This is a genomic window from Pseudomonas sp. MBLB4136, assembly GCF_051904765.1.
GTDB lineage: Bacteria > Pseudomonadota > Gammaproteobacteria > Pseudomonadales > Pseudomonadaceae > Aquipseudomonas.
In genome coordinates, this window is the sequence record NZ_CP196713.1 from 2,304,093 (window position 1) to 2,360,985 (window position 56,893).

General features: G+C 62.1%; 49 protein-coding genes and 3 pseudogenes (1 of these 52 running past the window's edge). 38 read left to right on the forward strand and 14 right to left on the reverse strand.

All coding sequences use genetic code 11. The annotated features are described in order from the left end of the window. The first annotated feature begins 20 nt into the window (after positions 1–20). Positions 21–758 (forward strand): DUF599 domain-containing protein, encoded by a 738-nt coding sequence (locus ACSX1D_RS10590; RefSeq protein ID WP_439862170.1) that lies wholly within the window; start codon positions 21–23, stop codon positions 756–758. Next, entirely contained in the window at positions 755–1,144 is a 390-nt protein-coding gene (locus ACSX1D_RS10595; RefSeq protein WP_439862171.1) for an MAPEG family protein, read from the forward strand. The genes ACSX1D_RS10590 and ACSX1D_RS10595 overlap by 4 nt, the downstream gene beginning before the upstream one ends. 62 nt (positions 1,145–1,206) lie before the next feature. Here the strand turns inward: ACSX1D_RS10595 and ACSX1D_RS10600 are convergent, their stop codons facing one another. Further along, the gene (locus tag ACSX1D_RS10600) at positions 1,207–1,476 is read right to left on the reverse strand and encodes a hypothetical protein (RefSeq protein WP_439862172.1); all 270 of its coding nucleotides are present in this window, start codon (positions 1,474–1,476) and stop codon (positions 1,207–1,209) included. Between the two features lie 282 nt (positions 1,477–1,758). Between ACSX1D_RS10600 and ACSX1D_RS10605 the strand changes: the two genes are divergently transcribed. The 3 genes from ACSX1D_RS10605 to ACSX1D_RS10615 all read left to right on the forward strand — a co-directional run bounded on the left by ACSX1D_RS10605 (position 1,759) and on the right by ACSX1D_RS10615 (position 5,907). Then, positions 1,759–3,015, forward strand: coding sequence for an MFS transporter (locus ACSX1D_RS10605; protein WP_439862173.1), 1,257 nt, complete (start codon positions 1,759–1,761; stop codon positions 3,013–3,015). 99 nt (positions 3,016–3,114) lie between these two features. Further along, the gene (gene htpG, locus ACSX1D_RS10610) at positions 3,115–5,019 is read left to right on the forward strand and encodes a molecular chaperone HtpG (RefSeq protein ID WP_439862174.1); all 1,905 of its coding nucleotides are present in this window, start codon (positions 3,115–3,117) and stop codon (positions 5,017–5,019) included. A gap of 102 nt (positions 5,020–5,121) precedes the next feature. Next, a complete protein-coding gene (locus ACSX1D_RS10615) occupies positions 5,122–5,907 on the forward strand; it encodes a dienelactone hydrolase family protein (protein ID WP_439862175.1) in 786 nt (261 codons plus the stop codon). 57 nt (positions 5,908–5,964) lie between these two features. On the opposite strand, the gene ACSX1D_RS10620 is transcribed toward ACSX1D_RS10615, so the two are convergent. Continuing rightward, positions 5,965–6,825, reverse strand: coding sequence for a pirin family protein (locus ACSX1D_RS10620; RefSeq protein ID WP_439862176.1), 861 nt, complete (start codon positions 6,823–6,825; stop codon positions 5,965–5,967). A gap of 213 nt (positions 6,826–7,038) precedes the next feature. Here ACSX1D_RS10620 and ACSX1D_RS10625 point away from each other — a divergent pair, with 213 nt between their 5' ends. The 4 genes and pseudogenes from ACSX1D_RS10625 (at position 7,039) to ACSX1D_RS10640 (ending at position 10,574) form a co-directional block, all read left to right on the forward strand. Then, positions 7,039–8,061, forward strand: a complete 1,023-nt coding sequence (locus tag ACSX1D_RS10625; protein ID WP_439862177.1) for an amidohydrolase family protein — start codon at positions 7,039–7,041, stop codon at positions 8,059–8,061. 65 nt (positions 8,062–8,126) lie between these two features. After that, on the forward strand, positions 8,127–8,591 hold the full coding sequence (locus tag ACSX1D_RS10630; protein ID WP_439862178.1) for a DUF3859 domain-containing protein: 465 nt from the start codon (positions 8,127–8,129) through the stop codon (positions 8,589–8,591). A 357-nt stretch (positions 8,592–8,948) separates the two neighbouring features. Then, positions 8,949–9,443: pseudogene (locus tag ACSX1D_RS10635) on the forward strand (MCP four helix bundle domain-containing protein); the annotation flags it as partial. Beyond that, on the forward strand, positions 9,423–10,574 hold the full coding sequence (locus ACSX1D_RS10640) for a methyl-accepting chemotaxis protein (protein ID WP_439862305.1): 1,152 nt from the start codon (positions 9,423–9,425) through the stop codon (positions 10,572–10,574). The pseudogene ACSX1D_RS10635 and the gene ACSX1D_RS10640, both read left to right, overlap by 21 nt. Before the next feature lie 63 nt (positions 10,575–10,637). Here the strand turns inward: ACSX1D_RS10640 and fabB are convergent, their stop codons facing one another. The 3 genes from fabB to ACSX1D_RS10655 all read right to left on the reverse strand — a co-directional run bounded on the left by fabB (position 10,638) and on the right by ACSX1D_RS10655 (position 14,520). After that, entirely contained in the window at positions 10,638–11,858 is a 1,221-nt protein-coding gene (gene fabB, locus ACSX1D_RS10645; RefSeq protein ID WP_439862179.1) for a beta-ketoacyl-ACP synthase I, read from the reverse strand. 12 nt (positions 11,859–11,870) lie between these two features. Then, on the reverse strand, positions 11,871–12,386 hold the full coding sequence (gene fabA / locus ACSX1D_RS10650; RefSeq protein WP_208706763.1) for a 3-hydroxyacyl-[acyl-carrier-protein] dehydratase FabA: 516 nt from the start codon (positions 12,384–12,386) through the stop codon (positions 11,871–11,873). 205 nt (positions 12,387–12,591) lie between these two features. Beyond that, entirely contained in the window at positions 12,592–14,520 is a 1,929-nt protein-coding gene (locus tag ACSX1D_RS10655; protein WP_439862180.1) for a response regulator, read from the reverse strand. Between the two features lie 402 nt (positions 14,521–14,922). Between ACSX1D_RS10655 and ACSX1D_RS10660 the strand changes: the two genes are divergently transcribed. The 9 genes from ACSX1D_RS10660 (at position 14,923) to ACSX1D_RS10700 (ending at position 23,203) form a co-directional block, all read left to right on the forward strand. After that, positions 14,923–15,945 carry an NAD(P)H-dependent glycerol-3-phosphate dehydrogenase gene (locus ACSX1D_RS10660; RefSeq protein WP_439862181.1) on the forward strand — a complete coding sequence of 341 codons (1,023 nt, stop codon included), beginning with the start codon at positions 14,923–14,925 and terminating at the stop codon, positions 15,943–15,945. 25 nt (positions 15,946–15,970) lie between these two features. Next, complete coding sequence (locus tag ACSX1D_RS10665) at positions 15,971–16,318, forward strand: DUF4389 domain-containing protein (RefSeq protein WP_439862182.1); 348 nt, start codon at positions 15,971–15,973, stop codon at positions 16,316–16,318. Between the two features lie 10 nt (positions 16,319–16,328). Next, a complete protein-coding gene (gene sixA / locus ACSX1D_RS10670; RefSeq protein ID WP_439862183.1) occupies positions 16,329–16,793 on the forward strand; it encodes a phosphohistidine phosphatase SixA in 465 nt (154 codons plus the stop codon). A gap of 111 nt (positions 16,794–16,904) precedes the next feature. Continuing rightward, positions 16,905–18,572, forward strand: coding sequence for an AMP-binding protein (locus ACSX1D_RS10675; RefSeq protein ID WP_439862184.1), 1,668 nt, complete (start codon positions 16,905–16,907; stop codon positions 18,570–18,572). Positions 18,573–18,808: 236 nt separating this feature from the next. After that, positions 18,809–19,618, forward strand: a complete 810-nt coding sequence (locus ACSX1D_RS10680; RefSeq protein WP_439862185.1) for an alpha/beta fold hydrolase — start codon at positions 18,809–18,811, stop codon at positions 19,616–19,618. Next, the gene (locus ACSX1D_RS10685; protein ID WP_439862186.1) at positions 19,615–20,478 is read left to right on the forward strand and encodes an alpha/beta fold hydrolase; all 864 of its coding nucleotides are present in this window, start codon (positions 19,615–19,617) and stop codon (positions 20,476–20,478) included. The genes ACSX1D_RS10680 and ACSX1D_RS10685 overlap by 4 nt, the downstream gene beginning before the upstream one ends. Before the next feature lie 51 nt (positions 20,479–20,529). Beyond that, on the forward strand, positions 20,530–21,192 hold the full coding sequence (locus tag ACSX1D_RS10690; RefSeq protein ID WP_439862187.1) for a glutathione S-transferase family protein: 663 nt from the start codon (positions 20,530–20,532) through the stop codon (positions 21,190–21,192). A gap of 8 nt (positions 21,193–21,200) precedes the next feature. Next, the gene (locus tag ACSX1D_RS10695; protein ID WP_439862188.1) at positions 21,201–22,004 is read left to right on the forward strand and encodes a DUF4892 domain-containing protein; all 804 of its coding nucleotides are present in this window, start codon (positions 21,201–21,203) and stop codon (positions 22,002–22,004) included. A 125-nt stretch (positions 22,005–22,129) separates the two neighbouring features. After that, positions 22,130–23,203 carry an AI-2E family transporter gene (locus ACSX1D_RS10700; protein WP_439862189.1) on the forward strand — a complete coding sequence of 358 codons (1,074 nt, stop codon included), beginning with the start codon at positions 22,130–22,132 and terminating at the stop codon, positions 23,201–23,203. Positions 23,204–23,251: 48 nt separating this feature from the next. Here ACSX1D_RS10700 and ACSX1D_RS10705 read toward each other — a convergent pair whose 3' ends face one another. Then, positions 23,252–24,274 carry a patatin-like phospholipase family protein gene (locus ACSX1D_RS10705; protein ID WP_439862190.1) on the reverse strand — a complete coding sequence of 341 codons (1,023 nt, stop codon included), beginning with the start codon at positions 24,272–24,274 and terminating at the stop codon, positions 23,252–23,254. Positions 24,275–24,385: 111 nt separating this feature from the next. Here ACSX1D_RS10705 and selD point away from each other — a divergent pair, with 111 nt between their 5' ends. From selD to ACSX1D_RS10725, 4 genes are all read left to right on the forward strand, one after another. Next, entirely contained in the window at positions 24,386–25,420 is a 1,035-nt protein-coding gene (gene selD / locus ACSX1D_RS10710) for a selenide, water dikinase SelD (RefSeq protein ID WP_439862191.1), read from the forward strand. Further along, a complete protein-coding gene (gene mnmH / locus ACSX1D_RS10715; protein ID WP_439862192.1) occupies positions 25,420–26,520 on the forward strand; it encodes a tRNA 2-selenouridine(34) synthase MnmH in 1,101 nt (366 codons plus the stop codon). Before selD ends, mnmH begins: the two co-directional genes overlap by 1 nt. A gap of 81 nt (positions 26,521–26,601) precedes the next feature. Then, the gene (locus ACSX1D_RS10720) at positions 26,602–26,880 is read left to right on the forward strand and encodes a hypothetical protein (protein ID WP_208706777.1); all 279 of its coding nucleotides are present in this window, start codon (positions 26,602–26,604) and stop codon (positions 26,878–26,880) included. After that, positions 26,880–27,488, forward strand: a complete 609-nt coding sequence (locus ACSX1D_RS10725; protein WP_439862193.1) for a flavin reductase family protein — start codon at positions 26,880–26,882, stop codon at positions 27,486–27,488. The genes ACSX1D_RS10720 and ACSX1D_RS10725 overlap by 1 nt, the downstream gene beginning before the upstream one ends. Before the next feature lie 14 nt (positions 27,489–27,502). Here ACSX1D_RS10725 and ACSX1D_RS10730 read toward each other — a convergent pair whose 3' ends face one another. After that, positions 27,503–30,181 carry a cation-transporting P-type ATPase gene (locus ACSX1D_RS10730; RefSeq protein ID WP_439862194.1) on the reverse strand — a complete coding sequence of 893 codons (2,679 nt, stop codon included), beginning with the start codon at positions 30,179–30,181 and terminating at the stop codon, positions 27,503–27,505. Positions 30,182–31,348: 1,167 nt separating this feature from the next. Here ACSX1D_RS10730 and ACSX1D_RS10735 point away from each other — a divergent pair. From ACSX1D_RS10735 to ACSX1D_RS10765, 7 genes and pseudogenes are all read left to right on the forward strand, one after another. Further along, positions 31,349–31,531 (forward strand): annotated as a pseudogene (locus ACSX1D_RS10735) (HAMP domain-containing protein); the annotation flags it as partial. Between the two features lie 198 nt (positions 31,532–31,729). Then, positions 31,730–32,434 carry a methyl-accepting chemotaxis protein gene (locus tag ACSX1D_RS10740; RefSeq protein ID WP_439862306.1) on the forward strand — a complete coding sequence of 235 codons (705 nt, stop codon included), beginning with the start codon at positions 31,730–31,732 and terminating at the stop codon, positions 32,432–32,434. 102 nt (positions 32,435–32,536) lie between these two features. Then, a complete protein-coding gene (locus ACSX1D_RS10745; RefSeq protein WP_439862195.1) occupies positions 32,537–33,454 on the forward strand; it encodes an AAA family ATPase in 918 nt (305 codons plus the stop codon). Positions 33,455–33,519: 65 nt separating this feature from the next. Beyond that, positions 33,520–34,407, forward strand: coding sequence for a DUF58 domain-containing protein (locus ACSX1D_RS10750; protein WP_439862307.1), 888 nt, complete (start codon positions 33,520–33,522; stop codon positions 34,405–34,407). Then, complete coding sequence (locus tag ACSX1D_RS10755) at positions 34,404–36,398, forward strand: transglutaminase TgpA family protein (RefSeq protein ID WP_439862196.1); 1,995 nt, start codon at positions 34,404–34,406, stop codon at positions 36,396–36,398. Before ACSX1D_RS10750 ends, ACSX1D_RS10755 begins: the two co-directional genes overlap by 4 nt. Before the next feature lie 67 nt (positions 36,399–36,465). Next, complete coding sequence (locus ACSX1D_RS10760; RefSeq protein ID WP_439862197.1) at positions 36,466–37,236, forward strand: CHAD domain-containing protein; 771 nt, start codon at positions 36,466–36,468, stop codon at positions 37,234–37,236. A 108-nt stretch (positions 37,237–37,344) separates the two neighbouring features. Next, positions 37,345–38,148 carry an acyl-CoA thioesterase gene (locus tag ACSX1D_RS10765; protein WP_439862198.1) on the forward strand — a complete coding sequence of 268 codons (804 nt, stop codon included), beginning with the start codon at positions 37,345–37,347 and terminating at the stop codon, positions 38,146–38,148. 9 nt (positions 38,149–38,157) lie between these two features. Here the strand turns inward: ACSX1D_RS10765 and ACSX1D_RS10770 are convergent, their stop codons facing one another. After that, the gene (locus ACSX1D_RS10770) at positions 38,158–38,991 is read right to left on the reverse strand and encodes a TatD family hydrolase (protein WP_439862199.1); all 834 of its coding nucleotides are present in this window, start codon (positions 38,989–38,991) and stop codon (positions 38,158–38,160) included. Between the two features lie 233 nt (positions 38,992–39,224). Between ACSX1D_RS10770 and ACSX1D_RS10775 the strand changes: the two genes are divergently transcribed. Continuing rightward, the gene (locus ACSX1D_RS10775; RefSeq protein WP_439862200.1) at positions 39,225–40,616 is read left to right on the forward strand and encodes a transglycosylase SLT domain-containing protein; all 1,392 of its coding nucleotides are present in this window, start codon (positions 39,225–39,227) and stop codon (positions 40,614–40,616) included. A 120-nt stretch (positions 40,617–40,736) separates the two neighbouring features. After that, a complete protein-coding gene (locus ACSX1D_RS10780) occupies positions 40,737–41,171 on the forward strand; it encodes a DoxX family protein (protein WP_439862201.1) in 435 nt (144 codons plus the stop codon). Between the two features lie 45 nt (positions 41,172–41,216). Here the strand turns inward: ACSX1D_RS10780 and ACSX1D_RS10785 are convergent, their stop codons facing one another. The 3 genes from ACSX1D_RS10785 to thpR all read right to left on the reverse strand — a co-directional run bounded on the left by ACSX1D_RS10785 (position 41,217) and on the right by thpR (position 44,018). Beyond that, positions 41,217–42,251 (reverse strand): lipase secretion chaperone, encoded by a 1,035-nt coding sequence (locus ACSX1D_RS10785; RefSeq protein WP_439862202.1) that lies wholly within the window; start codon positions 42,249–42,251, stop codon positions 41,217–41,219. A 77-nt stretch (positions 42,252–42,328) separates the two neighbouring features. Further along, positions 42,329–43,273 carry a triacylglycerol lipase gene (locus ACSX1D_RS10790; protein ID WP_439862203.1) on the reverse strand — a complete coding sequence of 315 codons (945 nt, stop codon included), beginning with the start codon at positions 43,271–43,273 and terminating at the stop codon, positions 42,329–42,331. 220 nt (positions 43,274–43,493) lie between these two features. Further along, complete coding sequence (thpR, locus tag ACSX1D_RS10795; RefSeq protein ID WP_439862204.1) at positions 43,494–44,018, reverse strand: RNA 2',3'-cyclic phosphodiesterase; 525 nt, start codon at positions 44,016–44,018, stop codon at positions 43,494–43,496. Positions 44,019–44,239: 221 nt separating this feature from the next. On the opposite strand from thpR, the gene ACSX1D_RS10800 reads away from it, so the two are divergent. Next, positions 44,240–44,548: a class I SAM-dependent methyltransferase gene (locus tag ACSX1D_RS10800; RefSeq protein WP_439862205.1), complete on the forward strand. Its 309-nt coding sequence runs from the start codon at positions 44,240–44,242 to the stop codon at positions 44,546–44,548. A 9-nt stretch (positions 44,549–44,557) separates the two neighbouring features. On the opposite strand, the pseudogene ACSX1D_RS10805 reads toward ACSX1D_RS10800, so the two are convergent. Further along, positions 44,558–44,887 (reverse strand): annotated as a pseudogene (locus tag ACSX1D_RS10805) (GreA/GreB family elongation factor); the annotation flags it as partial. 127 nt (positions 44,888–45,014) lie between these two features. Between ACSX1D_RS10805 and gmtY the strand changes: the two are divergent. From gmtY to gmtX, 3 genes are read left to right on the forward strand one after another with little or no spacing between them, the layout of a single operon-like run. Next, positions 45,015–46,364: a gamma-mobile-trio recombinase GmtY gene (gene gmtY, locus ACSX1D_RS10810; protein ID WP_439862206.1), complete on the forward strand. Its 1,350-nt coding sequence runs from the start codon at positions 45,015–45,017 to the stop codon at positions 46,362–46,364. Between the two features lie 5 nt (positions 46,365–46,369). Continuing rightward, positions 46,370–50,656, forward strand: a complete 4,287-nt coding sequence (gene gmtZ / locus ACSX1D_RS10815; protein WP_439862207.1) for a gamma-mobile-trio integrase GmtZ — start codon at positions 46,370–46,372, stop codon at positions 50,654–50,656. Between the two features lie 33 nt (positions 50,657–50,689). Beyond that, positions 50,690–51,289 carry a gamma-mobile-trio protein GmtX gene (gene gmtX, locus ACSX1D_RS10820; protein WP_439862208.1) on the forward strand — a complete coding sequence of 200 codons (600 nt, stop codon included), beginning with the start codon at positions 50,690–50,692 and terminating at the stop codon, positions 51,287–51,289. A 59-nt stretch (positions 51,290–51,348) separates the two neighbouring features. On the opposite strand, the gene ACSX1D_RS10825 is transcribed toward gmtX, so the two are convergent. Further along, positions 51,349–51,822, reverse strand: a complete 474-nt coding sequence (locus ACSX1D_RS10825; protein ID WP_439862209.1) for a helix-turn-helix domain-containing protein — start codon at positions 51,820–51,822, stop codon at positions 51,349–51,351. Positions 51,823–52,058: 236 nt separating this feature from the next. Here ACSX1D_RS10825 and ACSX1D_RS10830 point away from each other — a divergent pair, with 236 nt between their 5' ends. The 3 genes from ACSX1D_RS10830 (at position 52,059) to ACSX1D_RS10840 (ending at position 53,704) form a co-directional block, all read left to right on the forward strand. After that, on the forward strand, positions 52,059–52,511 hold the full coding sequence (locus ACSX1D_RS10830; RefSeq protein ID WP_439862210.1) for a hypothetical protein: 453 nt from the start codon (positions 52,059–52,061) through the stop codon (positions 52,509–52,511). A 34-nt stretch (positions 52,512–52,545) separates the two neighbouring features. Next, positions 52,546–52,893, forward strand: a complete 348-nt coding sequence (locus ACSX1D_RS10835; RefSeq protein ID WP_439862308.1) for a DUF6957 family protein — start codon at positions 52,546–52,548, stop codon at positions 52,891–52,893. 502 nt (positions 52,894–53,395) lie between these two features. After that, positions 53,396–53,704 (forward strand): hypothetical protein, encoded by a 309-nt coding sequence (locus ACSX1D_RS10840; protein WP_439862211.1) that lies wholly within the window; start codon positions 53,396–53,398, stop codon positions 53,702–53,704. Positions 53,705–53,789: 85 nt separating this feature from the next. Here the strand turns inward: ACSX1D_RS10840 and ACSX1D_RS10845 are convergent, their stop codons facing one another. Then, positions 53,790–56,893, reverse strand: the 3' portion of a protein-coding gene (locus tag ACSX1D_RS10845) for a P-loop NTPase fold protein (protein WP_439862212.1). Its footprint extends 274 nt past the window's final position; 3,104 of the gene's 3,378 nt are visible here — the last part of the coding sequence; its start codon lies beyond the right edge, outside the window; the stop codon is at positions 53,790–53,792.

The following is a 56,893-nucleotide window of genomic DNA, read 5'->3' on the forward strand; positions in this document are numbered from 1 at the left end:
CGCTCTATGTGAGGGAATTCATGAGCATCATCGACGACAACGTCTGGCAGCAATTTCTGGCGATCACCTGGTTTTTGCTGTGCTGGGGTGGCTACACCCGTTACGCCCAGGCCAAGGGGCTGACCACGCCCTGCCTGGCGAGCGTCCTGCATCTGTACCGGGAAGATTGGATGCGACGTATGTTACTGCGGGATAACCGTATCGCCGATGCCAACGTGATCGGCAATCTGGAGCGCAATGCCTCGTTCTTCGCCTCCAGCACCCTGATCATTCTCGCTGGCATTCTTACTGTGCTCGGCGCGTCCGACCGCGCGGTTTCGCTACTCGCCGATCTGCCTTTCGTGCAGACGCCCAGCCGTGAGATGTCGGAGGTCAAGTTGCTGTGCCTGGCCGTGGTGTTCGTCTATGCGTTCTTCACCTTCAGCTGGTGCATGCGCCAGTACAACTTCGGCGCGGTGTTGGTGGGCTCGGCGCCGATGGTCGGTGAGCGTCACGTCACCGAGCAGGAGCGCAATGCCTTCGCCGTGCGGACCGCGCGGGTGATCTCGATGGCGGCGAACCAGTTCAACTACGGCCTGCGGGCTTACTACTTCGGCATGGCGATCCTGGCCTGGTTCATCAACCCGTGGATCTTCATGCTGGTGACAGGCGGGGTAGTAGTAGTGCTGTATCGCCGTGAATTTCATTCCGACGTGCTGGAAGTGATGGTCTATACCCAAACCCCCATGGCGGAATCTGCCAAGGAGAAGAGCGAATGAGTCTGCCATTCTGGTGCATTTTCATCAGCGCACTGCTGATCTTCCTGGCCAAGGCGCCAGTGGCCAAAGCCATGCAGCAGGAGAGCGGCACTTACGACAACCGCCACCCGCGCAGCCAACAGGCTCGCCTCAAGGGATTCGGCGCGCGCGCCCTGGCCGCACACCTGAACAGCTTCGAGGCGTTTCCGCTGTTTGCCGTCGGAGTGCTCATGGCCCATGTGACCGGCAGCCACGGTGTGCTGGTCGACGGTCTGGCGGTGACCTTCGTGGTCGCGCGGGCGCTGTATCTGTTGTGCTACTGGGCCGATCTGCACTGGCAGCGCAGCGTGGTATGGGCGGTGGGACTGCTCTGCAGCTTGATGCTGATGCTGAGCCCGGCACTCTGAGGCCACCAGCACGAGAAAGGCCCGCAGATAACGGGCCTTTGCGTGGCGTCACGGCGAACGGCTTACTGGCCGTCGACCGCTTCCTTGGCAGCTTCGCCTGCCTCCTTCATCGCCTCAGCGGCATCATCGGCGGCTTCCTCGATTTTCTCGCCGGTGGTTGGCTCGGTGCCCATGACCTCGTCGGCCTTCTGTTCGACCGCCTCGCTCATGGATTGGGCCGCGTCGGACAACGACTCCTTGGCACTCTCCATCTTGCTTTCGGGGCTGTCCTCGCAGGCGACGAGGGCGAGGGTGGCGGCGAGCAGCAGGGCATAAGTAAAGGTTTTTTGCACGGTCGGTACTCCTTGTGACGTTCGTGATTGCAGGACTCGTCCTGGCATGGGCTGTTTGAACAACTGAACGCCGGCAAAGTTCCCCGGGGCGGGGCCAGGGCTCCACTCTTGCCTCGAGCCGTTTGCTGCTGCTTGGTACGCCATTAGGCGAAAATCATCGACTTCTCGATGGATTAGTCGAGTGACGAGCATTATCGTGACGCCTATGTTTTCCGCCGGCCAGAGCGGTGAGTACGTCGTCACCCGCTGGCTGCGACTGGCCAGTAATTTAAGGAAGTTTGAATGGATGCGTTGCTGATCCTCGGTGGCCTCTTGTTGATCCTGGCCGGCCTGGTCTGGCTGGTGATGCGCGCCTTCGGCACCAGCCTGCTGTGGGGCTGCGCCGCGTTGTTGCCGCCGCTGACCCTGTTGTTCGTGCTGCGCCATTGGCGACGCGCGCGCCCGGCCCTGGGCCTCAGCGCCCTGGGGTTCATTCCTCTGGTGGTCGGCCTGACGCTGCTCGCCAGTCAGGACAGTGAACGCATGGCGGCCATTCTCAGTCTGCGCTGGCTGGAGGCCGAGTCAGCCGCCCCCAGTGAACTGAATATCGCGCTGAATGGCGTGCTGAACGGCCAGCCGTTCGCACCCCAGCATGGCGAATTGATCAATGGAGTGCTCAGGCTCCGCGAGGGCCAGGACTTCTTTGCCCACCGCGAGCTGTCGATTCGCCTGGTGCGACCGGCTGGGGATAGTCTGCGTGTCGATGTGTTGCCAACGGACGAAGGTGTGCTGCCCGAGGTCGAGCTCAGCTGGTTGCTGCCGGAGCAGGAGCTGCCCGAGGCCCGCCGCCTCAGTCGCGGCTACAGCCTGCATCTGGACCTGTATCCGCAGCCGCCGAACAAGCTGGCCGGCGACTTCCATCTGGTACTGCCGGCGCGCTTCAAGACTTCGCTGAGCGGCAAGGTCGAGCTGTTCAACGATGGCCTGCGTTACCGCGATGGCAAGGTCGACCGCCAAGTGGATTCCAGCGACACCCTGGCCTTTGTCATCGAGGACTATCTGCAGCGGCGCTTCGCCACTCGTCAGGTGCAGTTGAAGCCGCTACCGCCCCAGGTACTGCCGGCGCAGAGCCTGGAGCTGACGATTGAAGCACGCATCGATGGTCAGGAGCAGCGCCTGCCCATTCTGCTGAGAAAAACCGATGTGCGCGGCTGGGCGGTGCAGGCGGATCAATTTCCCCCGCTGCCGGAAGTCACCCGCGGACCGAGCGACCTTCAGGCCAGCGCGCCTGCGGCGGCGCCTCAGCCTGAGCAGAAGGTCAGTCGCCCGCTGGATCGTCGCCTGCGCTTCAGTCTCGAGGGCTTGCTGCGCAGCCCCAGTCGCTACCAGAACCTGGCGATGCGCGTGGCCACCGAGCGTGGCAATACGGCGGAAGGGCGTTTCCAGGGCATCGATCAGCAGGGGCGCATCGTCCTGCAGCAGCGTCTCGGTGGCACCGGCCAGGCCAGTTTCCGCCTGCGCCCGGAGGAGGTCAGCCGTATCGAATTGCTCGAACCCTGATTGAGCAATTGGCTAAACACTTGAAATCCAAGTCGAAGCCCCCATCTGCATGACATCCGCCGCGCTGCGGCTTAGTCATCAATGTGGAGTTAGACGACCATGAGTGTGGAAACTCAAAAAGAAACCCTGGGCTTCCAGACCGAGGTGAAGCAACTGCTTCACCTGATGATCCATTCGCTGTATTCGAACAAGGAGATCTTCCTGCGTGAGCTGATCTCCAATGCGTCGGATGCCGTCGACAAGCTGCGGTTCGAGGCGCTGGCCAAGCCGGAGCTGCTCGAGGGCGGCGCCGAACTGAAGATCCGCGTCAGCTTCGACAAGGACGCCAAGACCGTCACCCTGGAAGACAACGGCATCGGCATGAGCCGCGACGAGGCGGTAACTCACCTCGGCACCATCGCCAAGTCCGGCACCTCCGACTTCCTCAAGAACCTGTCCGGTGACCAGAAGAAGGATTCGCACCTGATCGGCCAGTTCGGCGTCGGCTTCTACTCGGCCTTCATCGTCGCCGACAAGGTCGAGGTGTTCACCCGCCGCGCCGGCCTGTCGGCCGCCGAAGGGGTGCACTGGGAGTCCCATGGCGAGGGCGAGTTCAGCGTCGCCAGCATCGACAAGGCCGAGCGCGGCACCCGTATCGTTCTGCACCTGAAGAAGGGTGAGGAAGAGTTCGCCGACGGCTGGCGTCTGCGCAACATCATCAAGAAGTATTCCGACCACATCGCCCTGCCGATCGAGCTGCCGAAGGAGTTCCACGGCGAGGAGAAGGACAAGCCGGCCGAGCCTGAGTGGGAAACCGTCAACCGTGCCAGCGCGCTGTGGACCCGTCCGCGCACCGAGGTCAAGGATGAGGAATACCAGGAGTTCTACAAGCACGTCGCCCACGATTTCGAGAACCCGCTGTCCTGGAGCCACAACAAGGTCGAGGGCAAGCTGGAGTACACCTCGCTGCTCTACGTGCCGGGCCGCGCGCCTTTCGACCTGTACCAGCGCGACGCCTCCAAGGGCCTCAAGCTCTATGTTCAGCGCGTGTTCATCATGGACCAGGCCGACGAGTTCCTGCCGCTGTACCTGCGCTTCATCAAGGGCGTGGTGGACTCCAATGACCTGTCGCTGAACATCTCCCGGGAGATCCTGCAGAAGGACCCGATCATCGATTCGATGAAGTCGGCGCTGACCAAGCGTGTGCTGGACATGCTCGAGAAGCTGGCGAAGAACGAACCCGAGCAGTACAAGGCATTCTGGAAGAACTTCGGCCAGGTCCTCAAAGAAGGCCCGGCGGAAGACTTCGCCAACAAGGAGAAGATCGCCGGCCTGCTGCGCTTCGCCTCCACCCACGAAGCCGGCGGCGAGCAGAGCGTGTCCCTGGCCGATTACCTGGGCCGCATGAAGGAGGGCCAGGACAAGTTCTACTACCTGACCGGCGAGTCCTACGCCCAGGTGAAGAACAGCCCGCACCTGGAGGTCTTCCGCAAGAAGGGCATCGAGGTATTGCTGCTCACCGATCGTATCGACGAGTGGCTGATGAGCTACCTGACCGAGTTCGACGGCAAGCACTTCGTCGACGTGGCCCGCGGCGACCTGGACCTGGGCAAGCTGGACTCCGAAGAGGACAAGAAGGCCCAGGAAGAGGTGGCAAAGGCCAAGGAAGGGCTGGTCGAGCGTCTCAAGGCGGCCCTGGGTGAGCAGGTGGCCGAGGTGCGGGTGTCCCATCGCCTCACTGACTCGCCGGCGATCCTGGCGATCGGCGAGCAGGACCTGGGCCTGCAGATGCGCCAGATCCTCGAGGCCAGCGGGCAGAAGGTGCCGGAATCCAAGCCGATCTTCGAGTTCAACCCGGGTCATCCGCTGATCGAGCGTCTGGATGCCGAGCCGGACGAGGACCGTTTCGGCGACCTGTCGCACATCCTCTTCGACCAGGCCGCGCTGGCGGCCGGCGACAGCCTGAAGGATCCGGCGGCCTATGTGCAGCGTCTGAACAAGCTGTTGGTCGAACTTTCGGCCTGAGCAACCTGCTGACGAAAGGAGCCCGCGCATGCGGGCTTTTTTCTGGGCTGCGCTGCGCGACGCGCTACTGTTGATAGAGAGTCATGCAACAGGAGCGGAATCATGAGCAGATCACTGATGGCCCTTGGTTTGTGCGCCCTGGTGGGGGCGGTCCAGGCGGAGGTGGTGGTCAAGTCGGTGCCCTACGAAATCGATGGGGCCGCCTTCGAAGGTCGCCTGATCTATGACGATGCGGTCAGCGGACCACGTCCCGGCCTCTTGATGGTGCCGGACTGGCTGGGCGTGACCGAGAACGCCGAGAAGCAGGCGGCACTGGTCGCCGGCGACAAATACCTGGTCTTCATGGCCGACATGTACGGCAAGGCGACTCGCCCGGCCAACGCCGAGGAGGCGGGCGCCGCCGCCGGTGCGGTGCGGGCCGACCGGGCGCTGATGCGCAAGCGTGCCCAGGCCGCGCTGAAGGTGTTCAGGGCCCAGGGGCGCGAGACCGGGCTGGATACGGGCAAGCTGGGCGCCATCGGTTTCTGCTTCGGCGGCGGCACGGTGCTGGAACTGGCGCGTTCAGGGGCGCCGTTGCAGGGTTTCGTGTCCTTCCACGGCAACCTGGATACGCCCAATCCGGTCGATGCGCAGAACATCAAGGCGCCGGTGCTGGTGCTGCACGGGGCCGAGGACCCTTCGGTGCCGCCGGCCCAGGTCGGCGCCTTCATGGCCGAGATGAAGGCGGCGCAGGTGGACTGGCAGCTGGTCACCTATGGCGGCGCGGTGCATTCGTTCACCAATCCCCAGGCCAACAATCCGGGGCGTAACCAATACCACCCGCAGGTAGCGGCACGGGCCTATCGCGCCATGAACGATCTGTTCGATGAGGAATTTGCCGCACCCTGAGCATTCCCGCCCTTCGTACCCTGGCTGGCCAACTGCTGGCCGTCACCAGGGCGGCGCTCAGCCGGGCAACTCGATGCGCGTGGTTTCCCCGGGAACCCGGGGCCAGTCGTGGTTCTTCCAGCGCTCGCGGGCGGCGTCGATCAGCGCCGGGTCGCTGGCGATGAAGTTCCAGACCATTCGCCGAGGGCCCAGTGGGTCGCCGCCAATCAGCACCAGGTGGCATTCGCCGCAGGCGCTGAGGGTAAAAGGCTCGCCCTCGGGCAGCACCGCCATGCCGCGCAATGGCAGCGGCTGATCATCCAGCACGGCTTCACCGTCGATCAGGTACAGCGCGCGTTCACGGTGCTCGACCGGTATGGCCAGGCTGGCGCCGGCGACCAGCTTCAGCTCGGCGTACAGGGTCGGCGAGCGCACCGGTACCGGCGATTCCAGGCAGAAGCCGCTGCCGGCGATCAGGCAGATATCCACCCCAAGGACGCTGCTACGTGGCAGGCGCTCAGCGATGTAATGGCCGTAGCTCGCCGGCCCCTGCTCGTCGGCGCTGGGCAGCGCCAGCCACACTTGCAGGCCGTGCAGGCGCGAGCCGCGTTGGCGCAGTGGCGGCGGAGTCCGCTCGACGTGCGCGACCCCCTGTCCCGCGTTCATCCAGCTGACTTCTCCCGGTCTCACCAGCTGGTCCGAGCCAAGGCTGTCCTTGTGTTGCAGCTGGCCCTCGAGCAGGTAGGTGAGGGTGCAAAGGCCGATGTGCGGGTGTTGCCTGATGTCCAAGCCACTGCCGGCCGGATAGTCATGTTCCAGTATGTGGTCGAAGAATACGAAAGGACCGACGCTGCGGCACTGAGCCGAAGGCAGTGGGCGGAGGATCGGCTGCCCCTCGATCTCCTCCTGGCGTGGGCGGAGCAGCAGTACACGGCTCATTGCTGAGCCTCCGACATGTCGCCGTGAAGCCTGTGCGGACACGCAGCGGCAGGCCCCCTTCGTTGCTGATGCTGTTCATGTGTACTCCCGGTTCCACAACCCCTTGGGCCTTACAGACCAGCAGCCTAGCCCATGTCGTCGGCGTTGGGATGCTGCTGAACTTGCCAAGCGCTGCGGCAGTCTATCTGCCCATAACAGGATGAGGATGCCGGATTGATCTTGCTGCGAGTGACTCTCGCGCTGCTGTTGGGGGCGACCACGGCATGCGCCTTGGCCCGTGACTACCGCTACAGCGATGCGCACCTGCACTACGTCGACTTCTTCCAGGAAAGCGCCGGAATGGACGAGTTGCTGGCGGCGATGGCCGCCGCTCAGGTTGAGCATGTAATGCTCGCCGGCATCCCCGTGGCGAAAAAGTGGCATGAAGACGAACCCAAGCGACCACGCTACTACGCCGGCGACGATGCCGATGTGTACTGGTATAGCGCGACCGACACACTGATCGCCCATGCCTACAAACAGTTGCCGGCTGAACAGCGCAAGCGTATTCACCCGTTCCTGTCGGGGTTCAACCCGAACGACAAGAACGCCGATGCGCATATTCGCCGCATGCTCGAACTGGACCCCGACCTGTGGCAAGGCATCGGCGAGGTGTTCACCCGTCACGACGACCTCACCGCGCTGATGCAGGGCGACGTGCCGCGGGCCAACAACGAGGCGATGGCGCGGGTCTATCACCTGGCTGCCGAATACGATCTGCCGGTGATGCTGCATGCCAACATCACCTCCAAGCGCGAGCGCAACCCGCTGTATCTGGCGGAAATCGAAGCGCCGCTGCGCAACCACCCCCATGTTCGCTTCATCTGGGCCCATGCCGGCACCAGCATGGAGATTCACCGTCATCAAGCCAAACTGGACTTCCTCCTGCCGACCGTGCAACGCATGCTGGAGCAATACCCCAACCTGTACATCGACCTGTCTTGGAGCGTGCTCAGGCCGTACCTGCTGGATGAGCAGGACAGGCCCGACCCCGAATGGGTGCAACTGGTCCGCCGCTTTCCAGCGCGCTTCATGCTCGGCTCCGATGTGGTGGGTCGATTCGACAGCCTGGGCGACTTTCTCCGGGGTTTCGACCCCTTTCTCGACGCCTTGCCGGAGGATGTGGCGCAGCGAGTGGCGCGCGACAACTTTCTGGCCGTGCTGCCGCGGCGAGTCAAGGTGGCCGCGCATCGATAGAGAAGTCATCAATCTGTCACTCGGGTGTCATAGGCTCGCGCCATCTCGAACAAGGAGCGCGCGCTATGCAATACACCCGATTCACTACACTGATCGCACTCTCGCTGTTGTCGGGCTGGGTTCAGGCCGAGGTTCGCGTCGAAGGCGAGGTGGAGCATGGCATCTTCGTCAGCGAGTATCAGGACTTCCAACCAGGCGAGCGGGTGCTGACCCGCCACCAGCAACCGATCGAGCGCAGCGAAGTGATACCGGCGAGACTCGGTACCAAGTTCGGCCTGCGCTACCGACTCGCCGGCAAGACTGCCGGGGAGGCGCCATTGACCCTGTTGTATCTCACCCCCGGCGTGACCACCCCGGATGGAGCCCGCCACGACAAATTCGTGGTGACGCAGAAACTGCTCCCGGAGGCGGGTCAGGACACCATGGCCTTTGAGTTCAGCGAACCCTATGAGGTTGTTCCGGGGGAGTGGCATTTCCTGGTGTTCCAGGACGACCGCAAGCTTGCCGAGCAGCGATTTATGGTGCGCTAGTTATCCGGTTGCGTGGAAAGGCCGACCCTAGAAACGGCTTTCTTCTCTAGCAGCGCAGTCTGTTCGGAAAGTATGACGGGGCAATCGTTTCGCTGGCCAGGAACCAATGCTGGAGAAACGGGAGGTCGCGAGGGGGCGGTTTTCGTCTTCTGGTTACATCAGGGCGGATCGACCCGGAAAAACTTGGCAGGCCGGCTAAGCTGTATCGTTCCGGCACTCGACTGCGCTCGGAAATACCGATAAGCGATTTAAGGTACCCTGGAGTAGGCCGATAAACAGCATGCGGTGGGCTAGTGCCCGCCCGGCAAACGTGATCGACCCTTGGTCCGCAGACGGCCATGCTAAAGGAATGCTCAAATGTCCCTCAGAAATCTCAATATTGCACCGCGCTCTGCGCTGGGTTTCGGCTTGATTGGCCTGATTGTGCTGCTATTGGGAGTGTTTGCCCTTGGTCAGATGTCTGCCATGCGCAAGGAAGCCAATGATGTAGATCGGAACTGGCTGCCGAGCATTATCGCCCTGAGCGAGCTGAACCAGAACATCTTGCGCGTGAGGGTACTGACCTACCGCTTGGCGGTCGTGACCGACAGCGGACTGCTGCAGGAAACCCAGGCAAAGCTGGCTCAACTGCTCAACGATGTACGCACCCTGAATAACACCTTCGCCAAGTACCTGACCACGGCCGAAGAGCGAGCTGCCTACCAGCGCTTCAAGGCGGAGGAGTCACAGTACCTGCAGTACCAGGGCGAAGTCGCGCGGCTGGTGTCGCAGGGCCAGCGCGAGCAGGCATTGGTGACGCTCAACGGTAATATCAACCTGCATGCCGACGGTATGACCAAGGCGCTGGTCGAACTGATGGGGATCAATCGCGACGAGGCGGGTGAAGCTGCCAAGCGCGCCGAGTCGGCGTACGACAAGGCCTTCGACTGGGTGGTCATTACCATTATCGTTGCGGGCCTGTTGACTGCATTGCTGGCCACGCTGTTTACCCGCAGCATCGTCGCCCCTTTGGAGCTGGCGGTCCGCGCGGCGGAGTATGTGGCTGCGGGCGATCTGACCAAAACGATCGAAATCGACGGGCGCGATGAGCCCGCGCGGTTGCTGCAGGCCTTGAAACGCATGCAGGGCAGCCTGCGCGACACCATTCAGCGTATCGCCGACTCCTCGAATCAACTGGCATCCGCGGCCGAAGAACTGAACGCGGTGACCGAAGACTCCACCCGTGGCCTGCACGCCCAGAGCAATGAAATCGAGCAGGCCGCGACCGCGGTGAACGAAATGACCGTGGCGGTCGAGGAGGTGGCGCAGAACGCCGTGAGTACCTCTCAGGCGTCCGGCGAGTCCGACAAGACGGCCAGGCTCGGGCACCAGCAGGTGCTGCAAACCGTCGACTCGATCAGCCAATTGGCCGGCGATGTAACCCACACCGCCAGCCAGGTCGAACAACTGGCCGGCAAAGTCAGGGGCATCAGCCAGGTGCTGGATGTGATTCGATCGATTGCCGAGCAGACCAACCTGCTGGCGCTCAACGCGGCGATCGAGGCGGCCCGGGCGGGTGATGCCGGTCGCGGTTTCGCGGTGGTGGCCGACGAGGTGCGTGCCTTGGCCCATCGCACCCAGCAGTCGACCCAGGAGATCGAGCAGATGATCGGTGGCATTCAGCAGGGCACCGATCAGGCAGTCGACGCCATGCAGCAGAGCAATCAGCGCGCGCGCTCGACCCTGGAAGTCGCTCAGTCGGCTGGTGAGGCGCTGGATCGGATTACCTCGTCGATCGCCCAGATCAACGAGCGAAACCTGGTCATCGCCAGCGCCGCCGAAGAGCAGGCGCAGGTTGCGCGCGAAGTCGATCGCAACCTGGTGAACATTCGCGACCTGGCGCTGCAGACCTCCGCCGGTGCCAACCAGACCAGCGCGGCGAGCCAGGAGCTCTCGCGGCTCGCCGTCGACCTCAACGGCATGGTCGCACGCTTCACCGTATGAGGTGATGAGCCATGAAAAACGGCGCCCTAGGGCGCCGTTTTCAATTGCGAGCAAGCAAGCTGCTTACTTGCCGGTCCAGCGCTTGAGCACCAGAGTGGCGTTGGTGCCGCCGAAGCCGAAGCTGTTGCTCATGACGGTGTCGATCTTGGCGTTCTCCACGGTCTTGAGTTGAACCGGCAGGTCGGCGACCTCCGGATCCAGCTCCTCGATATTGGCCGAGCCGGCGATGAAGTTGCCTTCCATCATCAGCATGCAGTAGATCGCTTCCTGGACGCCAGCAGCACCCAGGGAGTGGCCGCTGAGGCTCTTGGTCGAGCTGATGGCTGGCGCCTTGTCGCCGAACACTTCGCGCACAGCGCGGCTTTCCGCGACGTCGCCGACCGGAGTCGAGGTGCCGTGGGTGTTCAGGTAGTCGATCGGCGTGTCGACGGTGGCCAGGGCCTGCTGCATGCAACGTACCGCGCCTTCACCACTCGGCGCGACCATGTCGTAGCCGTCGGAGGTGGCGCCGTAGCCGACGATTTCCGCGTAGATCTTGGCGCCGCGCTTGAGCGCATGCTCCAGCTCCTCGACCACCACCATGCCGCCGCCGCCGGCGATGACGAAACCGTCACGCTTGGCGTCGTAGGCGCGAGAGGCCTTCTCCGGGCTCTCGTTGTACTGGGTGGAGAGGGCGCCCATGGCGTCGAACAGGAAGCTCTGGCTCCAGTGCTCTTCTTCGCCGCCGCCGGCGAAGACCATGTCCTGCTTGCCCAACTGGATCTGCTCCATGGCGGTGCCGATGCAATGGGCGCTGGTGGCGCAGGCCGAGGAGATCGAGTAGTTCACGCCCTTGATCTTGAAGGGGGTCGCCAGGCAGGCGGAAACGGTGCTGCCCATGGTACGCGGCACGCGATACGGGCCGACGCGCTTGACGCCCTTTTCGCGCAGGATGTCCATGGCTTCCATCTGGTTGAAGGTGGAGGCACCGCCGGAGCCGGCGACCAGGCCGACGCGCGGGTCGGAAATTTCTTCGGCGCTGAGGCCCGCGTCGGCGATGGCCTGCTGCATCGACAGGTAGGCGAATGCGGCAGCGTCGCCCATGAAGCGGTAGACCTTGCGGTCGATCAGCTCTTCCAGGTTCAGGTCGACGGAGCCGGACACCTGGCTGCGCAGGCCCTTCTCGGCGTATTCCGGATTGAAACGAATACCGCCACGGCCTGCACGCAGGTTGGCGGAGACGGTTTCTTTGTCATTGCCCAGGCAGGAAACGATGCCCAGACCGGTAATCACGACGCGACGCATGGAGAGAATCCTTTAGAAACTGTCGGTAGAGGTGAACAGGCCGACGCGCAAGCCTTCGGCACTGTAGATCTCGCGGCCATCGACACTGACGCTGCCATCGGCGATGGCCAGGATCAGCGAGCGGGTGATGGTGCGTTTGATCTGAATGTTATAGGTGACCTTCTTGGCGGTCGGCAGGACCTGGCCGAAGAACTTCACTTCGCCCGAGCCGAGGGCGCGGCCACGGCCGGGGTTGCCCTGCCAGCCGAGGAAGAAGCCGACCAGCTGCCACATGGCGTCGAGGCCCAGGCAGCCCGGCATCACCGGGTCGCCTTCGAAATGGCAACCGAAGAACCACAGGTCCGGGGTGATATCGAGCTCGGCGACGATTTCGCCCTTGCCGTACTTACCGCCCGTGTCGCTGATGTGAGTGATGCGATCGATCATCAGCATGTTCGGCGCGGGCAGTTGCGCATTACCTGGGCCGAACAGTTCGCCGCGGCTGCAGCGCAACAGATCTTCCCGGGTGAAGGCGTTTTGTTTGGTCATGCGAGCTCCTCAATAATCCCCACGCGCCAAGGCTGGGCAAGTCGTCCTGGCTGGCGGCGCACCGGTGTGCGCCTGCCAGCAGCCTAGTCATAGACTGTTGCGATGTGCGGAAAGTCACAGCGCGTCGAGTACAGTTGTACTCTGCTCCTGACTCCTTGTCACAGACGCCTGGCCTGCGCGCCGGTGACCGGGAGCCAATTGCAGTTTAACAGCCCTGGCCCGAGGCCGAAGCCTGAGCGGGCAGCCAGCGCTGCAAAATTCGCTGCAGGTCGGCCCGTTTGAAGGGTTTTGCCAGGTAATCGTCCATGCCACAGTCGAGGCACGCATCCCGGTCGCCCTGCAGGGCGTTGGCGGTCAGGGCGATGATTGGCATGCTGCCGTGCCCGTCAAGCCGGCGAATCTGCCGAGTGGCTTCGTAGCCGTCCATGATCGGCAGGCGGCAGTCCATCAGGACCGCGGCGTAGCGTCGTTGTTCGACGCTGTGCACTGCCCGGGCGCCATCGCCGACCAGGTCGACCTCGTAGCCAAGGCTGCGCAGCATGGCTTCGATCACTGTCTGGTTGACCGGGTTGTCTTCGACCAGCAGCACTTTCTGCCCTTGGCCGTGTTGGTCCTCGAGCTGGGCCTTCGACGTACTGGGCCGGGACTCCAGCGAGAAGGGCAGTGGCACCTCCAGAATGAAGGTCGAGCCCTGGCCCTCACGGCTTTCCGCGCGCAGGATGCCGCCCATGCGTTCGGCCAGGGTGCGCGCGATCGGCAGGCCGAGCCCGGTGCCGCCATAGCGTCGGGAAATGGAGCTGTCGGCTTGCTGGAAGGCGTCGAACATCTGTTCCAGGCGTTCTGCCGAGATGCCGATGCCACTGTCGTGCACCGCGCAGCTGAACCAGAGCACCTGGTTGTCCAGGGCCTGCCAGCGGGTTTCCAGGCGCACGCTGCCTTGTTCGGTGAACTTCAACGCGTTGCCGATGAGGTTGACCAGGATCTGCCGGATGCGCGTCGGATCGCCCTGGACCTCGAGTTGCTCCAGTCCGTCCTGGGTATCCAGTTCGAGGCTCAGGCCGCGTTGCTGAGCGCCATGCTGGAACACCAGCGCCGAGCCCTGGATCAGTTCCAGCAGGTTGAAGGAAATGCACTCAAGCTCCAGGGCGCCGCGCTCGATGCGCGAGAAGTCGAGGATGTCGTTGATGACCTTGAGCAGGTGCTCGGTGGATTCGCTGGCCAGCGCCGCGTATTCCGCCTGTTCCCCCGTCAGCTCGGTGGTCTCCAGCAGCTGCAGCATGCCCAGCACGCCATTCATCGGAGTGCGCAGCTCATGGCTCATCATGGCCAGGAAGTCGGACTTGGCACGGTTGGCCAGCTCCGCCTCCTCGCGTGCCTTGACCAGCAGGGCCATGGCCTGTTCCTGTTCCTGGCTGGCGAGTTGCAGTTCGCCGGCCAGGTTGTTGATGTGCTGGGCCAGTACCCCCAGTTCGCCTGTCTCCAGTTCTGGCAGGCGGGTCTGATATTCGCCCGCCTGAATCGCCGTGACTGCCTTGCCCATGGCGCCCAGGGGCTTGGAAATGCGCCTCGCCAGTCGGCGCGCGAGAAGGAAGGTCAGCAGCAGGGCAAACAGCGCCAGGACCGCGGCCTTGAGCAGCAGCGCCTGCTGACGGTCGTTGAGCGCATCGCCCGACATGCCCACCACGACGTGGCCGAGCTGGTTGTCGGGCGAGGCAGCCGCGAGCCCGGGCGCCTGCTGCGGGGCGGTGTCAGCCAGGCCGGCCTGTTGTAGCCGAATCGGCGCCTGGAAGACCTCCACCCGGGCGCCGGATTGCTCCAGGCCGCTGGGTTGTTCCACATAGACCAGGATGTTGTCGTCGCGGTCGCGCACCTCGAGGAAACGCACATGCGGAGTGCTGAGGGTGGCTTGCAGCAGCGTGTCCAGTACCTGCAGATTGCCCGATGCCACGCCGTACTCACTGGCTGGCGCCAGCTGATTGGCGATCAGCTGGCCGGTGTGGTTGAGTTCCAGGCGCAGGTCCTGGAGGCGCTCGAACGTAAAAAAGCCGGTCAGTAGCAGGGTCAGCAATAACGCCGGACCCACGCTGATCAATTGTGTGCGGGTATGAATGTCCCAGCCGCGCCCCTTGCTCACGGGCTGTCTCCTTCAACCAATGAATGCTTCGGGCGGCAAGCTTCGGCGGCGCTTCTGGCCCGCGCGCCGTGCACCTGAGATTTCGTTGCCAGGCTGCCACTTGCCGATCCACACCAGACGCGCAGCCGGACGAGTCGGCTCGATCCGGCGCGCAGAACGGCGGAACCATGCGCCCGAGGGCAGGAAATGCTTGGGAATCGGGCTGCCACGCAACGGCCTTGTTCGCGTCGAAAGTGCGCATGTTAACCGAGCTGAACGCCTTTGCCAGTCGCCTGGTGCATGCCGGACGAGATTTTTGGGGCACGGCGCATTGACCGTAAAACGCGGCGAAAAGCTGGCCGGCCAACCTGTGCCCCGTATAATGCCTGCAGATTGCCACCCATGACCCACTACGGACTCGTTATGACTGAGCAGCACCCCATTGCCGTGCTCGGCGGCGGCAGCTTCGGCACCGCGCTGGCAAACCTGCTGGCGGAGAACGGTCGGCACGTCCTGCATTGGATGCGTGACCCGGAGCAGGTCGAGGCCATATTGGCCAACCGGGAGAACCCGCGTTACCTCAAAGGGGTCAAGATTCACCCCGAAGTGGAGCCCCTCTGCGACCTCGCCGCAGCGCTTGCCGCCTGTCAGCTGGTCTTCGTGGCGCTGCCCTCCAGCGCCTTGCGTCAGGCCTTGCAGCCGGTGGCCGAGCAACTGGCCGGCAAGCTGTTGATCAGCACCACCAAGGGCATCGAAGCTCGCAGCTTCAAATTGATGAGCCAGATTCTCGAAGAGATCGCCCCGCAGGCACGCATCGGCGTGCTGTCCGGGCCGAACCTGGCCAAGGAAGTGGCCGAGCACGCACTGACCGCGACGGTGATTGCCAGCGAGGACGAGGCGCTTTGCCAGCAGGTGCAGGCTGCCCTGCATGGCCGCACCTTCCGCGTCTACGCCAGCGGCGACCGCTTCGGCGTGGAGCTTGGCGGCGCCTTGAAGAATGTCTACGCGATCATGGCCGGCATGGCAGCGGCCCTGGGCATGGGCGAAAACACCAGGAGCATGCTGATCACCCGTGCATTGGCGGAAATGACCCGTTTCGCCGTGCACCTGGGGGCCAACCCGATGACTTTCCTTGGCCTGGCCGGGGTGGGCGACCTGATCGTGACCTGCTCCTCGCCGAAGAGCCGCAACTACCAGGTCGGTTTCGCCCTGGGCGAAGGCCTCAGCCTGGACGATGCGGTTGAGCGCCTCGGCGAGGTGGCCGAGGGCGTCAACACGATCAAGGTGCTCAAGGCCAAGGCCGAGGAGCTGCAGGTGTACATGCCGCTGGTTGCCGGTCTGCATGCCATCCTGTTCGAGGGGCGTACGCTGGGGCAGGTGATCGAGTTGCTGATGCTGGCCGAGCCGAAGACCGACGTCGATTTCATTTCCACCACGGGCTTCTAGGCCCGCATTTCTCAGGGAGATTGCCATGAGCGAAGAGAGTAAAGAGCTGGAGCGCGAGTCCATCCTGTTGCGGATCCTCTGGATGGTGTTGTTCACCATTGTCTGGCAACTGGCCGAACTGGTGCTCGGGGCCGTGGTCCTGCTGCAGCTGGGCTACCGGCTGTTCTACGGCGCGCCGAGTGCCAGCCTGCTCGGCTTCGGCGACAGCCTCAGCCAGTATCTGGCGCAGATCGGCCGCTTCGGCACCTTCAACAGCGATGACAAGCCGTGGCCGTTCTCCGATTGGCCGACCCCGCGCGCCCCGCAGGGTGAGGCGCCGCATTCGGTGCCGCCGGCGCCGCACCCGGTGCGCGACGAAGAACCGAAGCTGTGAGCGCGCCCCGATGAGGCTGTGGCTGCTGCGCCATGGCGAGGCCCAGCCCCAGGCCGTCAGCGATGCCGAGCGCGCCCTGACCGCCCGCGGCCGTGAGGAGGTCACCCAAGTGGCGGTGCAGTTGCAGGCGCGCCCGCTGACGATGATCCTCGTCAGCCCCTACGTACGCGCCCAGCAGACCGCCGCCCTGGTGGTCGAAGCGCTGGCGTTCGGCGGTCCCGTACAAACAGTGCCGTGGCTGACCCCCGATAGCGACCCTCGCGAGGTGCTGCGGCGCCTGGACAGGTACGAGAGCGGCGAACTGCTGCTGGTCAGCCATCAGCCGCTGGTCGGCGCACTGGCGGGGTTGATGATCCACGGTCATCGGCAGCAGCCGCTGGCCATGCACACCGCCAGCCTGGCCGAGCTGGACGGCGATCTGCTGGCTGCCGGGACCATGAGCCTGCTGGCGCTGGTGCACCCGCGGCACGGCTGAAGGCGCGCCGCGGCGATACATTTCTTAACTTGCGACTCCCGTTTTTGCGTGGAATAGTCCAACCAAGCAATTGCTTGGTTGGCTCCACAACAACAACGAAGGAGTGGCCCCATGGACGATGCGATCCGCTTGCCCCTCGCGCGGTTCTACCAGCGCGAGGCCCGTCATCCGCACAAGCCCTATCTGGTGCAGCCACTGCCGGGCGGCCGGCTGCAGGAGCTGAGCTGGGCGGAGGTGGGCGAGCAGGCGCGGCGGGCCGCCAGCTGGCTGCGCAGTCGCGAGCTCGCTCAAGGCAGTCGTATCGCCATCCTCTCGAAGAACTGCGCGCACTGGATCGTCTGCGACCTGGCGATCTGGATGGCCGGGCACGTCTCGGTGCCGCTCTATCCCAATCTCACCGCCGACTCGGTGCGCCAGGTGCTGGCGCATGCCGAGGCGGCGCTGCTGTTCGTGGGCAAGCTGGACGACTGGCCAGGCATGGCGCCGGGCGTGCCGGAGGGGCTGGTCACGGTAGCGCTGCCGCTGCACGCCGAAGGCGAGTTCGCCTACCAGTGGGATGACCTGCAGCGTTGCGCGCCGATCCGTGACGACCCGCAGCCGGCAAGCGATGGGCTCGCCACCATCATCTACACATCGGGCACCACCGGGGCGCCGAAGGGCGTGATGCACAGCTTCGGCAATCTCGGTTTCGCCGCCAGCCACGCGATCGAACTGTTCGCCGTCGGCGAGGCGGACCGGCTGCTGTCCTATCTGCCACTCAGTCATGTGGCCGAGCGCATGTTTGTCGAGCTGGCCTCTCTCTATGCCGGGCAGACGGTGTATTTCGCAGAGAGCCTGGATACCTTTCTCGTCGATATCCGGCGCGCCCGGCCCACGGTGATATTCGGTGTGCCGCGCATCTGGACCAAGTTGCAGATGGGGGTCTTCAACAGGACCTCGGCGAAACGGCTCGATCTGCTGCTGAAGCTGCCGCTGATCGGCCCCCTGGTCGGCCGCAAGGTGCGCGCGGGGCTCGGGCTGGATGCGGTGCGCTACGCGCTGTCCGGCGCCGCGCCGGTGCCCGAGGCCTTGCTCGCCTGGTACCAGCGCCTGGGGCTGGAGGTCCTGGAAGTCTATGGCATGACCGAAAACTGCGGCTATTCCCATGTCTGTCGCCCCGGCCGCTACCGCGCAGGCTGGATCGGCCAGAGCAACCCCGGTGTCGAGGTGCGCGTGGCCGCGGAGGGTGAAGTGCAGGTGCGCAGCGGCGCCACCATGCAAGGCTATTACAAGGAGCCGGAGAAAACCGCCGAGGTGCTGACCGCCGACGGTTTTCTGCGCACCGGCGACAAGGGCGAGCAGGACGGACACGGCAACCTGCGCCTGACCGGGCGGATCAAGGAGATCTTCAAGACCAGCAAGGGTAAGTACGTCGCCCCGGCGCCCATCGAGAACCGCCTGGCCGTGCACTCGCGTATCGAGCAGGTGTGCGTGGTGGGCGATGGCCTGCCCCAGCCTTTGGCCCTGTGCGTGCTCTCCGAGGCTGGCCGCCAGGAGGCGGCCAACGGCGCCAGGGGCACCCTGGAGCTCAGCCTCCTGGCGCTGCTCGAGGAGGTCAATGGCCGCCTCGACCAGCATGAGCGACTGCAGGGACTGGTGCTGGTCAAGGACGCCTGGTCCGTGGACAACGGCTTTCTCACGCCGACCTTGAAGATCAAGCGCGGAGCGGTCGAGGGCGCCTATGCGACGCAATTTGTCGAGTGGGGCGGGGGCGACGAGCGGGTAGTGTGGCAGCAGTGAGGCACACCCGGCAGGTAGCGCCGGAAGCGTCCGCAGGGTTCGTCCCGGGCGCGTTTCAGTTCCCTGTGGTGAACAATTGAGCACGCGTCGGCGCGGGGAGGGCGCTGTCGCCGCGTTCGGTGGCCGGCCTCCCTTGAAGTTTGACCGGAGTGTCGCCGTTCACTGGCTGATTTGTCGTTGCCGTCACCGCCGCGCTGCCGGACAATTTCCCCGTCTACCTGCAGAAGCCTGCCGCCATGCCCCAACCCGTATTCTTCGCCCATGCCAACGGTTTCCCTTCGGCCACCTACGGCAAGCTGTTCGCCGCCCTCGCGCCGGACTACGAGGTCCGGCACCTGGAGCAGCACGGTCATGACCCACGCTTCCCGGTCAATGACAACTGGAGCAACCTGGTAGACGAGCTGATCCATCACCTAGAGGCGAGCGGTTCGCCGGCCTGGGGCGTGGGCCATTCGCTCGGCGGGGTGCTGCATTACCACGCCGCGCTGCAGCGTCCGGACCTCTATCGCGGGGTGGTGATGCTCGATTCGCCGTTGCTGACTCGCGCCGACCAGGTCGTCATTCGCGCGGCCAAGCGCTTCGGCTTCATCGATCGCATCACCCCGGCCGGACGAACCCTGGGGCGCCGCGAAGAGTTCGCCGACCTCGACGAGGCGCGCGGCTACTTCGCCGGAAAATCGCTGTTTCGCCGCTTCGATCCGGAATGCCTGGATGCCTATGTGCGCCATGGCCTGCACGGCAACGGCGACAAGCTGCGCCTGCGCTTCGATCCAGCCACCGAGATCAGCATCTATCGCAGCGTGCCGCACACCAGTCCTGGGCGAGCGCAGCAGATGCAGGTACCGCTGGCCATGGTGCGCGGCCGTCACAGTCGCGTAGTGCTGCCGCATCACGCGCGGCAGGTGCGGCGGATGCCAAAGGGCGAGCAACTGACCCTGCCCGGCGGGCATATGTTTCCCCTGGAGCGCCCCCAGGAGACTGCAGCGTTGCTCAGATCACTGTTCGCACGCTGGGCCGGCGAGACTTGCCGGGAGCAGTCGGCATGAGCCCGGCATTCGAGGAAGTGCGCCTGCGCCTGCCGCATATCGAACTCGCCGCGCACCTGTACGGTCCCGCGGACGGTCTGCCGGTCATCGCCCTGCATGGCTGGTTGGACAACGCCGCCAGCTTTGCCCGCCTGGCGCCCAAACTGCCGGGGCTGCGCATCGTCGCCCTGGACTTCGCCGGGCACGGCCACTCCGACCATCGTCCCGCGGGCGCCAGCTACGCGATCTGGGACTACGTGCAGGATGTCCTGGAGGTCGCCGAGCAGTTCGGCTGGCAGCGCTTCTCGCTGCTCGGTCACTCCATGGGGGCGATCGTCTCGGTGCTGCTGGCCGGTGCATTGCCGGAGCGGGTCGAGCGTCTGGCCTTGATCGACGGTCTGATCCCCTACACGGGCGAGGCCGAGGATGCGCCCCAGCGTCTGGGTGAGGCGCTCAAGGCGCAGATGGCCCTGACCGGCAAGCGCAAGCCGGTCTATGCCGAGTTCTCCCGCGCGGTGGAGGCGCGCATGCGTGGGGTGGGCGCGGTCAGCCGCGAGGCCGCCGAGCTGCTGGCGCAACGCGGCTTGATGCCGGTGCCCGGTGGCTATACTTGGCGTACCGATAGCCGCCTGACCTTGCCCTCGCCGCTGCGCCTGACTCGTGCTCACGTCATGGCGTTCATCCAGCGCCTGCAGTGTCCGGTCAATCTGGTGCTGGCGGAGCAGGGCCTGTTGGCGGCACATCCGCAGCTCACCGAGTTGCTGGGCGACCGGCCCATCACCCTGAGCCGGTTGCCGGGTGGACATCACTTGCACCTGGATGACGAGGAGGGCGCAGCCCTCGTAGCAGACTGTTTCAAAGGATTCTTGCGCTCGCCTTGACTTGCCGAAGGCAACTGGGGAAAGGTGTGGCCGATTGCCATGGAGATTCGCATGATCGACCTTTACACCGCAGCCACCCCCAATGGCCACAAAGTGTCCATCGCCCTGGAGGAGCTGCAGCTGCCCTACAGTGTGTACACACTGAGTTTCGACAAGCGCGAACAGAAAGCCCCCGAGTTTCTCAAGATCAACCCCAATGGCCGCATTCCGGCCATCGTCGACCGTGGCAATGACGATTTCGCCGTATTCGAGTCCGGGGCGATCCTCGTCTACCTGGCCGAGCGCAGCGGTCAGCTCCTGCCCCAGGAAGCCAAGGGACGCTCCATCGTGCTGCAGTGGCTGATGTTCCAGATGGGCGGCATCGGCCCGATGCAAGGCCAGGCGAACGTGTTCTTCCGTTATTTCCCAGAGAAGCTGCAAGGCGCCATCGACCGCTACCAGCACGAGACCCGGCGACTCTACGAGGTGCTCGATGGCCGCCTGGGCGAGGTCGAGTTCTTGGCCGGCGACTACAGCATCGCCGACATCGCCAGCTTTCCCTGGGTGCGTAGCCATGAGTGGTCGGGGGTATCGGTCGAAGGCCTGCCCCACCTGCAGCGCTGGCTCACGGCGCTGGAAAACCGGCCGGCGGTGCAGCGCGGCCTGCTGGTGCCGCGCCGCGACCTCGATGAGGCCGCCACCGTGAAATCCGCCCAGTCGATGCTGATCCGATGAGGGCGGCCATGCGCAGTCTCAGTCTGCTCGCCGCGCTCCTGGTCAGTACGCCGGCTTGGGCGGCAGATCCGCCCGGCAGTCGTGATCTGGAGGTCCTGCCGCGCTTTCCCGGTGCGCGGATCGTCGCCTTCGCCGAGGCCGGCGAGGAGGAGCGGGTCTACCCGCAAGGTGCCATCCGCCGCATCAGCGGCAAGTTGCGCTACGAGCAGGAGGTGCAGGCCAAGGGCCAGCTCACCTCGGTGACCTACGAGCTGCCCCGCACCCATAGCGCCGACGAGGTGTTCGCCGCCGCCCGTGAAGCCCTGCAGGCCCAGGATGCCGAACTGCTCTACTGGTGTCAGGGACGCGAGTGCGGTGCGAGCAACCTCTGGGCCAATGCGGTGTTCGGTCGCGCCAAGCTGTATGGTTCCGACGATCAGCAGGCCTATGTGCTGATGCGCCTGGCTGAACCGCGCCAGGACAGTCTTGTCGCGCTCTACAGCATCACCCGGGGCAATCGGCGTGCCTACCTGCACGCCGAGTTGCTGAGCGCGGATGCCGGTCTGGCCGAGGTGCTGCCAACCCCCGCCACCCTGTTGCGTCAGTTGCGCAGCAGCGGCGAGCTGCGCCTGCCGCGGCAGGCCGAGCCGAGTCCGGCCTGGTCCCGCCTGCTGGCGCGCAGCCTCAACCTCGACAGCACCTTGCGGGTCAGCCTGAGTGGCGCCCAGGCCGAAGCCTGGCGCGAGGCCCTGGTCGAGCAGCGGGTGCGCGCGGCGCGCCTGGAACTCGGCGACGGCGAGGTGCCCGGGCTGCGCATCACCGTGCTGCGCTAAGGCGCAGGCTTGAGAGCGCCGGCTTGCCGGCGCCCGAGCCGGCCGGCATGCTCTTACCTTTAGCCGTCCTGCGCTGCCTAGTCCCGCGTCGGGCGGCGTCCTTCGATTGCTGCGGAGCCTCGCGAATGCTCAATAACGACCGCCTGCTGGTGCAGATCCTGCTGCTGGGGCTTCTCGGCGCCAGCCTGTGGGTGCTCGCCCCGTTCTGGTCGGCGCTGTTCTGGGCGGCGGTGCTGGCCTTTGCCAGTTGGCCGCTGATGCGCCTGTTGACCCACTGGCTGAAAGGCCGGCAGGCCGCTGCGGCCGGCTTGCTGACGCTCGGCTGGGTGGTCCTGGTGGCCGTGCCGCTGATATTGCTGGGTTTCAACCTGGCCGACCACGTGCGTGACGCCACCGCCCTGATCAAGGGGCTGCAGGTCGAAGGCCTGCCGCCGCCGCCCGGCTGGCTGGGCGGCCTGCCGCTGGTGGGGGAGGCGCTGCTGTCGGCCTGGCAGACCGTCGATCAGCAGGGCTCGGCGTTCTTCGCCACCCTGCGGCCTTACCTCGGTCAGGTCGGCAACTGGCTGCTGGCACGCAGCGCGCAGATCGGCGCTGGCGTGCTGGAGCTGGCCCTGAGCCTGCTGCTGGTGTTCTTCTTCTACCGCGATGGTCCGCGCCTGGCGGCCTTCGTCCACAGCCTACTCGACCGCCTGATCGGGGTGCGCGCGGATCACTATTTGGAACTGGTCGCCGGAACGGTGCAGCGGGTGGTCAACGGGGTAATCGGCACCGCCGCCGCCCAGAGCCTGCTGGCGATGATCGGCTTCTATATCGCCGGCGTGCCCGGGGCGCTGCTGCTGGGCATCGTCACCTTCGTCCTCAGCCTGATCCCGATGGGCCCGCCACTGGTCTGGGTGCCCGCAACGGCCTGGCTGGCCAGCCAGGGCGACTATGGTTTCGCGATATTCCTCGGCATCTGGGGCTTCTTCGTGATCAGCGGCGTGGACAATATCCTCAAACCCTACCTGATCAGCCGCGGCGGCAATCTGCCGCTGGTGGTGGTGCTGCTGGGCGTGTTCGGCGGCATCCTGGCCTTCGGCTTCATGGGCCTGTTTCTCGGCCCGACGGTGCTGGCGGTGGCCTACAGCCTGCTCAGCGACTGGGTGGCGAACAAGGCGCCGCCGCCTGGCGAGGGGCCGCCGGCCGGTCTCAACCTCTAGCGCCAGTGCATGGCACGCGGCGCATCCGTTTGACGGTGCGCCGCGCCTTCAGTTGTCGCCGCGTTCGTACTTGTCCAGCGCCTCGCGGGCGATCATCTGCCCGAGCATGACCAGCTCCGGGGCCTTGTAGAACTCGAAGAAGCGGCAGGCGCGGCGTGGCACGTTGATCAGGATGTCCGGCGGGTAGCCGGCGATCTTGTACTGCGCCAGGGAGGTCTGCATCACCTCGAAACTCTGGTTGATCAACTCCAGCAGGGATGCCGGTCCGCTCATGTCGGCGACCCGCGAGCCGCTGGCGGACTTGGTCGCGGCGGCGCTTTCCGGCTCTTCGGCGGGTTTCTGGAGCGCGTCCGGACTGACGGCCGCGGCGCTCTGCGGGTCGTCCAGGAGCAGCAGCTCATCGCCGTCCTCGCCATCCTTGCGGCGGAAGGAGGGCAGGCGTGAACCCAGCGAGGTCATCATCTGGTCGAAGCGGCCCTTGAGCGCCAGTGGCCGTTCGATGACCGGCAGTTCGTAGTGCTTCTGGTTGGTCGAGTTGAGGTTGACCGCGACGATCAGGTCGCAATGGCTGGACACCACCGGCACGATCGGCAGCGGGTTGAGCAGGCCGCCGTCGACCAGCATGCGCTTGCCCTGGACCACCGGAGTGAAGAGGCTGGGAATCGCCGCCGAGGCACGCATCGCCTGGTGCAGGCAGCCCTCCTGGAACCAGATCTCCTGCTGATTGGTCAGATCAGTGGCCACCGCGGTGAAGGGGATCGGCAATTCCTCGATATTGATCTCGCCGACGATATCCCGGATCTGGCCGAAGACCCTTTCGCCGCGAATCGCGCCGAGGCGGAAGCTGACATCGAGCAGGCGCAGCACGTCCAGGTAGTCAAGGCTCTGGGTCCATTCGCGATATTCCTTGAGCTTGCCGGCCGCGTAGATGCCGCCGACCACGGCGCCCATGGAGCAGCCGGCGATACAGGCGATCTCGTAGCCGCGCGCTTCCAGTTCCTCGATCACCCCGATGTGCGCGTATCCCCGCGCACCACCGGCCCCCAACACCAGCGCTACTCGCTTAGTCATCTCGCTCCCCCCCGTAACGCTTTGTTTTATCAACATACTCGCGCCAATCGTCGCCGCCAAGGTGGCATTTGCTAGAATGCCGCCGCCTGTCGACCCGATTAGTGAGATGTGATGAGCGCGCCCATTCGTTTGACCCAGTACAGCCACGGTGCCGGCTGCGGCTGCAAGATTTCCCCCAAGGTCCTGGAAGTGATACTCGCCGGCAGCGGCGCGCAGAACCTCGATCCGCGCCTCTGGGTCGGCAATGCCTCGCGTGACGATGCCGCGGTGTACGCCATCGACGAGGAGCGTGGCGTGGTCTCCACCACCGACTTCTTCATGCCGATCGTCGACGACCCCTATGATTTCGGCCGGATCGCCGCGACCAACGCGATCAGCGACATCTATGCCATGGGCGGCGACCCGCTGATGGCCATCGCCATCCTCGGCTGGCCGGTCAACGTGCTGGCCCCGGAAGTGGCCCGCGAGGTGATCCGTGGCGGTCGCGCGGTGTGCGACGAGGCGGGCATCCCCCTGGCAGGCGGCCATTCGATCGATGCGCCGGAGCCGATCTTCGGCCTGGCGGTCACCGGCCTGGTGCAGAAAGCGCACATGAAGCGCAACGACACCGCCAGCGCCGGCTGCAAGCTGTACCTGAGCAAGCCACTGGGCATCGGCATCCTCACCACGGCGGAGAAGAAGGCCAAGCTGCGCGTCGAGGACGTCGGCCTGGCGCGCGACTGGATGTGCACCCTGAACAAGCCAGGCAGCCGGTTCGGCAAGCTCGCCGGCGTCAGCGCCATGACCGACGTCACCGGCTTTGGCCTGCTCGGCCACCTGGTCGAGATGGCCGACGGCAGTGGCCTGACCGCGCGCATCGAGTTCGCCAAGGTGCCGCGCCTGGAAGGCGTCGACTACTACCTGGAGCAAGGCTGCGTGCCCGGCGGCACCCTGCGCAACTTCGACAGCTACGGCGACAAGATCGCGCCGCTGGCCGAGCCGCACAAGCTGCTGCTGTGCGACCCGCAGACCAGTGGCGGCCTGCTGATCGCGGTAACGCCCGAGGGCGAGGCAGAGTTTCGCGCGGTCGCCGCGGAGCTGGGCCTGGCGCTGGAGCCGATCGGCGAGTTGCTCGAGCGCCAGCAGCACGCGGTCGAGGTGCGGTGATGCGCGACAATACCAGCGACTATCGCCAGCTGTTTCTCGATGGGGCGCCGATGATGGACGCCCGGGCGCCGGTGGAGTTCGCCAAGGGCGCGTTCCCCAGGGTGGTCAATCTGCCGCTGATGGACGATATCGAGCGGCAGAAGGTCGGTACCTGCTACAAGCAGCAGGGCCAGGAGGCGGCCATCGAACTGGGCCACCAGCTGGTCAGCGGCCCGCTCAAGGCCGAGCGCGTCGCCGCCTGGGTGGCCTTCGCCACGGCCCATCCGAACGGCTACCTGTACTGCTTTCGTGGCGGCCTGCGCTCGCAGATCGTTCAGCAATGGCTCAAGAGCGAGGCGGGCATCGACTATCCGCGGGTAATCGGCGGCTACAAGGCGATGCGCAGTTTTCTCATCGAGACCACCGAACAGGCGCTTGCCGAGTGCCAGTTCATCCTGGTCGGCGGCATGACCGGCACCGGCAAGACCGAGGTGATCGCCCAGCTGGACAACAGCCTCGACCTGGAAGGCCACGCCAATCACCGTGGTTCCAGCTTCGGCAAGCGCGCCACGGGGCAGCCGGGGCAGATCGATTTCGAGAATGCCCTGGCCATCGACATTTTGAGGAAGCGCGCGGCGGGCCGGCAGCAGTTCGTCCTCGAGGACGAGGGACGGCTGATCGGCCGCTGTTCGCTGCCGCTGGAGCTGTACCAGGGCATGCAGGACTTTCCGCTGGTGTGGCTGGAGGACAGCCTGGCCGGGCGCACCGAACGCATCCTCAAGGACTATGTGACCGACCTGTGCGCCGAGTTCGTCGCCCAGTGTGGCCCTGAGGCCGGCTTCAAGGCCTTCGCCGAGCGCCTGCAGCAGAGCCTGGCGAATATCCTCAAGCGCCTGGGCGGCGAGCGTTACCAGCGTCTGGCGGCGATCATGGACCAGGCCCTGCTGGAGCAGCAGCGCAGTGGCGCGGTCGACCTTCACCGCGACTGGATCGAGGCGCTGCTGGTGGAATACTACGACCCGATGTATGCCTACCAGCGTGAAAACAAGGCCGGGCGCATCGAGTTCGTCGGCGAGCAGGCGGCGGTGCTGGAGTATCTGCGGCAACGGGCCAATCCGTAGGGCAGGGCACTTTTGTCGCAGCTTGCCGTCATAATCGAGTCAATTGCGTCGTGATCGTTTTCGTCTAAGGGAGTCTGCGAAATGAAAGCCTGGATCTGTTTACCGATGATTGCCCTGGTACTGGCCGGTTGCGCCGGCAAGACCGCCTATCGCGACAGCTGCGCCAGTCAGCTGGATGCCGCCTGGCGCGAACTGGACCTGGCCAAGGCCGAAGGCTTTGCCGGGACCGTCAGTTACTCCAAGGCCCTGTCGCTGCTGACCGCGGCCAAGACCCAGCAGCAGTTCGAGGCCTATGAGGGCTGCACCAGCAAGTCCGAGCGGGCGCGCTTCTATATCCGCGAGTCGCGGGCGGGTCGCTGATGCTCATCGATTTCGCCGACCTGACACCGCTGGAGGCCTATCGCTGGCTGGCCACAACCGTGACGCCACGACCGATCGCCTGGGTCTCTAGCCTGTCCGCCGAGGGCGTCAGCAACCTGGCCCCCTTCAGTTTCTTCCAGGTGATCAGCGACCAGCCGCCGACCCTGATGGTCAACGTCGGCAGTCGTGACGACGGCAGCCTGAAGGACACCCTGCGCAACGTGCAGGCCACCGGCGAGCTGGTCATCCAGCTGGTGTCCTTCGCCCAGGCCGAGGCGATGAACGCCAGCGCGGCGATGCTGGCCCACGGGGTTAGCGAGTTCGAGCATTGCGGCATCGCCAGCGAGCCTTCGCTGAAGGTCAGGCCGCCGCGGGTGGCCGGCGCGGTGGTGACCTTCGAATGCGCCCTGGCCGAGGTCATGCCGTATCCGCGCGAGCGGCCCAACTGCCACCTGATCTTCGCCCGGGTGTTGCTGGCGCACGTCGATGACGCCGTGCTCAACAGCCAGGGGCGGGTGGAGGCGAGCAAGCTGGACCTGGTTGGCCGCCTCGGCGGCGCGTCCTACACCCGCACGCGCGAGCTGTTCGAGCTGCAGCGCCCTTCCTGAACGGTTGCATCGGCTCAGTTGGCGAGCCGGCGCAGCAGCTTCTTTTCCAGTTCGACCAACCCGCAGACCAGCATCGCCACCAGCAGGCAGGCGACCCAGGCCAGCGGCGGCAGCGCCGCAGTGGCGAACAGCTGCTGCAGGCCGGACCAGTAGGTGAAGGCCAGCTGCAGGCCGATCAGCAGCAGCACCATGCTCCAGATCATCGGGTTGTCTCGCAGGCCGAAGCGTGGCGGACCCAGCAATCGGCGGCTGCTGAACAGATAGCCGATCTCGCAGGCCACCAGGCCGTTGACCGCCAGGGTACGGCTGGCCTCGAGGCCCAGCCCCAGCTGCCCGGCGCTGAAGAACAGGCCCAGGCAGGCGAAAGTCATCAACAGGGCGATGAACAGTACCCGCCAGAGCAGCCGACGACTCAGCAGGGGCGCGCGCGGGTCCCGCGGCGCACGCCGCATCAGGTCCTCCTCGGCCGGCTCGAAGGCCAGCGCCAGGGCCAGGGTGACGGCGGTGATCATGTTGACCCAGAGGATCTGCAAGGGCGTGATGGGCAGGGTCAGGCCCATGGCGATGGCGCTGAGCAGCACCAGGGCCTCGCCGCCATTGGTGGGCAGGATGAACAGGATGGTCTTCTTCAGGTTGTCGTAAACGGTGCGACCTTCCTCGATGGCGTGGGTGATGGTGGCGAAGTTGTCATCGGCCAGCACCATCTGCGCGGCTTCCTTGGCCGCCTCGGTGCCCTTGATGCCCATGGCCACGCCGATATCGGCGCGCTTGAGCGCGGGCGCGTCATTGACCCCGTCGCCGGTCATCGCCACCCGCGCCCCACCGGCTTGCAGACGCTGCACCAGGCGCAGCTTGTGTGCCGGGCTGGTACGGGCGAATACCGTGGTCTGCGCCAGTCGTGCGTCCAGTTCGGCATCGCTCATGCGATCGAGTTCGGCACCGGTCAGCGGGGCGCCGCCGCCCAGGCCGAGTTTCTCGGCGATGGCGCGGGCGGTGCCGGCATGGTCACCGGTGATCATCTTCACCGCGATGCCGGCGCGCCGGCATTCGGCGACGGCATCGATGGCCTCCTCGCGGGGCGGATCGAGCATGCCGACCAGGCCCAGCAGGATGAAATCGCCTTCCAGGTCCGCATAGGTCAGTTCCTGCTGCGGGCCCGCCAGGGTGCGCAGGGCCAGGCCAAGCATGCGCAGCCCTTCGCCTGCGCCTTGTTCGAGTACCGCGTGCCAGTGGCGCAGGTCCAGGGGCTGGTCGCGACCCTCGTGCCACTGTCGGTTGCACACTTCCAGCAGGCGTTCCGGCGCTCCCACCAGGTAGATCAGCCCGTGCCCGCCATGGTCATGGTGCAGGCTGGCGGTGCAGCGTCGCTCGCTGTTGAAGGGGATCATGTCGGCCCGCGGCAGGTTGCCCAGTTCCTCGTCACGCTGCAGGCCCAGCTTGCCGGCCAGGGTCAGCAAGGCCGCCTCGGTCGGGTCGCCGCTGATCTGCCAGCTGTGCTCGCGCAGAGCGAGGCTGGCGTCATTGGCCAGCAGGCCGGCGCGCGCCAGCTCGCGCAGGTCGGCGCTATCCGCTGCCTGGCCGTTGCCGTCGACCCGGACGCTACCCTCGGGGGCGTAGCCGAGGCCGCCGACGCGGTAATGGTGGCTGCTGGTGAATACCTGCTGCACGGTCATTTCGTTGCGGGTCAGGGTGCCGGTCTTGTCCGAGCAGATCACGCTCACCGAGCCGAGACTCTCCACCGCCGGCAGGTGGCGAATGATGGCCTGGCGTCCGGCCATGCGTCGCATGCCGAGGGCCAGGATGATCGTCAGCACCGCGGGCAGGCCCTCCGGGATGGCCGCCACCGCCAGGCCGACCGCGGCCATCAGCATGTCTCTGGGGCTGTAGCCGTGCAGTTGTACGCCGAAGGCGAAGGTGACGAGCGCCAGCAGGAGGATGAGCAGGGTCAGGTGCCGGGCGAAGCGCGCCATGTCGGCCAGCAAGGGCGTCTGCAGCCTGATGACCGCGCCGAGCATGCGGCTGATCTTGCCCAGTTCGGTGTGCCCGGCGGTCGCCACCACCACGCCGCAGCCGTTGCCGGCGATGACCAGCGTGCCGGAATAGGCCATGCAGCGCCTGTCGCCCAGGCTGGCGTCTGGCTCGACCGCTTCGATCTGCTTGTTCGTCGGCACGGATTCACCGGTCAGCGCCGCTTCATCGATGCGCAGGTCGCGCGCCGCCAGCAGGCGCAAGTCGGCCGGCACGCGGTCGCCCGCCTCCAGCAGCACCAGATCGCCGGCGACCAGTTGCGCCGCCGGCAGCTGTTGCACCACCCCGTCTCGGCGCACGCGGCTCTGCAGGCTGACAAGCGCGGAAATCGCCCGCATGGCCTGCTGCGCCTTGCCTTCCTGGATGAAGCCGACGATGGCGTTGATCAGCACCACGGCGAAGATCACCGCGCTGTCGAGCCACTCGCCGATCACCAGGGTCAGCAGCGAGGCCAGCAGCAGCACGTAGATCAGCAGGTTGTGGAACTGCAGCGCCAGGCGCTTCAGCGGCCCGTCCAGGGCCGGCTCGGGCAGGCTGTTGGGGCCATTGGCGTCCAGCCGCCGCTGCGCCTCGGCGGCGCCGAGCCCGCCGTCGCCGACCTCCAGTTGTTGCAGACTGTACTCTGTCGGGCGTGCGTGCCAGTCCCGGTCGCGCGATGGCGTCATGACTATCTCCTGATGGTGCCCTTAAGCCTAGGCCGTCGTGCGACGGCAAGCCTTGGCCTGGATCAAGGCCCGCCGCATTCCGCGCACTCCGTCGTATCTTCGGTGGCCTGCCGACGGGCGCCGCGTCAATCGAACAGCGGTACGCAAAGCGACCTGGACATAACAAAAGCGACCGGGGTTGAAGAGCACTGCTTGTTGTCGCTAATGCTTTGCTCCTATGTTGCCGACACAGAGCCAAACGACCCGAGATCGTGAAACCGTCATCCTGTTGGAAAGAAGGGGAAAACTATGTGGACTGCCCTGCAGCGGCGCGTTGCCAGTCTGAGCACGGCGAAGAAACTGGCCCTGGGCTTCGGCGTGGTGCTCTCGCTCACCCTGTTGGTCGCGGCGACCGGGTTCTCCGCGCTGCGCGATGTCTCGATGCGCTCGGATCTGCTCGAGCGCATGAGCACCATCGGCACCGAGGTGCAGCGCATGCGTCGCAGCGAACAGCAATTTGCCCTGACCGGCGATGTGCAGCACGCCACGCGCCTGCATGAGCAGGCCCAGGCGATCCTCGCCAGCAGTACGGCCCTGCAGCCCGAGCTGCCGGTGGAGGAGCGCCAGCTGCTGGCAGAGGCCGACGGCGCCATCGGCGAGTACGAGGCGGCCTTCAAGCGCTATGTCGAACTCACTGACAACATGCGCCTGTCCCTCGACGGCGCCAATTGGCTGGTGGTCAGCGCAGCCAACAGCCTGGACCTGCTCAAGGACGGCCTGGCCGAGGACGGTATCGACCTGCTCAAGAGCAGCCAGGGTCTGGAGGGCGACGAGTCGGTGGTGCAGGCCGGGCAGATCAGCAAGATTCACCAGCTGCTGCTGCAGGCACTCGACCAGGCGCGGGTGCGCCTGGAAGAAAGCCGCAGCTCCGGCGAGGCGGCGCAGACCGCCATCCAGGAGGCCCTGGATGCGCAAAACCTGGCCGGCGAGCTGCGCGACGCCATGGCCGATCCGGGCTACGCGGCGGTGCTGGCCGAGGTCATCGGCAACGTCAATTCCTTCAATGACCGGCTCAAGGAGTACACCCGCCATCTGCAGGCGCAGAAGCAGGAGTATGCGCGCCTGGTGGAGCAGGCCGAGCGCATCCTCGCGCTGGTCGATCAGGCCCATGACCATCAGAAGGAAGGCATGCAGACGCAGTTGCAGGCCAGCACTTGGCTGATCTTCGTGGCGGCCGCGGCGGCGCTGCTGATCGGCCTGGTGGCGACCTTCGTCATCAGCCTGTTGATCGTCCGCCCGCTCAAGCAGGTGATACTGCAGGCCCAGCAGATCGCCGGGGGCGATCTGCGCGCGCGCATCGAGGTGACCCGCAGCGACGAGGTCGGCCAGCTGCTCGGCGCCATGCAGGGCATGTCGAACAACCTGCGCGAGATGGTCGGCCGGCTGCAGGACGGGGTGACGCAGATTTCCACTTCGGCCCAGTCGCTGTCGGCGAGCACCGAGCAGACCCGCCGCGGGGTGAATGGGCAGAAGGAAGAAACCGACCAGGTGGCCACCGCCATGAGCGAGATGACCGCCACGGTGCATGAGGTGGCGCGCAATGCCGAGGCCGCCGCGGCGTCCACTGCCCAGGCCGACACCCGGGTCAATAGCGGGGTCCAGGTGGTGCACCAGACCCTGAAGCGCATCGAGGAGCTGGCCGCGGCGATGAACACCACCACCCAGAGCATCGAGCGCCTCAGCCAGGACACCCAGAGCATCGACTCGATGCTGGACGTGATCAAGAGCGTCGCCGAGCAGACCAACCTGCTCGCCCTCAACGCCGCCATCGAGGCCGCACGCGCCGGCGAGCAGGGGCGTGGCTTCGCCGTGGTGGCCGACGAGGTGCGCGCCCTGGCGCGGCGTACCCAGGAGTCGACCACGGAGATCGAAGGGCTGATCGCCACCCTGCGCGAAGGCACCCGGCGCACCGTCACGGACATGCGCCAGAGCGGCGCGCTGGTCGAGCAGGTGGTGCAGGACGCCAACCAGACCGAGGGGGCATTGGCCGCGATCGCCGAAGCGGTGACGCAGATCTTCGAGATGAACCAGCAGATCGCCGCGGCGGCCGAGGAGCAGACCGCGGTGGCCGAGGAGATCAATCGCAGCGTCACCTCCATTCGCGATATCGCCGACCAGTCCGCCGCGGCCATGGACGAGTCGGCCAACTCGAGCATCCAGCTGGCCGAACTGGGGCTTGAACTGCAGGGCATGGCGGGGCACTTCCGCCTGTAACGAGGCGCGATTCGCGCACAGTTTGGTGAGCAAAGGTTACAAGGCGCTTTGCCCAGGACGCGCCGGCCAGTAGCATCGAAGCACTTGCCTGGGGAGTGATGGATGCGTACGAAACTGGATGCCTGCCTGCACGCGGTGAATCAGGTGGTATTGGGCAAGGAGACCCAGGTGCGCCTGGCGCTGGCCTGCCTGCTGGCTCGCGGCCACCTGCTGATCGAAGACCTGCCGGGGATGGGCAAGACCACCCTCAGCCATGCCCTGGCCAAGGTGTTGGGCCTGAGCTTCCAGCGCATCCAGTTCACCTCGGACCTGCTGCCCGGCGACATCCTCGGCACCTCGGTGTTCGACCGCGACACCGGGCAGTTCGTCTTCCATCCCGGGCCGATCTTTGCCGAACTGCTGCTCGCGGACGAAATCAACCGCGCCACGCCGAAGAGCCAGAGCGCCCTGCTGGAAGCCATGGAGGAGGGCCAGGTGACCATCGAGGGCGCCACGCGGCCATTGCCCGAGCCCTTCTTCGTGATTGCCACGCAGAACCCGGTGAGCCAGGGCGGCACCTTCGCCCTGCCGGAGTCCCAGCTCGACCGCTTCCTCATGCGCCTGTCCCTCGGTTACCCGGCCAAGGCCGCCGAGAAGGTCCTGCTCCTGGGCGATCCACGGCGCGCGCTGTTGCCGCGCCTGCAGCCGTTGCTCGATCACGCCGGCCTGTCGGCGATCCAGGCCGAGGTGCCGAACGTGCGGGCCAGCGATGCCCTGGTCGATTACGTGTTGCGCCTGGTCGAGGCCACCCGCAGCCAGCCGCAGTTCGCCTGGGGGCTGTCGCCACGCGCCAGCCTGGCCCTGCTGGCGGCGGCCCGCGCCTGGGCCCTGCTGGTTGGCCGTGACTATGTGATCCCCGAGGACGTGCAGGCGGTGTTGCCCTCGGTGGTGGGGCACCGCCTGCGCGAGCGCGCCGACCCGACCGGGCACGGCGGAGGTGCCCTGGTGCAGTGGCTGCTACGTGAGGTGCCGGCACTTTGATCGGGCTGTTCAAGCCCTACTGGAGCCGCTGGCTGGCGCGGCGCATCCCCGCGGCCAGCAGCGTCATGCTCGATCAGCAGAAGATCTTCATCCTGCCGACCCGTATCGGTGTCACCTACGTGCTGGTCCTGGTGTTGATGCTGCTGGCGGCGATCAACTACCAGAACAGCCTGGCCTATGGTCTGACCTTCCTGCTCGCGGCGGTGTTCTTCGTCGCCATCCTGCATACCTACCGCAACCTCGCCGGGCTGCTCGTCAACGCCGGCGGGGCCGCCGCGGTATTCGTCGGCGAGCAGGCGGGCTTTCGCGTGCGCCTGGAGAGCCGGCGCCGGGCGCACCAGGCCATCGGCCTGGGCTGGGACAAGCACGACCTGCAACTGCTCGACGTGCCGGCCCAGGGCAGCAGCGAATGCGAGCTGAGCCTGGCGACGCAGCGGCGCGGCTGGCTGCGGCCTGAGCGCCTGCGAGTCGAGAGCCGTTTCCCGCTGGGCATCCTGGTGGCCTGGAGCTGGCTCGACCTGGACCAGGCGTCGCTGGTGTACCCGCGCCCGTTGCAAGGCGAGCTGCCGCTCTCGCCCGACGGCGCCGACGAGCAGCAGGAACAGGGCCGGCACGCGCAGGGCTATGGCTGCGACGATTTTCAGGGGCTGAAGGACTATCAGCCCGGCGATTCCAAGCAGCGCCTGCACTGGAAGGCCTATTCGCGCGGCCTGGGCCTGCTGGTCAAGGATTTCTCGACCCTGAGCGGGCGTGACCCGCAGCTCGATTTCCAGGCCCTGGACGGGGACGTCGAGTCGCGCCTGTCGTTGCTCTGCCATTGGGTGCTGGAGCTGTCCGCTCGGCAGCAACCCTTTGCCCTGCGCCTGCCGGGCCTGGCCCTTGCTCCCGACAGCGGCGAGCCCCATCGCGAGGCCTGCCTGCGGGCCCTGGCGCTGTTCGGAGCGCCGCGGTGAGCCCGCAACCGGCCATCCCGCGCGTCAGCCTGAGCTGGCTGCTGGTCGCCCAGGTGTTGGTGATCGTGCCGCACCTGGGCCATCTGCCGCTGTGGGTCAGCGTTCTGTGGCTCGGCTGTGCCGCCTGGCGCATCCAGATCTTCCGCATGCGCGCGGGGTATCCCAACGCCTGGGTCAAGGCACTGCTGATGCTGCTGGTGGCCGCCGGCGTGTGGTTCTCCCGGGGCAGCCTGGTCGGCCTGGACGCCGCGGTGGTACTGCTGATTGCCGCCTTCATCCTCAAGCTGCTGGAGATGCGCACGCGGCGCGACACCCTGGTGCTGATCTTCCTCGGCTTCTTCACCGTGGTCACCGCCTACCTGTTCGATGACGGCATGCTCGCCGCGCTGTTCAGCCTGCTGCCGGTCACCGCCTTGCTCGCCGCCCTGATCGGCTTGCAGCAGAGCGCCCTGGCCACCCAACCCTGGCCGACCGCCCGGCTGGCGGCGAGCCTGCTGCTGCAGGCGCTGCCGCTGATGCTGCTGCTGTTCATCTTCTTCCCCAGGCTGGGGCCGCTATGGTCCCTGCCGATGCCTAGCGACAAGAGCGTCAGCGGACTGTCCGACAGCATGGCGCCGGCGGATATCGCCGAGCTGAGCCGATCGGGCGCGCTGGCCTTTCGCGCCAGCTTCGAGGGCGAGGTGCCGCCACGCAGTCAGCTGTACTGGCGTGCGCTGACCTTCGAACGCTTCGACGGCCGCCGCTGGTCGCAGTCCGCTGCGCTGCCGCCCGCTGCACCGGCATGGGAGAAACGCGGCGAGCCACTGCGCTACGAGATCGTCATGCAACCCAGCGCCCAGCCCTGGCTGTTCGCCCTGGATGTCGCCGAGACCACCTTGCAGGATACGCGGCAGCTGGCCGACTTCCGCCTGCAACGCCAGCAACCGGTCGAGCGCAGCCTGCTGTACAGGGTGACCTCCTGGCCGGACGCCTTGCGCGAGCCGGACGGGCTCGGCAGCGAGATGAGCCTGGCTCGCGCCCTGCAACTGCCCCCGGGCGGGGACCCGCGCAGCCGCGCCTGGGCCCTCCAGCTCAAACGCGATCATCCCCGGCCCGAGCGGCTGGTACAGGCGTTGCTCGCCCACTTCAATCGGCAGCCCTATGTCTACACCCTGCGGCCGCCGACCTTGGGGGCTGACAGCGTCGATGAGTTTCTCTTCGACAGTCGCCGGGGCTTCTGCGCCCACTACGCGGGCGCCATGACCTTCGTCCTGCGGGCGGCCGGCATCCCGGCGCGGGTGGTGGCCGGTTACCAGGGCGGTGAGTACAACCCGAGCGGACGCTACGTGCAGGTGCGCCAGTTCGATGCCCATGCCTGGGTCGAATACTGGCGTCCGGGGGCTGGCTGGGTGACTGTCGACCCGACCTTCCAGGTGGCGCCGGAGCGCATCGAGCAGGGGCTCGAGGCGGCGCTGGCCGAGGAGCAGAGCTTTCTCGAGGGTTCGCCATTCTCTCCGCTGCGCTATCGCCAGTTGGCCTGGCTGAACAAGTTGCGCCTGGGCTGGGACGGCCTCAACTATGGCTGGCAGCGCTGGGTCCTCGGCTACCAGGGCGCCCAGCAGCTGCAACTGCTGCAGCGCTGGTTCGGCAACCTCGACAGTCGGCTGTTGGCGCTGAGCCTGGGTGGCGGCGGGGGCCTGTTGCTGGGGCTGCTGGCGCTTGGTCTGTTCAAGCCCTGGCGCCGCGAGCGTGACCCCCAGCGCCGGGCCTTCCTGGGCTTCGAACGCCTGCTGGCCCGCCATGGCGTGCAGCGGCAGGCGGGCGAGGGGCCTCGCGCTTACGCCCAGCGCGCGGCGCAGGCCTTGCCCCGACAGGCTGGGGCCATCGACGCCTTTGCCTGCGCCTTCGAGGCGCAGCGTTATGGTCGCGAGGATGGGTCGCCGGCGTTGCTGCGTCGGCGCCTGAGCGAGCTCAGGCGTGCATTGCCCTGGCGCTTCACGCGCCGGCGCTGAGCGTGGTGACGTCGGGTGAGGGAGGGAAGCGCGCTACTCTGCAGGCAGGGCAGAGCGAGGAGTGTTGATGGCAGCCGTTGTCGATAAGGTACTCGAGCAGGTGCTGACGCAGCAGGTCAGGCTCTATGCCTGCCGCGAGCGCCTGGCGGCAGCCACCGACCCCGAGGCGCTGCACGACCTGCGCATCGCCCTGCGCCGGTTGCGCAGCCTGTTGCGTCCGCTGCGCGGCCTGTCGGCCATCGATAGATTGCAGGCAAGCGCGGTGGCGCTCGCTCGCCTGAGTGGGCCGCTGCGCGATCTGGAAGTGCTGCTCGGGCATCTGCGAGACCTCGACAAGCCGGACGCCCTGGCGCGCCGCCTGCCGCAGCTGCGGCGGGGCTACGTGGCGTTGCTGGAAAGCCGTGAGCTGCAGGCGCTGTTCGATGCCCTGGACGACTGGCCGCAGCAATGGCACCGGGCCCAAGCCGACAGGCAGCTCAAGGGCGTCGAACGGCAGGTGCGGCGCCGCCTGGCCAAGCAGCGGCGTTTGCTCGGCGCCACCCTGGCGGATGTACGGCATGACCGTCATCGCCTGCGCCTGCTGATCAAGCGGGTGCGCTACGCTGCCGAGGCCTATCCCGGGCTGGGTGGCGTATCGGCCGAAGCCCGCGCACACCTGAAACAGGCACAGGCGGCCCTGGGCGACTGGCACGATCGCCTGCAGTGGCTGCTGCGGGCCGAGCAGGAGCCAGATCTGGCGCCTTGCGTGGCCATCTGGCGCGCCGAACTGGACAGGGGCGAACACGCCGCGGATCAGGCACTGCTGCAATTGCAGGCGGACTTTCCTGCGCCCGCCTAGGGCTCGCGCATATCCCGCGGTATTTGGCCGAAGCGCCCTAGCGCTGCCCTATCAGCCGGGCCAGGCTATCCCCTAAGATCACCCCAGTATCGTTATCCCGAGGTGGTCATGACCTTTTCCGAGTTGCTCCAGGCCGTTCGAGCCAACCCTGAAACGCTACAGATTCCCGCAGCCTGGGCCCAAGGGCGGGCCAGTTTTGGCGGCCTGGTGGCGGCGCTGGTGTATGAGGCCATGCGTGCCCGGGTGCCGGACGGACGGCCGGTGCGCTCCCTGGCCGTCACCTTCGTCGGCCCGGTGGAGCCCGAGGTGCCAGTCAGTTTTCAGGTCGAGGTGCTGCGCGAAGGCAAGGCGGTCAGCCAGGTGCTGGGGCGTGCGGTGCAGAACGGCCAGGTGGTCACCCTGATCCAGGGCAGCTTCGGCGCCGCGCGGGAGTCGGCCGTCGCCGTCACCGCCGAGGCGGCGCCACAGATCAAGCCGGTAGAGGAATGCCAGGAGCTGCCCTATATCCGCAACGTGACCCCGGAGTTCACCCGTTTCCTGGCCATGCGCTGGGGCATCGGCGGCATGCCGTTCAGCAACAATCCGTCGCGGCAGATGGGCGGCTGGGTACGCTTGCGCCCGGCGGTCGAGGGCGAGGTGCAGGCGCTGGACGAGGCCCATCTATTGGCCTTGGTCGACGCCTGGCCGCCAGCCGTACTGTCGCACCTGCGGGCGCCGGCGCCGGGTAGTTCACTGACCTGGACCATCGAGTTCATCCAGCCGCTGGCGGCGCTGACGACCCTCGACTGGTGTCGCTACCGTGCACACATCGAGCACGCCCGCGACGGCTACGGCCATATCGCCGCAGGCCTGTGGGCGCCGGACGGCGAGTTGCTGGCGATCAGCCGGCAGACCGTGACGGTATTCGGCTAGTTGCCCGGCTCAGCGGGCTGGCTGATCCGCGCCGGCCTCGGCAACGCTCGGCAGGTTGAAGAAGTGCCGGGCGCAGGCGGTGCTGTGGGACGCCAGGCTCTGCAGCGTTTCGCCCCGGTGCAGAGCCACCTCACGCAGCACTTCGACCAGCAGGGCCGGCTCGTTGCGCCCGCTCTTGGGCTTGGGTCGCAGGCTGCGTGGCAGCAGGAAGGGCGAGTCGCTTTCCAGCATCAGCCGACCGACCGGGATCTCCCGCACCAGTGGGTGCAGGTGGCTGCCGCGGCGTTCATCGCAGATCCACCCGGTGATGCCGATATGCAGGTCCAGGTCCAGGTAGTTGAACAGCGCGCGCTTCTCCCCCGTGAAGCAGTGCACCACTGCGGCCGGCAGGCGATCCCGGTAGTCGCGCAGGATCTCCAGCAGGCGCTGGTCGGCATCGCGCTCATGCAGGAAGACCGGCATCTGCAGGGCGGCGGCCAGGGCCAACTGTTCTTCCAGGGCCTTCTCCTGCTGTGGGCGCGGCGAGAAGTCGCGATTGAAATCGAGCCCGCATTCGCCAACCGCGCGCACCCGTGGCTCGGCCAGCAGGGCTTTCAGCCGCGCGGTGCTGTCGCTGTTCCAGCTCTTGGCGTCGTGGGGATGGACGCCGGCAGTGCTGAACAGGCGCTCGCCGGAGTCGTCCAGCTCATGGCACAGCTCGGCGGCCTGCTCGCTCTCGTCCAAGCTGGTGCCGGTCACCAGCATCTGGCAAACGCCGGCGGCGAATGCGCGCTCGAGCAGGGCTTGGCGCTGGTCTGCAAAGCTTGGGTGGGTCAGATTGACGCCGATGTCGATGAGCTGCATGGTGTTACCTGGCGGCCGGAGGGGCCAGCATAGCAGAGCTTTTTGCCTAACCATAAATTGATCAAATTCAAACACTTGAGCGGCTATCTTGAGACTGGGTGACAGACTGTTCTGGCTTCCAGGCGCGCGCTGTGCGAACCTCCGCGCGCCGCGCACTCCGGGAACTTGCACGGCACTGCCGCACTCTCACTCGGCCTGCTCTTGCAGCGAGTCGACCCTGTCTTGGAGCCGCGATGTCGCGAGTGTTACTGGTGCTTTGCCTCCTGCTAGTGCTACCGCTGGCGGCGATGGCGCGTGTGGCGGGTCCGCAGGAAGTTGTGCGCCCGGCACTCACGCGCGATCTGGCGGGCATCCGCAGCAGTGGCGAACTGCGCGTGCTGGTCAACCAGAGCCGCAACAGCTCGGGGGAGATCAAGGGACAGAGCATCGGCGTGGAGTACCATCGCCTGCGCGCCTTCGAGCAGTATCTCAACAGGACGGGGCGCACCCGTGCGGCGCTCAAGCTGAAGATAATTCCCAAGGCCAAGGACCAGCTGCTCGCCGCCCTGCGGCGCGGAGAGGGCGATCTGGTCGCGCCCGGCGAACTGCTCGGCATGGGCGCCGGTCGGGATATCCGCGCCAGTACCGCCATCCGCAGCGACGTCCCGCTGATCATCGTGGGCCGGCAGGGCGATCGCCGTTACCAGAGCCTGGAACAGATGTCCGGCCGCAGCCTGGCGCTGCCGGCCGGCAGCGCCGCAGGCGAGGCGATACGGCGGCTCAACAAGCAGCTGCTGCAGGACAAACGGCCGCCGATCATCATCGAGTGGGTCGATCCGAGCCTGGCCGTCGAGGACGTGCTGGAGATGGTCCAGGCCGGCATCTACAGCGTCACCGCGGTCGAGCAGCCGATTGCCGAGCGCTGGGCCAAGGTCCTGCCGAAGTTGCGCCTGGAGCGCCACCTGGTGCTGGCCAGCGACGGCGACCTGCGCTGGTTCATGCGCAGGGATGCACCCGCGCTGGCGGCGAGCATCGACCGCTTCCTCAAGAGCTATCGCAGTCCCGACGACCAGGACGCCTCCTTTCAGCGCGTCTACCGACGCCTGTACAAGGTGCATTACCCCCTGGGGCGCGCCGAACGCCAACGCTTGGAGAAACTGCGCCCGGTGCTCCAGCGCCATGCCGGCGAACAGCAGTTCGACTGGCTGGCGCTCGCCGCCCTGGCATTCAAGGAGTCGACCCTCAACCCGAACGCCCGCGGTGCGGGCGGCGCCACCGGCCTGATGCAGATCACCCCGGCTGCGGCCCGTAGCGTCGGGGTCGGCAATATCGCGGCGCTGGAGAATAACGTGCAGGCCAGCGCGCGCTACCTGGCGATGATCCGCCGCAACTACTTCGCCAGTGCCCAGCTCAACGAGCGCGAACGCATGGCCTTCGTGCTGGCCGGCTACAACCTGGGGCCGCAGCGGGTGCAGAGCATGCGCGCCGAGGCGCGGCGCCGTGGCCTCAACCCCAATCAGTGGTTCTTCCAGGTCGAGCGAATCGCCATGGAGCAGGTCGGCATGGGCGTGGTTAGCTACGTCAACAGCGTCAACAAGTACTACCTGGCCTATGATCGCGAGCGTTATCTGCTGGAGCCGCACTAGCTAGTATCGAGCACATATATATCTAAATATATGATGTTTACGAGCGAATAAATCCACTTTTGCTATCTATAAATTCGTTTAGTCTGTGCGCATCACCACCCCACAACAGGAATGCTGCACATGAACGCTCTGATCAAATCTGTGGTTGCTACGCAAGCGGGCTACGGCCTGACCGTTTTGCGCGTCATCGCCGGGCTGACCTTCGCCGCCCACGGTGCGCAGAAGCTGTTCGGCTGGTTTGGCGGCTACGGCCTGGACGGTGTCGCCCAGTGGATGGAAAGCATTGGCCTGGCGCCGGGTTATCTGATGGCTCTGCTGGCCGGCAGCGCCGAGTTCTTCGGCGGCCTGGCGCTGATCTTCGGGCTGCTGGCCCGGCCGGCGGCGGCCGTGCTGGCGGTGACCATGCTGGTGGCGATCGTCGGCGTGCATCTGGCCAACGGCTTCTTCATGGCCAACAACGGTTATGAATTCGGCTTGGCGCTGCTGGCGATCAGCGTGGCGGTACTGGTCGAAGGCGCAGGCAAGCTGTCTTTGGACATGCGCCTCGCCAACTAGAACCGAGCACCCCGGAAGGCCCGTCAAGCGCGGGCCTTCTGCGTTTCAGGGGGCTGCCTGGCTGCGCACCTGGGCCAGTTGCTCGGCGGCGTCCAGGCGCAGGCGTTCGCGCTCATCGAAGCGCTCTCCGGCCAGGCGCTCGATGGCCGCAGCCTTGTCGGCGGGGCTGAGGCCGCGACTGGCCTCGATCCTGGCTTTGGCCTGCTGGTAGTCGGCCAGCCGTCGTCCCCAGGCCTGGCGCTGCTGATCCAGGGCTTCGAGGCGCTGGGTCGCTTCGGCACCAACCATCTGCAGGCGCAACTGGCGCACCTGCTCGGGGCTGGCACCGTCGGCCTGCAGCTTGGCGGTTCGCTGGCGCAGCTCGTGCTGCAGCTGTGGCAGGAGGCTGGCCTGCAGCTCAGGCGGCAGGCTTTCGCGCAACTGATCGACCGCGCGGGCCTTGGCGTCGTCGTCCAGATCGCTGTCCTGCTGGATCGCCAAGCGTTGCAGGCTGAAGCGGTTGTAGGCCTCTTCGTCGGCAAAGAATGCCTGGCGTGCGTCACCGCTGAACAGGCGGGCGCGCAACGCCTGAACGGCCGCCTCGCGCTGGCGCAGGGCATCGAGATTGGCCAGCTGCGGCCAGTCACGCTCCAGCAGCACCAGTTCGCGCTTGTAGTCCAGGTATTGGGTGAGCAGCGCCAGCGCCTGCCCCCGCGCCGGCTCCTGCAGCTGGCTGCGGATGTGGGCCTGTAGGCGTTCGACGCTGACGCGCACGGGTTCCTCGCCAATGGCGGCGAGGAAGTAATCGAATATTCGCCGGATGTCCTGGCTGACGATCAGCTGGCCCGTCTCGTCGACACGAAACAGGCCGTCGACCTGGGTGCCAGCGAAAGAGCCGGGCAGCGCGATCGTCCTGCCGTCATCGGCGCTGGCGTCGACTGCCGGGGCGGGGCGTGGATACTCGCTGGGAGCGTCTTGCATGATGGTCTGGCTTGCTTCGAGCTCGGGGACTTGGGCAGGTGTATGCGCCAGGTCCAGATAGAGAAAAGTGGCGAAACAGGTCATGAAAGCCAGGGGTGAGAACAACAACAGTTTTTTCACGGATTGATTCACCGGACAGCGTTGATCAGGCGCTCGAAGGAGCGCAGAGGTGGGGCCCTGCGGGCCCCGGTAGAGGGTCAGAGTCCGTCGTTCTTCAGGCGATTGGCATGCTGCCGATAGACAGTCACCGGATCGGTTTCGAACCAGCTGGTCAGGCCGAAGGTCTGGTTGACCTCGTCGAGGTGGTTCATCCGGTAGTTGTCACGGATCACCTTGCCCAGGTGCGAGCTGCAGCGCCCGACCAGCCCGTCGTTGGCTTCGCCGTTGAACGTCAGGGAGGTGGCACCGAGCAGCGCGTCGCTCGGATCGAGCAAGTGGGTCAACGGGCTGGTGCCGCTCCAGGAGTAGTAGCGTACGCCATTGACGCTATAAGCGCCTTCGCCGCAGGCCGTGGTCGGCAACCCTTGCGGGTACTTGGCGTTGAAGCGAGCCGCACCTGCACTATTGAGCGACTCGAGGGCGCCAAGGGCATTCTGCGGATTGCTGCTGGAACTGCCGGAGAGGAAGTTGATCAGGCTGCCGAGGCCGTTGACGATGCCGGCCAGCAGCGTTTCGCCGGCCGAGCCCGGGGGAACCTGGCGGATGAAGTCGGCGGTGGCCGAGCCCTTGTGGGGAGCGCCGACACTGGTCGCGGAGGCAACCAGCTGGGGGCGGACGGCGGCGACATAGCGGATGGTCGGGCCGCCGTGGCTGTGGCCGATCAGGTTGACCTTGGGTTTGCCGCTGATGGCGACTATTTCCTCCACCTGGGCCAGCAGCTCTTCGCCGCGGGCCTCGGTGGTGTTGAGCTGGCTGACTTCGGCCACGTAGACCTTGGCGCCGTCGCTGCGCAGGGCGCTGGGAATGCCGTACCAGTAATCGACACCGAGGATGCTGTCGAAACCGAGCATGCCATGGGCCAGGACGATGGGGTATTTGGTCTGGGTGTAGCCGGAGGAGCCGAACCAACCGGCGTGGGTTTGCGCGGAGGCCAGGAGTCCGGCACCGAGGCAGAGGGCTAGCAGGGTCTTATTGTTATTCATGGGCGCTCTCGTAATGGGTTGTATCGGGTGTCAGGCGCGTTTCTGGCGCTGCTGGCGCCCATCCAGGGCCCCTGCAACGCGGCACTGACAGGCGCAGGAAGCGTGCCAGCTTCGCCTTGAAGGGAACCCGGCGGCTCTGGACTAGGTACTGGCGTGCTATTTGTGTTGAGGAATGCCGTTCTGCCCGGCACTGTCGCTGTTACGGGGCGAAACGCCTTTATTAGTCGTTTCGCAACAGTGGCCACTGCTGGAGCTGCTGGTAGACGCTACCGCTCGGCCCCGTTGCGGAGGCGAGCAGGGCGAAATGGCCGACCGGCCAATCGAAAGTTGGGCACGCCTTCGGCGGACGGCGGCTGCAGCGGCGCAGCAGGGTCAGGTGGGCGAGAAAGGGTCGTGCCTCCAGGCTGAATCCGCCCCCGAGCAGCGCCTCGTGCAACTGCTCGACCAGCTCCAGCAGGGCGGTGGGAGGTCGACTTGGGCTCAGGTAGAGCAAACCGTTGCGCCGGTGCACCAGGCGGTCCAGCTGCAGCTCGAACGCGGCGCTGCGCACGGTCGCGGCGAGGCCTTTCAGCTCCGCCAAACGACTGCCGGGCTGCTGGCCGAGGAAGGCCAGGGTCAGGTGCAGGTTGGCCGGGGGCACCGGCCGGCCCGGCAGGTGGAGCGCGTCGCGCCAGAGCCCGATGCGCTCGGCCAGGCCCGGTGGGCAGGAGAGGGCGAAGAACAGGCGCAGGGTATCGTCGTGCATGGCGTGGCTTCGGCTGCGAGGTGGCAGTTGACAGTATTGCGCAGGCTTCTCTAGGATGCCGGCTGCGCCGATTTAAACAGCTACTTGCGGGGCGCCGAGTCACCTGCCGAAGGCCGGGCTCTGAGAGGGTTTCTACGAAGCTCTCGAAATACCGCTAAAGCGCTGGTTCGGTGTCGCCTCTCACCGCTGCCCAGCGGGATTCCTGAGGCGGAGACGCGAGCATGACCTGTCCCCAACCGCTGATTCGATTGGCCCCGATAACCACGGGCCTGACCTTGCGCAACGCCAAGATCCTCCTTGGCGGCAGCCATCAGCCGACCCTGTTGCGCTACCTCGACGGCTGGCCGAAACGCTGGGGCGGATCGCCGACCTTCCTGATCCAGTTCACCCACGATGGGGAATCCCTGGCGCGATTTGCCAGCGACAGCTTCGATCTGGCGGTGGTGCAGGCGCCGAGCGCCGCTCAGCTGGAGGACACGGTGCGCGAGCTGACCCGGGTCGCCCGCCAAGGCTTGATCACACGGCGTTAAGACCCCGACTCAGGGGTAGTCGATGGCGACCACGTACCAGGTCTTTTCCCCGGTCGGCGTCTGTACCCGTACTTCGGCATCCAGGGTCTTGCCAATCAGGGCGCGGGCCAGCGGCGAGTCGATGCTGATCAGGTTCAGCTTCAGATCGAGCTCGTCCGGCCCGACGATGCGGTAGCGCGCCTCCTGGCCATCCTCATCCTCGAGGGTGACCCAGGCGCCGAAGTAGACCTTGCCTGGATCGCTGGGGCGGGCGCTGACCACCTTGAGGCTTTCCAGGCGCTTGCTGAGAAAACGCACGCGGCCGTCGATCTCGCGCAGCATCTTCTTGCCATAGGTGTATTATCACCCCATCAGAATTTGTACTATTAAGTTTGAATTGGGGCATTTTTAGCGTGAAATTTTCGGTTGGCTAGCCTAAGGTTAATCTGATAGAACCCCTTAATACATACTAAATAGTACGGTAGAGATGGCTTACGTTCTGAAGGTGAAAGCGAGATATCGAAGCGACAATACGGGTAAGGTGCTTCGGCTGCCGGCGCTTTGGACTGAGAGTGGTCTATTGCTGTCGCACCTGAGATACCTAGCTAAAGCAGTAAACAGAGGCCAGTCGTGGAGGGAGAGGTCTGCGTTCGCGATTATGCTCCTTATAAGGTACGTCAACGCTAACGATGGCTTGTTCGATAAAACGGTAGAGTTGCTGGAGAATTTCAACATAGCCCTGCGCGCTGGCACTATCGATCTGACTACGCTCATAGATCCTTCGGGCTTGTACTGGAGGCCTCGTAGTGCCGATGATGCGAATAACCTACTCCAGTTGATTACGCATTACACCGATTGGCTCGCAGAACAGCCTGAATACGCTACAGCGCGAGCGAATCCCTTCAAGCGCGCAACAAGTGCAGAGCAGCGATTGAATTGGTGTGCTTACTACCATAAGAACGACAACGTCTTCCTAAACCATCTTTCGAACAGCGAAGAAGCTAAGAGCAGAAGTGCTTTCACACGACGAGTCGAGCGGCAATATCAAGTTCCGGTCGTTGTTGAGGAAGTGAAAAAGTTTCCAGAGGAATATATAATAAAACTTCTGGATGAGGGTTTCATTCGCGCTGGAAGTGAGTCAAATCCAGATCCTAATATGCGTGCTGATTTCAAGGGGCGAGCGATAACGTTGCTCATGCATTATGGTGGCGTGAGAAAGAGTGAAGTTTTTCATTTGTATCTGGATGATATTGGCGTTGATAAAAAACGCCTTGAGGCCGTTGTGCGAATTTATCATCCTTCAGAAGGTGTGTCGCCGGACAAGCGCTATAAGTCACGTCAGGACTACCTACTTCAGCGATTTCAGCGTACCCCTCGGACGATGTATCTCAAAAGTGAGAGACTACATGCAGGCTGGAAGGCTCCCGTGCTCAGCAGTAGAGAGAAATATTTCAAGGTTGATTTTTTCCCTCCGGATAAGGCGACGGAATTTCTATATAACTTTCAAAATTATTTAAAGTATCAGCGAGTGGATCCTATTGGTGAGGATCACCCTTATGCTTTTACAAATACCTTGGGTCAGCCAGAAACAATAAAGAATTTTCAGCGTCTACACAAGGCTGCCGTTAACCGTATCGGTCTTGCTCATGAAAAATATCGTGGAACCACAGAGCATGGTCACCGCCATGCCTTTGGTTATCGATTGGCTGAGCATGGATTTACTCAGGTTGAAATTCAAAAGATGATGCGACATCGCTCCCCTACAGCGTGTTTGGTTTATACTCAGCCGACGAATGAAGACCTCCGTGAGACTATGGAGCGTCGGATGGAGAAATAAATAACTTGAGTTATATTTATGAAACGCTGGTTGAAGCGGCTAACGCAGCCAGAGCACTGGGTATTACAGGCGTATTAGATTATAGGGCCAGGCGGCACGAGGATCCTCGGCTGCCGGCACATCCCTCACAGAAATACAGCGCAGAATGGCGTGGATATCCAAGCTTTCTGGGTACTGCTGATAAACACTATCCTTTGCTTGCTCAGGCAGCCGAGGCGGCGCGAAGTTTGGGTATCCCTAGTCGTGCTGCTTATAACAAAGAGTATAAGCGTGATCCGCGACTACCTGCTCATCCCGAAAGATCTTATGCCAATGAGTGGACGGGGTGGGAGAATTTTCTCCAGGTAGATGTGAAGAAAGGACGCAAATACCGGTGGCTTTCAGAAGCTGCGACTGCTGCTAGACGCTTAGCTATTGTGGATGAGGCTGATTACGCTGCACGACATCACTTTGACGAAAAGCTGCCGAAAAGCCCGGCCAGTTTCTATCGCGGAGAATGGAGCAGTTGGGAGGCATTCACTGGCCACGTAGATCAAGAAAAACAGAACAACCTCTTCTCTACATTCGTGGAGGCTCGTTCGGCTGCACACGCATTAAAGGCTGTGAGTAGAAGCGATTATCGGGCGAAAGTCCTAGAAGATGATAGGTTTTCTCTAACTCCCGATTTGATATATCAGCAAGAGTGGAAAGGATGGGACGATTTTCTCGGTAAGACCGGGGATAGTGGTAAGTACTCCACATATGAAGAGGCTCGTGCAGCATGCAGAGCCCTGCAATTCAAAAGTAACGTCGAATATAGAAAACTTCGTAAGTCTTTGGATCCCCGCCTTCCGGGTGCGCCTAATACTTTCTACGCCGATGACTGGGGTGGGTGGAATGACTATCTGGGTACAAAGCGCGGTAAAGACTTCTACTCTTACGAAGAGGCGGCTGAGCGAGTAGCCTTGCTTGGCATTAAGTCACGCCTTGAATACCTCGAAAAATATCGTGAAGACCCCCGGCTTCCTAGTAACCCAGAGTTAGTATATCTAACCGCTTGGGTAGGGTGGCCGGGGTTTCTCGGAGTCGATCCAGGCAAGCATTACGTCAATCTGGAAATGGCAAGGGCGGGGGCACTTCGCTTGGGTATCACCACGGCTGTTCAATACAGGGAACGCCATAGCCAAGATCCTCGTTTGCCGTCAAACCCAAATATCATGTATGCCTCTGAGTGGCATGGATTCCCGCATTTCTTACGTGGCCGTGAGCTAGATAAAAAGTACGAAACTGTCGTTGAAGCTAGTGAGTCTGCAAGGACACACGGTTTTTCATCAAAAGCTGATTATCTAAAGCGGTATAAAGTCGATCCGCGACTGCCTTCAAATCCGAATAAGATTTATGATAAAGATTGGCGTAAGTGGGGCTGGGATAGATATCTTGGTGTGAAAAGTTATTCTCTCAAAGAAGCAGGTGAGGCTGCTCGACGGCTTGGGATAACCTCTCGTGCTGAATATTTGTCTGGTTACAAAGCAGACTCTTTGCTTCCCAGCGATCCTCCTGTTTATTTTCGTGCTGACTGGAAAAGCTGGATTGATTTTCTTCTTCCGCAGAAGTGCATTAGCTTGGCGGAGTTAAAGTACTCGGTAAAAGTCTTAAATATTAAAAATAGCAAAGATTACCGTGATCGGTACAAGGATTTTCCATGCTTGCCCGCACATCCTGACAGGGTGTTCAGTATGGAGTGGGTAAGTTGGTATGATTTGTGCGATATACCTGTTCCATACAGTTATCAGGAGCTTCGTATTTTAGTCAATGAAGACGGTGTGAAAGGGGAGATGGACTACCGGCGCTTCGTTGCTTCTCGCAAAGACCCTAGGATCCCCCGTGATCCGGCGACCGTTTATAAGGCTGTTTGGACTTCATGGTACTCGTTCCTGAATAAAGAGGAGCCATTTAAAACAAAGTATATTCGGCATCCATACACGGCATGGGCAGAGGATATTAATGAGTTTTTGAAAAAGGCCCGCAGCGGTGATTTGAAGCAACAAATGCTGTGTAAATTTGTTCGCGAGTATGTTCAAAAATATGAACTTGGATTCACTCCTGAGGTTTATTTTACTGCTCCAAAAATCGATCTGAATTTATTTAGGGATTTGCTCGTTAACTCCAATGGCGGGACTGGGCGCCCTTTGCTTTCCGCTGCTAAAGAGTTTGCTGACTATATTATTAGGAAAAAACTTACTCTCGAAGATGATGAGACGGGGGAGCGAGTAGTAGTACCTGGAGCTCGTAATCCATTTGTGAGCATGGCATATGAGGGCGATGAAGCTAATAGCAATGCCGGGGAAACCAATAAGCCTGCACTAGCCTATCAGTATGTTAAGTCGCTGTGTGACTGGATGATTCCGGACTCAGCCCAGTGCTTTGCTGATTTAACTCATCTGCACGAGTTTGATGCTGACTGGGTGGAGGTCGATCCTTCAGTAATTGATAAAAATGATCCGGATTGCATATTCAAAACTGAATTTGGAAAGACCAAACTTTGGTTTCCTGCATACTGGATGCACACGTATGCACTAGCTTCTGTGCCGGCGAGAGGTCGGCAGTTGGCTTACAACGACTCTGGCGAAGCGGATGAAGATATTCCCCATTTTGTGAATGGTAAGTTCGTTTGGTCAGCTAATGCCTCTGCCTTGGCGGCAATGACCGAAAACCAAGGCTTTGTGAAGAGATATCCTGGCGATAATATCGGCATGCACTTTACGTCGAACAAGACTTCTCGTACTGGCGGAGGATATGATGTCCCTTGGATGCCAGAGAAAGTCGCGATCTGGATGATTCGACTGCGGGATTGGCAAGCTAAATATAATCCCATCTCTAGGCCCATGCCTTGGTTGGAGTGCAAGCGCACTGAACTTAATACGTCACAACGAAAAGAGCGCGGTGCTAACTGTTTTCTTTTTCGAGATTTTGGCGATGAGGAGTGCGGGCACTATGCTGGTCGTCTTAAGTTTCGTTTGGCGGCTGCGCTTTATCATTCACAGCCAGAAGATATCAAGCTTGCAGAGTGTAATGGCGCCTCCTCCGCGCTATCTGTCTATAGCACGCCGTATTCCCCTCACAGCATGCGAGTTAGCCTGATTACGGCGTATGTAATGGAATTTGGTTTGCCGATCAACATAATTATGAAAGTGGCTGGCCATAGCTCCATTATTATGTCGATCTACTATGTAAAGATGAATGCGGAAGGCTTGCGAGTCAAGTTTGCTGAGGGGGAGAAGCGGGCGCTTTCGAATAAGGCCTTTGCCGCCATTCAGATGCTTGAGCAAAATAGAATAGATGAGCTAAGGCATGAATTGATTCAGAATAGTGAGCAAGCTATCCAGCGTTTTACAGGCAATGTCCTGGCAGGAAGTATGCTCTTTCGCGATTACGGGTTTTGTCCATTTGCAGGGACGCGTTGTGAGGACGGGGGTGCACTGATAGGTGCGACCCAGGTGCGTCAGCCGGTTCCAAGCGGCTATCTTGGCGTACAAAACTGTCCACGCTGCCGCCATTTTGTGACTGGCCCGGTCTTCATTGGTGGTCTACTTGCGCTAGCTAACGAGATTTCACTTCAGGCCACTCTTCAGTTTGATCATATTGCAGAGATGAACGACAGTATGACGGAGGTCTCTGCATTGATAGATAAATTTGATGACATGGAATATGAGGCTTCCAGGTCTGGAACGGTGTTTGATGCTTCGGAACGCACTGCACTAGAGATGAGAGTTCGCAAGATGCAGTCTGAGTTAGAGAGTGCCGCTAAGAAGGCAGACATGTTTCTTTGCGATCTTCAAGCTATTGCTCGACTTATTAACCAGAGTCAGGCATTGGTTCATGAGCAGGCTAGTGTTGAGATTGGTAGTAATCTTCCACAGTTGATTTTGCAGCAAGAACATGAACTAGAGGTTGCATTCGAAGATTCTTCCAGATACAGATTGTTGAGCGAGGTGTGTGAGAATGCAGAGATATATCAGTCAGCTTCTGCGGACTCGGCATTACCTACTCGGTCACAAATGATCGATAGAATGATTGAGCTCAATGACTTGAAACCCATGATGTTCAAACTTGATAAAAAGCAACAGTTGGCGATAGGCAACCAGCTAACCAATTTCCTTCTAGCGCGAGTAAAGACCTGGGAAAAAGTCGAGGAACTTGTGTCTGGGCGCCTTCTTTTGAAGGATCTAGGTGAGCACGAGAGAATCGTTAGCACTGACTTGCAGGCAATTTTGAGCGGACGCAAAACGAATTTGGCACTGGAACTACTATGAGCCAAGACATCTCACTTGATCTGGGAGCTTACCGTGGAGCCTAAAGAAATGCTGGAGCATCTTAAATCGATTGCCTCTAGCCGCACACACCGCACCCTGGAAGCAATATATGATGTATGTGAGGAGCAGGTTCAGCGTGGTGTTAGCGACTTCAGCTTTGCCACGATTGCTAGGCTTGGTGAAAAGCGGGGAGTGCCGAAAGCACAGAGCATTCGCAACGCTTCTGGAGCCCATTACCGCACCCTTATTGAGTCTTTCGTCGCAGCTAATCCGTCGAAGAAAGCTGCTTTCAAACCGACCACAGCAAATAGCTGGATAGATGAACTTCCTACTGCGAGGCATCGTCTGCTAGTGCAGATATTAGTCTCCGAGCTTGCAGAAGCACGAAGACTGGTAAAGGAGATTGTACCACCTAGCCTGGAGATCAACGTCGATGACCGTAAGGCTATAGCCGGAGTGTTTAAGCTTGATGCCATTGAACGCCGAGCGCTTGAGTACATTCTTTCTGAAGAATTCATGAACAAGTGGGGCTTCCGGAAGGGTGAGAAAGGTGACCTCCTGGATCAGTCTGGTACGCGTGTACTGAAGCCCGGCACAGTCGAAGCGATAGAGAAAGCCCTTCGCCATCTTTAGTAATGGCCTGAGTTCATCAATCGCTGCGTGGGAATAAGGTTGAGCCCGTTGAGCGATCTTTAAACACTGTTTATCCAGTACCGCTGAACTGTTCTAAGGGTCACACCAAGCCTCCGTGCGACCTCGTTCTTTTTCAGGCCTTCACACTGCATGCGCTTCACGGATTCACGAGTACTATCTGCCTTCCGCCCTCGAATCCCCCGAAGCGCATCCTCTTGAACAACTGAATCAAACCGCCCCGTACTCAGCAACGCCCTAAGTCTTTTATTACTCAGCACTATCTGCTCTTCAACGTCGAGACCAGAGCAACGCGCTTCGACAACCAGCAGAACATCGCTGGGCGCGACACCGAGCACCTTGCAGAGAGCGGCAAGCGTATCGATGCGAGGAAGGGTTTGGCCGTTTTCGATCTGGCTCAGATTTGAAATATGAAGGACTTCGCCGCACTCAGTGCGTGTCAGACCAGCTTGGAGCCTGGCATCCCGCAGCACCTGCCCCAAAACCTTTTCAAACCTCATTTTCTTCGCGCTCAAAAACGAGCATCAAACCAATTTTGACGCGACACATCGTTAGCGATTAAGCTAATGATGTGTCGCATTATCATATCAGAGACGCCTGTCAATACATACCATTTGAAATGTAATTGCATGGCTAAGTCTTTTGTAATCCATGCCCATGCTGACTCCGAAAGAGGCAGCCGACAGAGCCGCGATCAGCCATGAATGCCGCTCTACGGGATAGCGAAAATTCAAATCGAGACATAAACCGCATGAGCGAGAGAGCACAAACAGACACTGCCTTGTTTACATCTTCATCACCACAGAATTGGAGCCTGACGAAGCGCGGTGATCAGCCCTGGATGTGCCTGACCGTTGCCCGCACTGACGACCATTCTGTTGCTGGCTCAATCGAAACTAATGACGTACAGAAAATTAAAGAATCCCTGTCATCGTCTGCAAAAAATATCTTCATAAAAGCAATGCATATTGTTGCGCCCACTAGCAGCGGAATTTCCACTGCGGAAGTGTTGGAGCTGATCGAGGCGAAGCTAGATGGTAGTGTGGCTTTTCATCGTCTACAGACAAAGTTTGGGATTACAAAAATAGAAGGCCCAGTCGAGCTCTCTCCTGGCCAGGAGGAGCAGTGCACATTTACCTCACTCTACAAGGCAACGTTCGGGGCAGATAAATGTGAGGGCGTAAGCTATGCAGGGATTAAATGAAACCCTAGATCTTCTTTATGGCGAGGGCATGTCAATGCCAGGGGCCAAGGTAAGCCAGGAGGAAGCGGTAAGGATCGTCCGCGAACGTTACCCATACGGTGAGTACTGCCTCGTATCTGACTGGAGATGGATAGATTTGGTAGTCACACCAGAACAGCTCCACGAGCTAGCTAAAACCAACCGGCAGCCAGTCGTTATCTACGCCGACACTGTGATTTACGATAGCCAGCGACGCTGGGATGTTGGTGACTTTGTACGCACAAGCTATCTCCATAAATTTGAAGATGGATTCATCTTCCAGACGCTAAACTCGACTTACATACTTGTTGGTGATGGCATCAGAAAACGAGCTTCCCTTGGGACTCTTGGACGAATTTTTTGATGCCAATGAACGAGCTATCAAGGCGTACAAAATTACGCCTTTTAAAAGCACAAAACACCCAATTTTCATGGCCTGTCACTGGATACCTAGTCAATGCCCACATCTTCGCCAGATCAGGAGTGGGCTCCGTTTTCAGCCATCAAGGCTCACGGAAACGCTTCGGAGAGGGAGTTACTATTCGCACGTCCGATGTAATACACATTCACCGCGAAGCAGGCTTCTGGGTACTGCACACAACGAGCGGAAGTTCCTACGTTATCGCGACATTTGACTGCAAAATCGGATGGTACACGCTGATGCAGTTCAAAGCTTCTGGGCAAGCTAAATTACGCGTACCCTGGCGCCTATTGAACTAACTTCTGCTGCTGTGTAAGGCAGATTTGCCTGCCATTCCCTCAGTAAAACCTGGCTGATATCAGATCTTTGGTTTACATGTTGATGTATGCAACGCTAAGAGTCGCCTACACTTTCTCTGTGTAGCCACTACCAAGGCGATTTACCAATGCCGACGACAGCCGAACAGTATCGGATCCTCGCGAAGATGATTGAGGATTTATGCGAACTCAAGAAGAGGTATTTTTACCTCTGGCATTACACATGCAGCAAGTCAGTGCCGGATGATTATCGAAAAGCTATGGAAGACTTGATGGAAAATGCAAAAAACGAGTGCGGACACTGGGCTCTGACAGATCCTACGCTTCATCTGTATTGGGAGGTCTGGTGGGCCTTCCATCGCGTTTCTACACCAATGGATACGGAAGAGATTAGACGCGTCCTGCGTAAGAAATTGGAAATCGAAATTGAATTGTGAAATTTTGCCTTTACATGGGGTGGATGCTACAGCGGCTACCAGTCAGCCCGGCAGCCGAAGTACCCCTAGGTCTACAGCCTAGCCCTTATGCCTGTGATTTTTCAGCCCCTGCTTTTTCTGAGTCGTCCCCATTATCCTGATCATCGTCTGGCCCTGGCCCAGGCTGACGCTCAAGCAGCGACTTGAAGAACTCTCCAAAACCACGCTTCCTATAGAACTTTTTATATAGGTTCGGAGCAGCGTCCTTCAACTTGCTGACGACCGAGGCAAGCGCAGATCGAAACTCTTCCGAGTAACTATATTTCGCAAGTTGCTCGGCTTTGTTATCAAGGAAAGAAATGGCTTTACCTTCTGACTCGGTATTCCGGGCCAGATACTCCAGCAGAGCCAGCAATACACCAATTTCACCAGCATTGGCCGGCTGTACATCTGGGATTAAAGATCCAAATTCCGCCAGCAACAAAGCTACTGGCTCAGGCTTAGTATCGGCGGAATAGATTAATGTACGCAGTTCGGTGCCCAGCACATTTTTTGAGTCAGTGCCAATGATGCGAAGCACCTGTTTAATGTTCAACTGAACGTAATGTTCAAGCTTATGACTAGCAGGATCTGCAACGCTGCGAGAAAGTACGCTTAAGATGGACGCCTTAGCCGCACCAGGATCCGTTAAGCACTCGCCTTTTGCCGCCATATGATTAATAACATGATGATAGACATCAGAATTGGTAGCAATAACACCTAACCAATCCTCTGCATCCCGCTCCACCGAAGAGAAATACTCAACGGATTTAGACACAAATGCTTGGAATGGAGTTGAATCATCCGTGAAGACAGCCTCAACAAATTGAAGATCTTGGCTGGCAAGATCCTCAGCTGCCTTCAGGATGTGCTTTTCCCAGGCTGAATACCATGAAAGTAGCCGTTCTTGGTCAACGCCATGGCTCTCAACAGAATCGACAAGCGACGTGAAGTTATTAAGCACCCAGTCTGTTGTAAGGGCATGGACTGCGTTACTATTTATCATCCAAGCAATAACTTCGGAAATTTTATCTCTAAAATCAGGAAGATCGTAAGCATTAAAAATCATCTGGGTTGTGAGGGTTGCACGACAGCAAACCTTGAACAAATCCGTGCGGAAAATATCACGCAAGTTATCCAGACCAGCGAGCTTGGCAACATTCTTTGTTCGCAGATAGGCCACTGCCGCCACTGTCGTGGCCAGTATGGTGGGATGGCTGATGCTGACAGACTCAATCTGATTTAGTGTCGCATTATCAATTTCTTTTGCCAGCAAAATACCAAGAGCTGCCGACTCGTTGTCAGGGTCACTTGTGTAGACGGCCAGAATTGAGTTTACGTCAGCAGCCTCTAGCCCACCCTGCAATCCATTGGCCATTCTCCTAGCGCCATAGGTGAGACTGAATGCGGGAACTACATATTCGGAATCCATCGGCAAGCAGGAGAAGGGGTAATTCTCAGTGCTGGCAATCTGCTGGTGGGCATTGAGAAGAGCCGCATTATTGATAGTAAAGAGCTCTGGTTTAATCACCTGTAGATCTTCTTGAGGAAGAACCACGTGGAACAAATACTCCACACGGTTAACCGGCACATTCTGAAATATCTCCCCGAGGGCATCCAAGCAAGCATCAAATTCCGAAAGTTGGCCTTGCAGAGGTTCAATATTATCCTTAGTGATAGGTTTATGATATGCATCGACCACTAGCGACTTAAGTCTGTCGCGATGCGCCTGGAAATGCTTCTTATCTAAACCTAGTGATATAAGCGCTTTTATTGCCGGATAGAAGCCATCCTCAGTTTCCTCTGATGGCGTAACGATTTTCTTCTCAGCATTAAATATGCTTATAGCCTTTTCTATCCAGGTATCCGCTTCACTGGAATAGGCCTTATGAAGTGTAATTAATGTTTCTTGCAGTTCGCTGTACTCATCCAGATGCCGTTTGAATGCATCCCAGAAGCCAAATAGTCCTGTCAGTGAAGAGAATTTCTCACCATCCTGATGCGATACGGCTTCACGTAGAGGCACATCCAATAGCTCCGCCACTGCAATAGCGCTTGTAGTCAGAAAATGCACCTGGAGAAACTGTATCTGCCAGCCATTTTCTATTTCTGTACCTGCAACAGCCGTTAATGTCTGTAGGGTGGACTGAATATCATCACCAGCTTGGTCACCAATTTTTTCCCTATACTTCGGAGAAGGCCCACCCACCCGCAGGAGTTCATCAAGGGGATGCTCATTGTATTTGCACAGCAAATAGTGGGCGGCAATACAGGTCAACTGCGCAACACCCTCATCCAAAATGGATGCGGTCGTCGCAATGTCATTAATGAATTTTTTCTGGAGCCGTGGCGTGACCAGTCTATTTGCCATTGGGCTATGTCGCTGCAATAGTACGGCGCACTTCTCGGCTTCCTCAAGCGAATCAGTACCAAAAGTGTATTGCCAGAGATCAAGAAAGCCCTTTTTCCAACCAGAGGCGATTACTGGCGGGGCTCTAAATACAACTGGAAATTTCTTGGCGATGAAATCTTTCGAATCGTAGTTCCCATCTTGCTCAGGGCTTAGATATTTAGCAACCTTCGTAGAGCAGAACGGAACAATAACTGAAAGATTTTTCACCCCCGCAATCCAGGTAAAAATTTCCAAATCGCTCCACACACTCCGAAGGCTGTCTTTAGGCAGGCGATCCAGGTTGTCGAGCACAACAATATAGTTGGCGCCTTTTACGATCTCTAGCTGATTAGATAACGTCTTTTTTAGGTCTAATGGCGTGACTTCTTTTGCTATTTCAATTTTCTCATTAATGTAATCTTCACTACTGCCTTTAAAAAGACTCAGAAGACTCCAGTCTTTGTCCCCTTCTTTTTTATTGAGGTTAAATAACTTCGCTACCAGCAAGGTTAAGACAGGACTCATCAGCGAGAGCCAATGAAGGCTAAAGACCCAGCCTGCAACCTCTTCCTTTGACCTGGTTAGCGCAAATAGCTCTCTAAAAGAGCTTGAGGAAAAAAATAGGGAGACCAATACTGCCAGCGCCCAAGCACTCACTCGGCTTGTCGTTTTTTTCCTATAGGTAAACTCTCGCCCGAGAGCTACATCTCTATTAGCCTTAAGCTGCTCGCGCTTACTAGCATCAAGCGAGTCCGATTCCAAAAGCTTGTCAGTGAATA

Bases quoted from the DNA above. Each gene is read 5' to 3' on its own strand.
- ACSX1D_RS10680 (WP_439862185.1), top strand. From the start codon at position 18,809: ATGCCCCAACCCGTATTCTTCGCCCATGCCAACGGTTTCCCTTCGGCC.
- ACSX1D_RS10705 (WP_439862190.1), bottom strand. From the start codon at position 24,274: ATGACTAAGCGAGTAGCGCTGGTGTTGGGGGCCGGTGGTGCGCGGGGA.
- ACSX1D_RS10685 (WP_439862186.1), top strand. From the start codon at position 19,615: ATGAGCCCGGCATTCGAGGAAGTGCGCCTGCGCCTGCCGCATATCGAA.
- ACSX1D_RS10765 (WP_439862198.1), top strand. From the start codon at position 37,345: ATGACCTTTTCCGAGTTGCTCCAGGCCGTTCGAGCCAACCCTGAAACG.
- mnmH (WP_439862192.1), top strand. From the start codon at position 25,420: ATGCGCGACAATACCAGCGACTATCGCCAGCTGTTTCTCGATGGGGCG.
- ACSX1D_RS10730 (WP_439862194.1), bottom strand. From the start codon at position 30,181: ATGACGCCATCGCGCGACCGGGACTGGCACGCACGCCCGACAGAGTAC.
- ACSX1D_RS10695 (WP_439862188.1), top strand. From the start codon at position 21,201: ATGCGCAGTCTCAGTCTGCTCGCCGCGCTCCTGGTCAGTACGCCGGCT.
- ACSX1D_RS10660 (WP_439862181.1), top strand. From the start codon at position 14,923: ATGACTGAGCAGCACCCCATTGCCGTGCTCGGCGGCGGCAGCTTCGGC.
- ACSX1D_RS10760 (WP_439862197.1), top strand. From the start codon at position 36,466: ATGGCAGCCGTTGTCGATAAGGTACTCGAGCAGGTGCTGACGCAGCAG.
- ACSX1D_RS10595 (WP_439862171.1), top strand. From the start codon at position 755: ATGAGTCTGCCATTCTGGTGCATTTTCATCAGCGCACTGCTGATCTTC.
- selD (WP_439862191.1), top strand. From the start codon at position 24,386: ATGAGCGCGCCCATTCGTTTGACCCAGTACAGCCACGGTGCCGGCTGC.
- ACSX1D_RS10620 (WP_439862176.1), bottom strand. From the start codon at position 6,825: ATGAGCCGTGTACTGCTGCTCCGCCCACGCCAGGAGGAGATCGAGGGG.
- ACSX1D_RS10615 (WP_439862175.1), top strand. From the start codon at position 5,122: ATGAGCAGATCACTGATGGCCCTTGGTTTGTGCGCCCTGGTGGGGGCG.
- ACSX1D_RS10590 (WP_439862170.1), top strand. From the start codon at position 21: ATGAGCATCATCGACGACAACGTCTGGCAGCAATTTCTGGCGATCACC.
- ACSX1D_RS10800 (WP_439862205.1), top strand. From the start codon at position 44,240: ATGACCTGTCCCCAACCGCTGATTCGATTGGCCCCGATAACCACGGGC.
- fabA (WP_208706763.1), bottom strand. From the start codon at position 12,386: ATGACCAAACAAAACGCCTTCACCCGGGAAGATCTGTTGCGCTGCAGC.
- ACSX1D_RS10780 (WP_439862201.1), top strand. From the start codon at position 40,737: ATGAACGCTCTGATCAAATCTGTGGTTGCTACGCAAGCGGGCTACGGC.
- ACSX1D_RS10725 (WP_439862193.1), top strand. From the start codon at position 26,880: ATGCTCATCGATTTCGCCGACCTGACACCGCTGGAGGCCTATCGCTGG.
- gmtY (WP_439862206.1), top strand. From the start codon at position 45,015: ATGGCTTACGTTCTGAAGGTGAAAGCGAGATATCGAAGCGACAATACG.
- ACSX1D_RS10690 (WP_439862187.1), top strand. From the start codon at position 20,530: ATGATCGACCTTTACACCGCAGCCACCCCCAATGGCCACAAAGTGTCC.
- ACSX1D_RS10630 (WP_439862178.1), top strand. From the start codon at position 8,127: ATGCAATACACCCGATTCACTACACTGATCGCACTCTCGCTGTTGTCG.
- ACSX1D_RS10720 (WP_208706777.1), top strand. From the start codon at position 26,602: ATGAAAGCCTGGATCTGTTTACCGATGATTGCCCTGGTACTGGCCGGT.
- ACSX1D_RS10840 (WP_439862211.1), top strand. From the start codon at position 53,396: ATGCCGACGACAGCCGAACAGTATCGGATCCTCGCGAAGATGATTGAG.
- thpR (WP_439862204.1), bottom strand. From the start codon at position 44,018: ATGCACGACGATACCCTGCGCCTGTTCTTCGCCCTCTCCTGCCCACCG.
- ACSX1D_RS10790 (WP_439862203.1), bottom strand. From the start codon at position 43,273: ATGAATAACAATAAGACCCTGCTAGCCCTCTGCCTCGGTGCCGGACTC.
- ACSX1D_RS10675 (WP_439862184.1), top strand. From the start codon at position 16,905: ATGGACGATGCGATCCGCTTGCCCCTCGCGCGGTTCTACCAGCGCGAG.
- sixA (WP_439862183.1), top strand. From the start codon at position 16,329: ATGAGGCTGTGGCTGCTGCGCCATGGCGAGGCCCAGCCCCAGGCCGTC.
- ACSX1D_RS10750 (WP_439862307.1), top strand. From the start codon at position 33,520: ATGCTCGATCAGCAGAAGATCTTCATCCTGCCGACCCGTATCGGTGTC.
- ACSX1D_RS10740 (WP_439862306.1), top strand. From the start codon at position 31,730: ATGACCGCCACGGTGCATGAGGTGGCGCGCAATGCCGAGGCCGCCGCG.
- ACSX1D_RS10605 (WP_439862173.1), top strand. From the start codon at position 1,759: ATGGATGCGTTGCTGATCCTCGGTGGCCTCTTGTTGATCCTGGCCGGC.
- ACSX1D_RS10745 (WP_439862195.1), top strand. From the start codon at position 32,537: ATGCGTACGAAACTGGATGCCTGCCTGCACGCGGTGAATCAGGTGGTA.
- ACSX1D_RS10835 (WP_439862308.1), top strand. From the start codon at position 52,546: ATGCCAGGGGCCAAGGTAAGCCAGGAGGAAGCGGTAAGGATCGTCCGC.
- ACSX1D_RS10830 (WP_439862210.1), top strand. From the start codon at position 52,059: ATGAGCGAGAGAGCACAAACAGACACTGCCTTGTTTACATCTTCATCA.
- ACSX1D_RS10665 (WP_439862182.1), top strand. From the start codon at position 15,971: ATGAGCGAAGAGAGTAAAGAGCTGGAGCGCGAGTCCATCCTGTTGCGG.
- ACSX1D_RS10640 (WP_439862305.1), top strand. From the start codon at position 9,423: ATGACCAAGGCGCTGGTCGAACTGATGGGGATCAATCGCGACGAGGCG.
- fabB (WP_439862179.1), bottom strand. From the start codon at position 11,858: ATGCGTCGCGTCGTGATTACCGGTCTGGGCATCGTTTCCTGCCTGGGC.
- ACSX1D_RS10700 (WP_439862189.1), top strand. From the start codon at position 22,130: ATGCTCAATAACGACCGCCTGCTGGTGCAGATCCTGCTGCTGGGGCTT.
- ACSX1D_RS10770 (WP_439862199.1), bottom strand. From the start codon at position 38,991: ATGCAGCTCATCGACATCGGCGTCAATCTGACCCACCCAAGCTTTGCA.
- htpG (WP_439862174.1), top strand. From the start codon at position 3,115: ATGAGTGTGGAAACTCAAAAAGAAACCCTGGGCTTCCAGACCGAGGTG.
- ACSX1D_RS10775 (WP_439862200.1), top strand. From the start codon at position 39,225: ATGTCGCGAGTGTTACTGGTGCTTTGCCTCCTGCTAGTGCTACCGCTG.